Here is a 57,671-nt window from a genome sequence, read left to right as displayed (position 1 = left end):
ATTACGTAGTTTTCGTTGCGCGATAACCGTTGTCAATTATAATAGCGCATCCACAATACCGAGACACTAACAAAAAAACCATCTTAAAAAAGATGGTTTATATTTCACGACACTAAAAAAGTGCGGAAGCTAGGTGTGTTTTAATGAGGATTGCTTTTAGAACCTAAAACGTTAGATTAGGCACTGTTTGCCAAACCACTAGGGAAGGGTCTGTAGGCATAATACTGTAACACTTCTTCAAGGGCTAATTTTAGCGCTGTATTAATAGGAACAATGCGGTTACCCATATTAAAATCGATTTGAGACAATTGCATATAGTAGTCTGTAAACATAGGGACGTATAAGCCCTTGCCAATCGCATCTACAGTATCTTGGTAACTTTCTTTACGGTTGTCTTTTATTATTTTGCAAATGGCTAAGCGTTTTTGGCCGTATTTGTCGTTAGTGGCAGCATAACCAAAAAGCCTACAGATCAAGCCACGGTATTTATAGTTGCTACACTTCCCTAAAGTGCTGTCTACAACGTTTAGTGGCTGGTAGATGTGGCAAATGGAGTGCTTTGCTTTACTGTTTAGAATTTTCAGGGTCTTCTCTGCTTGGCCGTTTAAAAAGAGATGAAAGGCCCAGGGCAAAAACTCTAAAGGGGACGCTTCAACGGTGGGGTTGGTGCAGCAATTGCCACAGCCGAGATAAACAATGTAAAGTGGTTTTCTCTTGAAAACTGGCGATCTCTACATCAAGCTGCGCATACAGGCCTTCTACCAATCTCACTCTTCGCGCTATAGACATCTCGTTTTTTGTTGAAGGTACGCTATAATCTTGCCGTTTACTGGTTTTAAATGCTTATTCGTATGTATTAATAAAATGACAGATTATGGCTTAGTTTTTTTTCTGAAAAACTAAAACGAGCTAAGGAAAGTCATAAAAAAAACCACTTTGTGAGAACAAAGTGGTTTTAGTATTTGTATTAATGTAAACGTGCTAAACACTGTTGGATCACAGTGATAGACTTGTTTTTATTTAATCATTTCGTAGCTACGCTTAATAAACTCGCTCAATTCTTTTCCTTTTAAAAGCCCTTGAGATAAACGCGCTAAATCAATACTTTGCGTGATTAAACGTTCTTGCTTTTTCTTAGTTTTGGTTGCTAAAATCTCACCAACCAATTCAGAGTTTGTATTTACGACTAAATTGTACATGTCCGGCATGTGCCCCATACCAAACATACCACCGCCACCACCGAGACGCTTGCATGTCTTTCATACGGCGCATAAATTCACGGTTGTGTAATCATAAATGGTGCCGCTTCACTATCTTGAGGCTCCAATTGTACCATGAATTTCTCTGATGGAATTAATTCTTTTAATAACTCATCTAAAGCTTTCGTTTGCTCTTCGTCTAACTTAGAAATCGCAGTGTCGTCTTTTTTAATTAACTTATCAATCGCATCGGCATCGACACGGGCAAACGTGATGTTTTCTTTAGAACTTTCTAATTTTTGCATCAGGTGCGATACGATAGGCGAATCTAATAACAAGACTTCGTAACCTTTGGCTTTGGCCGCTTCAATGTAAGAATGTTGTTCATCTTTATTGCTGGCATATAAAATAACCATTTTACCGTCCTTATCGGTTTGGTTGGCTTTAATGGCATTTTCCAATTCTTCGTAGGTATAATACTTACCGTCTACAGTTGGATAAAGGGTAAAAGCGTCTGCTTTTTCAAAGAACTTATCTTCAGAAAGCATCCCGTATTCAATAACAATTTTAATGTCATCCCATTTCGCTTCAAAATCTTCACGGTTACTATTAAATAAGGATTTTAATTTATCGGCTACTTTACGGGTGATGTATGAAGAGATTTTCTTTACCGCACCATCTGCTTGTAAATACGAACGAGACACGTTTAATGGAATGTCTCGGCGAATCAATCACACCGCGCAACATCGTTAAGAATTCCGGTACAATCCCTTCTACATTATCTGTAACATACACCTGGTTTTGGTATAACTGAATTTTATCCTTTTGCATGCCCATATCTCGGAGACAGCTTTGGGAAATATAAAATACCAGTTAAGTTAAACGGATAATCTACATTTAAATGAATGTGAAATAAAGGCGCTTCAAATTGCGACGGATATAACTCTCTGTAAAAACTCTTATAGTTCTCATCTTCCAGTTCTGCGGGTTGCTTCGTCCACGCTGGATTTGGGTTATTGATGATGTTGTCTACCGTAATTTTCTTTTGCGGTTCCTTAGTTTCTTTGCCGTCTTTATCTGTAATAGTTGCTGGCTCATGCTCAGGATCATTAATCTCTTTTGTTCCAAATTTAATAGGAACAGGCATGAACTTGTTATACTTAGATAATAAGGCACCAATACGGGCTTCTTCTAAAAATTCTGTCGAATCTTCAGCAATATGTAAGATTATTTCTGTGCCACGTTCTGTTTTATCTGAAGCTTCTAAAGTAAATTCCGGCGAACCATCGCAAGTCCAATGTGCTGCTGGTTCATCTTTATGCGATTTAGTAATAAGCTCAACTTTTTCTGCAACCATAAAGGCAGAATAAAACCCTAAACCAAAATGACCGATGATACCGAGAATCTTTCGCGGAGTCTTTGTATTTATCTAAAAACTCTTCAGCACCAGAAAAAGCAATCTGGTTGATGTATTTTTCTACTTCTTCAGCAGTCATACCTAAACCTTGATCGATGATGTGCAGTTTTTTACCTGCTTTATCGATTTTAACTTCGATTATAGGGTTGCCATAATCAACTTTCGACTCACCAATACTGGTGAGGTGTTTTAATTTTAAAGTCGCATCTGTTGCATTACTTATAAGCTCACGTAAAAAGATTTCGTGATCACTGTACAAGAATTTTTTAATTAATGGGAAAATGTTTTCTACCGAAACATTAATATTTCCTTTTGCCATAATTTAATTTATTAAATATTCCCACGAAAGTGGGAAACTGTTTGTTGTTTATAATTCCCACGTAGGTGAGAATCTTAATTATTCTATCTAAATGATTAATTCATGAATTTACAAGTCAACAAAAATGCCAATTAATGAAAGGTGACAAGATGACATTGTTGGAAATGATAAAATCATTAAATTTGCCCTACCCAAATAAATAAAAAATGAAATACCTCTACTTTCTACTTATAGTAATTTTTACTTTTAATATTACTCAAGCACAAATTATTAATATACCGAGATGCTAATTTTAAGGATGCATTGATAAATGATAATGTTGCAGATATTGATGGGAATGGAATCCCCGATGGTGATATTGATATCAACGATGACGGCGAAATACAAGTCACAGAAGCATCTCAAATTACATGGTTAATTCTTACTAATAAAAATATATCCTCACTAGAAGGAATTCAATATTTTACCAATATTGAAAAGTTATGGTTGAATGATAATTTTTTAACCGATGTTGATTTAACTCAAAATATAAACCTTAAATATCTACTTATAAAGAACAATCAACTTATTAACTTAAATGTAGCTCAAAATACAAATTTAGAGCAACTAGTATGTGGCAACAATCAATTATCGACTCTAAATGTAAGCCAAAATGTACTCCTTAGCCAATTTGAGTGTAATAGTAATCAATTAACTCAATTAGATGTCACTCAAAATTTGAATCTTGAAATTTTAAACTGTTTTGGGAATGCGTTAACTAATGTTAATATAAGTCTAAATTCAAAGTTGAAGACTTTAAACTTGGCGAATAATCAAGTAACTAGTTTAGATGTTAGTCAAAATAATTTGCTTGAAGTCTTAAATTGTGCAACAAACCGAGATAGTTACGTTAAATTTAGGTTCAGGTTTAAATCTTCAAAGTCTATTTTGTGAAGGAAACTTGCTAACTAATTTAGATGCTAGTCAAAAACCAAACCTTCAAAATTTAAACTGTGTTTCTAATCAACTATCACTAATAAATGTGAGCCAAACACCTATGTTAGAGCATATGATTTGCAATAATAATTTGTTGGCGGTTTTAGATGTAAGTGAGAGCCCGAATTTAAATGTATTACATTGTGAAGATAACCAGATTGCACATTTGGATTTGAGTCAAAATATAAATCTTTTGGCATATGATAGTAATCCTAATCTTACAAAACTTAAATGTAAAAATAATCAAATGCAAACTTTGATTTTAAAGAATGGAATAAATAATATTCAGGCTTATGCTACTTTTTATAATTTTTTTGAAGGAAATGAAACATTAGTTTACATATGCGATGATGATGAGGACTTGTCAACCTTGGAATCCTTTATTTCTTCTTATTATCCTACTGCAACTACAACAGTTAATTCTTATTGTTCATTTAATCCTGGAGGTGAATTTTATACCATTTTAGGTAATAACACTTATGATTTAAATGGAGATGGTTGTGATGTTTCAGATTTAGATTTCCCTAATTTAAAATATAGTGTGACTAATGGAATTATCGACGAATCTATTTTTTCGAATACTAATGGGGACTACATTCTGCCAGTTCAAACAGGAATGCATACTATAACACCGTTATTAGAAAACACACCTTATTTTACAGTAGTTCCTTCTAGTATTACAGTAGATTTTCCAACTGATGCAAGTCCATATTCTCAAGATTTTTGTGTGACTCCGGATGGAGTGCATCCTGATTTAGAACTTATTATATTGCCTCTAGGGCAAGCTAGACCAGGTTTTGATATAAATTACGAGCTAGTATATAAAAACAAGGGGAATACCACGTTATCAGGTATTGTAGCTTTAGATTTTCAAGATGATTTTATGGATTTAATTACTGCTAATCCAATAGTAGATAGTCAAACTACTGATAACTTATCATGGAATTATAGTAGCTTACAGCCATTTGAAAGTAGAAGTATATATTTTACTATGAATATTAATACACCTACAGATACTACATTTCCGGTAAATGGTGATGATGTATTAGATTTTATTGCGACAATAATTCCAATTGCTGCAGATGAGACTCGAGAAGATAATGTATTTGAACTGAACCAAACAGTTGTAAATTCATATGATCCTAATGATAAAACCTGTTTAGAAGGCGCAACTATTACTCCGAGATAGAGTTGGAGACTATGTGCATTATATGATTCGTTTTGAAAATACAGGAACAGCAAGCGCAATTAATGTTGTTGTTAAAGATATTATAGATATAATTGAATTTGATATATCTACATTAATACCTTTAAAAGGGAGTCATAATTTTGTAACTAGAATTAGTAATAACAATACAGTGGAATTTATTTTTGAGAACATAAATTTACCAGAAGATGATGCCAATAATGATGGTTATGTAACTTTTAAAATAAAGACACAGCCAACATTAGTGTTAGGAGATACATTTAGTAATACTGCAGAAATCTATTTTGATTTTAATGCTCCAATAATTACCAATACTGCTGTAACCACTGTTGCTAATTCATTAAGTGTTTCAAACTATGAATTAGATTCTAGTATCAAGTTATATCCTAATCCTGTAGATGAAGAATTACACATAGAAAGTAAAAACATATTAGAAACTATTTCTGTTTATGATATTAATGGTAGAGTATTATATAATATAAATGTAGTAGAAAATCAGTTTAACGAAACACTTAATATAGATAAACTTACTAAAGGTGTTTATTTTGTTAGAGTTACATCCGCTCAAGGCGAGTTTGTAGAAAAAATTATAAAAGAATAAAGTTACTTCATTTAAATAGTTAAAAGCACTCTTCAAAAGAGTGCTTTTTTATTTTAATCTAAATTGTTAATTTGATAAAATCGGATAGATATTATGCACGCATAATGAATAACCCATATTATTTGATGGTTTATAGCTGAAATACTTAAATTGCGCGACTGTTTAAAGGACAATAGCTCCTTCCTGAAGATTCAGAATAAATAGCAGTAAATAACAATAAGACTTCCGCCTAAGTTTATCTTGAGAGAAGACGAAAGCTAGAAGCGAAAATAAAATTTTTCGATGTATAATTCAAAAATAATAGGCCTAGGCAAGTATGTGCCGGATAATGTAGTTACCAATGAAGATCTATCAAAAATGATGGATACTAATGATGCGTGGATTACAGAACGTACAGGTATAAAAGAACGCCGTTGGGCCGTTAAGGGTTCCGGAGATACTACAGCAACAATGGGTGTAAAAGCTGCTAAACAAGCCATTGAGCGCTCAGGAATAGATAAAGACGATATCGATTTTATCATTTTTGCAACCTTAAGTCCGAGACATGTATTTTCCTGGTCCTGGTGTACAAGTGCAGCACGCCTTAGATATAAAAACGGTTGGTGCCTTAGATGTGCGTAACCAATGCTCTGGATTCGTCTATGCGATTTCTGTTGCCGATAATTTTATTAAAACAGGCATGTATAAAAACATACTGGTAATTGGTAGCGAACTGCATTCACATGGCTTAGATAAAACCGATCGGGGACGTGGTGTTTCAGTCATTTTTGGAGATGGAGCAGGGGCTGCGGTATTAACGCGAGAAGACAATAATTCTAAAGGTATTTTATCGACGCATTTACATTCACAAGGCGAACATGCTGAAGAATTGGTGGTTAAGGCACCAGGTATGGGAACGCGCTGGGTAACCGATATTATTGCTGAGAACGATCCGGATGATGAAAGTTATTTCCCCCACATGAACGGACAATTTGTATTTAAAAATGCAGTCGTTCGTTTTAGCGAAGTTATTATGGAAGGACTCCTACAAAATAAATTAGGGAAGGAAGACATTGATATGTTAATTCCGCATCAGGCCAATTTACGGATTGCACAATTTATACAGAAGAAATTTGGACTGAGTGACGACCAGGTATTTAATAATATTATGCGCTATGGAAACACCACGGCAGCCTCTATACCTATAGCATTAACAGAAGCATGGGAAGAAGGAAAAATTAAAGAAGGCGATACCGTGGTATTAGCTGCTTTTGGTAGTGGTTTTACTTGGGGATCAGTCATCATTAAATGGTAACATTTCCGTAAAAAATCATTACAAAAATAGGATTAGAAATACAAAAAGCCCGAAACCATCTGTTTCGGACTTTTTTTGCTATTAATCATTAAACTTAACGGTGTACGATGCTTAATTGGAAGACTAATTCAAATGTAAGTGTTTCGTATTTTGTTAATATCTTACTATAAAGACGTTCGATTTTGGTTTTTATTACATTGATAATCAAAGTTTAACGCATTTTAACATTTCAAAACGGGTTTTAAAATAAAAATCCTGAAACGGATGGTTTCAGGATTTTTTCGCTATTAATCAAATAGGTATCTAATCAAGACGATTAGTATCTAACTGCTATAAAGATAGACTGTAAATATTACATAACTACTTGTTTTTCAGTATTTAGCAAATAATTAACGTGATAGGTGTCTTTTTATTAGGACTTATATTACAAAAGTAAAATTAAAATCAAAAACCCAAAGCCGATCAAACTTTGGGTTTTCTTATTTAGCAACCATACATTAACACTAACCATCAACTATTAACAGGTTGCCAAAACTAATTAGCGTCTTAAATATTTTTAGTGAGGCTTATAAAAATCCGCCACCAGATTTTTCATTATCATCTCTGTTTTTTCCGGATTTAGCACTGTATTTTTTGCCTCCAAATCTATAGGATAATCCTGCGAAAATGGTTTTGCTTTCCCAATTAAAAGCACCCGATTGTTTAAATGGATTATTACCATCAAAAGCAAACTCTTGTGTGTCTAGTACATCATTAAAGTTTAGACTAAAACTCCCTCTTCCATCGGCAAAACTTTGTCCGGCCCCCAAATTAACAAAGTACATGGGTTTCATGGTAAACTGAATCCCCTTGTTGGCACCTCTGTAAAACCCAAAAGCAGAGAGAGACAGGGTTTTGGTAACCTGGAAGTTGTTAAAGAGTTTGAAGTTCCATGCGACATTATCGACCGTGATTTTTTGAGTGATAATATCATCAACAGTTGCTGTTTCAATAGGCGCATTTAAAAGTTCTGTAATGCCGTTTTGAGTTTGTGCGTATAAATCAAAACTTCCATTTAAACGCCACCATTTTGTAGGTTTGTAATTGCTGGATAACTCAAAACCATAAGAAGAACTGTTGTTGAAATTGTCGAAGGTTAATATAATCCGGTTTAAGTTCGTGCGATCTACAAATACCGCTCTATTTATTTCATCCTCAATAATTCTATAAAAGACCCCAGCGGTAATGCTTCCATTTTCCAATTGACGTGTATAATTGGTCTCGAAAGAATTTGTGAATTGTGGTTGTAAACTTTGATTTCCAAAAGAGGAGATTAATGGCGTGCTCCATTCTCTAATGGGGTTCACTTGCCCAACACCTGGCCGGTCTACACGACGACTATAACTTAATTGATAGCTGTTTTTTTCTGAAGGTGAATACGTTAAAAAAGCAGAAGGATACCATTCAAAATAGTCATTGGTGAAAGGTATGTTTTCTCGGAGAAGCATCATTAAATAATTGAAGCGCATTAGAGGTTTCCTTTACCGTCTCAGCTCTGACTCCTATTTGATAGGTGAATTTCTTTAACTCCTTACCATAGGTGGCATAGGCAGAATAAATATCTCGTGTATAATTAAAATCTGTACTGGGCGTGGGTATGAATTCATCGCCATTATCTCGGTGTCATGTCTTGATTCGGGTTCGCGGAAAAGCCAGTAGAATTATAATTAATATCTGATGTAGAAAGCAAAGCTTGTACGCCTAATTCTAATTTAGTGTCATCAGATAATGGATTAATGTAATCTAAGTTAATCGTGGTTAATCCTCGCTCTGTATCTACAAAATCCAAATAATCTGTAGTTTGACTAGCACCAATAAAATTAAAATCGGCAGCTTCATCTTGTGTGAAATGACTACGGTCTATTTCCAACTCGATATTGTGGCCTTCCTTTGCAAAATCCAATTTATAATCAAAGTTGTACTGTTTGGATTCGTTAGTGTTGTCATTAAAAAAAAGTTGAGACTGATTAAACGCAGGGCTGTCATAGTATAATATGTTTGTAATACTATTGGTATCGCTTTCCGAGTTATTCCTGCTGGTAAACACAGAGATGGTATGGTTGTCGTTCAGATAAAAATCCAATCCAACTTTAAACACATGGTTTTTTGAATTGGATAGAAATTCGAATAATTGTTCAGAGTTGTCTTCGGGTCTAAAAATATACCCCTGGTTCAAGTTTTTATTTATATTATTACCGTAGTTACCATACAGGTTAAATTTTCCGTTGCGGTAATTCATGTCTATGCCACTATTAAATTTGGCATTCTCTTGGTAGGCCAATCCTAAATTAATATTTCCATTAAAGCCAATTTTTATATTTTTATGTAGAATAATATTGATGATCCCACTCATGCCTTCTGGATTGTATTTAGCGGAAGGGTTGGTGATTAACTCAACACTTTTTATAGACGTAGACGGAATTTGTTTTAATAATTGTGCGGCTGGTATATTTGAAAGTTTACCGTCCACCATAACGCGCACATTTTGATTGCCCCGTAGGCTAATGTCTCCCGTTTGCTGGTCTACACTTACCGATGGGAGGTTATTCATAATGTCGCTAGCCGTCGGTCCCGAAGTGGTTAAGTCTTTACCTATGGTAATTATTTTTCTATCTACTTTTTGTTGTATGGTAGAGATTTCGGCAGTAATTTCAACTTCATCTAAACCGGTGGCTTGTTCAAAAATTTTCACTTCGCCAAAGTCAATTTTAGTATTGTTTTTATCAATGGTAATGTCGCGACTTACTGTTTTGTAGCCTAGATATTCAATACTCACATGGCTCTGTCCTTCAGGGATGTCTGTCATATAAAAGGTACCGTCCTCTTTAGTGATGCCTCCAGTTATAATGGCTCCCTTTAAATCTCTTACAACAATATTTACATAAGGTAAGGGTGCGTTAAGTGTTCCGTCTAAGATGGTTCCAGTAATAATTCCTGACTTATAATTGGTGTGTTTTGCTACGGAGGTTTGTGCCTGCGATGCTGAAAAGAGTAGGAGCACGCAGCAGGTGATTAGATGTTTCATTGGATTGATTGATTGATTAATTTTCAACAGATATTGTTTGCTATTAAAATAAAGACGTCTAATTTTACAATCTGTTACTGCCGGTCACTGGCGTTAACACTTTTTTAACATTTATAACAAGAATATGGCTACAAATAAGAAGACTTTAGTACTCGGAGCATCTACAAAACCACACCGTTATTCTAATATAGCGATGCAAAAATTGACGGCTTACAAGCATGAGACAGTGGCTTTTGGAATGCGTGAAGGTGAAGCATACGGAGTGACTATCGATACAACGTTCAAGGATTATAAAAATTTAGATACGGTAACGCTTTATCTCAATCCAACACGTCAAAAAGACTATTATGAGTATATCGTGTCCTTACAGCCAAAACGGGTGATCTTTAATCCTGGTACTGAAAATCCTGAATTTTATGCTATTTTAAAAGAAAACAATATTGATTTTGAAGTCGCCTGCACCTTAGTGTTATTGTCTACAAATCAATATTAGTTTATTCATGAGATTTAGGACTGGCTTTTTTAGTCTTATAAAATAAAGGATCTAAGTGATCGGTTTCATTTGTTTTTCTTGAAATTAAAAAGAGGCCTATAAAAGTAAGAATACCATTGACTATCAAAATCTCGAAACCAAATTTATAGCCACTAAATAAGAGTTCAGAATATAGATTCATAAAGTAGGATACTAGAGGTGCGACAAGGGCAATAATCCATACATATTGATCTTTAATATGTTTTTTCGTTAATATCCCAAAGGCAAATAATCCTAGTAATGGGCCATAAGTATAACCCGCAGCTTTAAAGAGTTCCCGCGATGACAGACACATCGGTAAAGATGGTGTCGAAAATAACAATCACGATAACTAAAATAATGCTGAAGAGTACATGAATGCGCTTGCGTATTTTTTTCTCGGTCCTCCGCCGGTTTTTTGTCTAATTCGATAATATCAATACAGAAAGACGTGGTTAAGGAGGTTAAAGCAGAATCGGCACTAGAATAGGCGGCTGCAATTAATCCTAAAAGAAAAAAGGCAGAAGTGACTACGCCAATTTCAGGTAACATGGCAATAGCAGGAAACAGATCATCTTTTTTTGCTGTGATACCATTTTGTTCAGCATATTGCGTGAGCATTAAACCTAAGGCTAAAAATAAGAGGTTTACAAAAACCGAACAACAGCAAAGGAAATCATGTTTTTTTGAGCCTCTTTAATATTCTTACAGGTTAGGTTTTTTTGCATCATATCTTGATCTAAACCAGTCATTGTTATCGTTATAAAAATACCCGCTAAAAAGCTTTTCCGTAAATATTGCGCATTATTACCATCTTCAAAAAAGAAAACCTGACTTAATTTGCTATTAGTAACATTCGAATATATTTCAGAGATACCATCTAAATCTAAAGCAGACGCTAAAAACGAAATAGTGACCACCACAGAAATTAGCATGAATAACGTTTGAAGGGTGTCTGTAAAAATAATGGTTTTTATACCGCCCTTAAAGGTGTACAGCCAAATGAGTGCAATGGTGATAATAACGGTTATAGGGAACGGAATATCAAATTGGTCAAATATTAATAATTGCAAGACTTTAGCGACTAAGAATAAGCGAAACGCGGCCCCGACGGTTCGAGAAATAAGAAAAGCGATAGAACCTGTTTTATAACTGGTAGGTCCAAAACGGTCTCTTAAATAGGTGTAAATGGAGGTCAAGTTTAACCTATAATATAAGGGTAATAATACATATGCAATTATTAAATAGCCAACGAAGTAGCCTAAAACCACTTGGAAATAACCAAACTGTTTGGTTTCTACCGCTCCAGGAACTGAAATAAACGTGACTCGAGACAATGATGCTCCAATCATACCAAAAGCGACCAAATACCATGGGGCAGATTTATTGGCTTTAAAAAAAGCGGCATTGGTGTCTTCTTTTCCAGTGAAATAGGAGATTAAAATGAGCACACCAAAATAGGCGGATATTAAAAGTATAATTTGAATTGGAGACATCTGTTTTTGTTTTCAGTAGCCAAATTACGTAAAAAGTCTTCAGTTAACCGTTTCTAGTGTTTAGTTTTTTTATGCGTGTGTTTAATGAGCATGTTACATGATAAATGTTGTGCAGATGCAGAGAAGGAATCCTACAGCTATTTGTAGAGCCATTATGCAATATTAAATTTGATAGTATTAGTGTAATTAATGGCTAATGTTTAATTTCGCAGTTATGGAATTCTCTTCAAAACTTCTTGAAAATGCTGTGAATGAAATCTCGCAGTTGCCTGGTATAGGGAAGCGTACAGCATTGCGTTTGGCATTACATTTACTCAAGCAACCCAAAGAGCAAACAGCACATTTGGTACAAGCCTTATCGCATATGCGCGAAGATTTAAAATTTTGCAAATCCTGCCATAACATCAGTGATGTCGAGTTGTGCGAGATTTGTTCCAATCCGTTACGTACAGACGATATTGTTTGTGTGGTTGAAGACATTAGAGATGTTATGGCCATAGAAAACACAGCGTCACATAAAGGGTTGTATCATGTTTTAGGCGGAAAAATCAATCCCATGGAGGGGATCGGACCACACGATTTAAATATTGTAAGTCTCGTTGAAAAAGTAAAACGAGGTCATATTAAGGAACTTATTTTTGCATTAAGCTCAACGATGGAAGGCGATACTACTAATTTTTATATTTTTAAACAACTTAAGGGTTTGGAGATTAAAACGTCAACCATTGCCGGAGGCATTTCGGTGGGTGATGAGTTGGAATATGCCGATGAAATTACACTGGGACGTAGTATAATAAATAGAATCCCATTTGAAGGTTCATTAAAACAATAAGTGCCTTTGAAGCTATCTGTCATCATACTCAGTTATAACGTGCGCTACTTTTTAGAGTTGTGTTTGCAAAGTGTTGAAGGGGCAACACGGTTACTAGATGCCGAGATTATTGTAGTCGATAACCACTCTCAGGATGAGAGTTGCGACATGGTAAAAGCGCTGTTTCCAAAAGTAAAATTGATTGAAAACAAAGAGAATTTAGGATTTTCAAAAGGGAATAATATTGGCGTGGCAGAAGCGAAGGGCGAATACCTTTGCATATTAAATCCGGATACGGTAGTCGCAGAAGATGCGTTTAGAACCCTTTTAAAATTTGCCGACGCACAAAATAATGTAGGCATTATTGGCTGTCGATTAATAGATGGTAACGGTGGTTTTTTGCCGGAAAGTAAACGTAATATTCCTACAGTAACCGTCGCAGTCAATAAAATGCTACGAAAAACAAAAGACTATTATGCCGCGCATATACAAGAGACTGGTATTGGTCAGTCTGAGATACTTGTTGGAGCCTTTATGCTATTAAAGCAACAAGTGTATCATGAGGTTGGTGGGTTTGATGACGATTATTTTATGTACGGTGAGGATATCGATCTGTCTTATAAAGTATCTAAAGCAGGCTATAATAATTTATATTTTGGCAAGGTGACCACCATTCATTTTAAAGGAGAGAGCACGCTAAAAGACAAAATTTACGCTAAACGCTTTTATGGGGCGATGCAAATTTTTTATAAAAAACACTTTAAAAGGAATCTTTGGTTTGATACCTTGGTATGGTTCGGTATCCAGTTGGCTAAAATGTCACCTAAAAAAAGAATTAAAATCAAATTAAAATTTTCAAAATATGCGGTGGTTTCCGATATCGAAAATATCAAACTTAAGGAGACGTTAGAAAAACCAGTATCACTAGTTGCTCTTGAAACCCCAATTTCAAAGGAAACGCAATTAATATTTGATGCGAATGTGATTCCTTTTAAAGAGATGATCACTTATTTTTCCGAATCAGAAAAAAATAAAAACATTACATTTAAAATACTGCCAAAAAACGCTAATTTTATCCTCGGAAGTCATTCAGCGAAAAGCAGAGGGGAAGTGATAACCTTTTAAAAATCATTTTATTAAAAAACATAAAGGCAAAATAATATGGAATAGTTAAGTGAGTAGGCTATTTTTTATTAATTTTGCATTCTCAAAACACAAAAAGAGACTATTTTTATCAATATGGCAAGATTTGAACTAAAATTACCGAAAATGGGAGAAAGTGTTGCTGAGGCAACAATCACTTCATGGTTAAAAGAAGTTGGCGATACAATTGAAGCTGATGAAGCCGTTTTAGAAATTGCAACAGACAAGGTGGACAGCGAAGTCCCTAGCGAGGTGGATGGCATCTTAGTTGAAAAACGATTCAATGCCGATGATGTTGTACAAGTAGGGCAGGTTATTGCTGTTATAGAAACGGAAGGCGAAGCAGGTGCCTCTGCAGAAGCACCAAAAGCGCAGGACGTAGTTGAAGAGACTACAGCAGCCGTTGCTGAGGTGTCACAAACAGTGGTGGCAGCAAAAGAAGCGGCAGCGCCAATAAGTTCTAATGGAGACCGTTTTTACTCACCATTAGTTAAAAACATGGCGAAAGCTGAAGGTATAGCACAAGCTGAATTAGACCGCGTTCCTGGAACAGGAAAAGAAGGGCGTGTGACCAAGGCAGACATGCAGGACTATTTAAAATCTAGAGGAGCGCAACCCGCAAAAGCAGCTGGATTGGGTACAGCTATTGATCCTGCAAAAACACAAACGGCACCAAAATCAGAACCTAAAAAAGAGGCCGCACCAGTTGTTGCTAGCGGTGGTGACGAAATTATAGAAATGACCGAGAATGGGCAAACTCATTGCGCATCACATGGTAGAAAGTGTGCAAACGAGTGCTCACGTGCAGAGTTTTATAGAAGCCGATGTGACAAACATTTGGAACTGGAGAAAGAAAATGAAAGGGGAATTCATGAAGCGTGAAGGTGAAAATCTAACGTTTACACCCATCTTTATGGAAGCGGTAGCGAAAGCTTTACGTGATTTTCCGATGATGAACATTTCATTACAAGGCGACACTATTATAAAGAAGAAAAATATCAATTTAGGAATGGCTGCGGCATTACCGAGCGGTAATTTAATTGTTCCAGTGATTAAAAATGCAGACCAATTAAATCGGTAGGCATGACCAAGCAGGTTAATGATTTAGCAGCGCGTGCTAGAGATAATAAATTAAAACCAGACGATATTCAAGGAGGCACCTATACGGTAACAAATGTAGGGACCTTTGGCAGTATTATGGGTACCCCAATTATTAATCAGCCACAAGTAGGTATTTTGGCTTTAGGAGCTATTAGAAAGGTACCTGCAGTGATTGAAACACCGAGATGGAGATTTTATTGGGATACGTTACAAAATGTTCTTGTCACACTCTTACGATCATCGTGTGGTCAATGGGGCGTTAGGCGGGCAATTTGTAAAAGCCGTAAAAGATTATTTAGAGGCTTGGGATATGAATCGAGAGATCTAATTAATGCCCACCAAGGGTTGTCTCAGGGCGTTTTTAAACCATTAAAATGTAAAAAAGTAAAAGCACCGTTTTAAAACGGTGCTTTTTTGTTATTTCATATTGAAAATAAGTGAGGTGTATGGCTGGCAATCGTGTGGTCTTTTATTAAACTATTTGCTCCGTAATATTTTTTCCATTTTTCGGCCTTTCGCTAATTCATCAACTAATTTGTCTAAATACCTCACGTGTTTGGTCAAGGGATTTTCAATGGCTTCTATTCTATAGCCGCATATAACGCCATGAATGAGATGAGCATTGGGATTTAATGCCGCTCTTTGAAAGAAGGTTTCAAAGCTTGCTTTTTCAATAATGAGTTCTTGTATTTTGTTTTTGTCAAAGCCCGTAAGCCATTGAATGACTTCTTGCAATTCTTCTTGTGTTCTGCCTTTCTTTTCTACTTTCGAGATGTAGTGCGGGTATACTGAAGCAAATGTCATTTTTGCTATTCGGGCATTATGTTCAGGAGTTGTTTTCATGGTCTTACTAAACTGTTTTTTTTTTTTTTAGTCTACAGGCGTTCTTGAAGCCAAGGTTTTCGTAATGATAAAAGCGCTACAAAGCAGCTACAACGTCAAGGGGATGTTGTTTTAATCTGTGATTAAACTAAGTTCGTCTTTTTTCTTTAAAAAGTCAAATCAACACTTGCCTTAAAAGCCGCTTTTTGGAAGTACTGGGAGACGTAAGTAATAGTCCTTGTAAAAAACCAGTCAAACCTTACTGTCCTGCTGCGCGCACTGACAAAAAACAAAACAGGGCTTATTTGATTGGACCAAGTGCACTCTATAGAAGTGTTTTTGAGAAAAAAGGTTTTACAAACTAAAAGTACCAGAATACTTTTATATTTGCATAAATAGCACCTAAATATATGGAACTCAATCTTAGCAAACCCGTTTGTTTTTTCGATCTTGAAACGACAGGAATCAATATTACAAATGACCGCGTTGTAGAAATATCAATATTAAAAGTCTTTCCTAATGGAAATAAAGAAAGCAAAACCTGGTTGGTAAATCCGGAAATGCCCATTCCAGCAGAAACATCGGCGATTCATGGCATCACAGACGAGCGTGTGGCTAATGAGCCGACCTTTAAAGCATTGGCAAAAGACATTTATGCCATGATTAAAGACAGTGATTTGGCAGGGTTTAATTCTAACCGATTTGATATTCCACTACTCGCAGAAGAAATGTTACGAGCAGAGGTTGATTTTGATATGAAAGGGCGGGTGGCTATCGATGTGCAAACCATATTTCATAAAATGGAACAGCGCACCTTAAGTGCCGCCTATAAATTTTACTGCGATAAGGGTCCGGAAAATGCGCATAGTGCAGAAGCAGACACGCTAGCAACCTACGAAGTGCTTAAAGCACAATTGGAGCGTTATGACGAACTGGAAAACGATACTAAATTTTTGGCAGAATTTAGTTCACGTAAAAAGTTTGCCGATTTTGCAGGGTTTTTAATGTTTAATAAAGAAGGCGAAGAATGTTTTGCGTTTGGTAAACACAAAGGCAAAAAAGTAACCGAAGTCTTAGATAAAGAACCAGGATATTTTGGATGGCTTTTAAATGCCGACTTCCCGCTGTACACAAAAAAAGTGCTGACGGCGATAAAATTGCGCGCGTTTAATAATAAGATTTAAATAGACAATAAAACATAGAAATACGCAGTCGTTTTTATAGAAGTTTTATCTTACTTAAGATATCAGTCTAAATAAGTAAGAGTAAACTTTGCGGTAGCGTATTAGCGAGAAAATTGAACAACAACAACAACAACAACAACAAACCACAAGAGTAAGCAGTCTGTCATCTAACAGCTAAGTGGTCTATACTCTATAGTCTTAAAAAATGAAACTAATCTGCATAGGAAGAAATTACACAGCACACATTAAAGAACTAGAAAACGAAAAACCTACAGATCCTGTGGTGTTTTTAAAGCCGGACACGGCGATCCTTTTAAAAAAACAGCCCTTTTTTATACCGGAATTTTCAAATGACGTGCATCACGAAGTAGAGGTTTTGGTGAAAATTAATAGGGTAGGTAAGTATATTGATAAAAAATTTGCGCATAAATATTATGACGACATAGGACTCGGGATCGATTTTACGGCCCGCGATTTACAAGCGCAATTAAAAGCAAAAGGATTGCCTTGGGAAAAAGCAAAAGCCTTTGATGGAGCTGCAGTCATAGGCCAGTGGTTGCCAAAAAGTAATTTTGAATCTGTTGATGCCATCCGTTTTTCGTTAAAGAAGAATGAGGTTGTTGTGCAAGAGGGAAATACAAGTCATATGTTATGGAAAATTGATGAAATCATAGAATATGTGTCAAAATATTTTACTTTAAAGATAGGAGATGTTATCTTTACTGGAACGCCTGCAGGAGTTGGTAAGGTTGTTGCAAATGATAAACTTAAAGGATACATAGAAGATCAAGAACTATTTTCTATTACAGTAAAATAAATGGAAGTAAACTACAAACTACATAGATTGAGAGAGTTAGCAGATAATGACGAAGAGTTCATCATGGCGCTAGCAGAAACTTTTTTAGAAGAAGTCCCAGCAGATGCTATTGTTTTAAAAGAAGCAGTGACGTCTAAAGATTTCTTACAAACGTACCAAACGGCGCATAAAATGAAGCCCACAGTAGATGTCTTTGAATTGGGTGTTTTAGATAAACTCATAGAAGTTCAAGATTGGGGAAAACATGAGAAGGCCAGTGAAGACGTTACCGGACAGTTAACGGAGGTCTTAGAAGCTATCGACAAAGCAGCCACAGAAATTCGATCGGATTTCAATTTATAAACCACCATGCAAGCCGAAATTATTACCATTGGCGATGAAATTCTCATCGGACAAATAGTAGATACCAATTCAGCATATATAGGGAAAGCGCTCAACACCATAGGTGTTTCTGTCTATCAAATCACGTCCATACAAGATGACAAGCAGCATATACTTAAAGCTTTAGCTGAAGCTGAAGCCAATGCCGATATTATTATTATTACTGGTGGGTTAGGGCCAACAAAAGATGATATCACGAAGCACACGGTGGCCGAATATTTTAATGATACCTTAGTAAGAAATACTGCTGTAACAGAAAATATTGAACGGTTGTGGCGCGATTTTGTTAAAGTCCCCTTGCAACAAGTTAACTTAGATCAAGCATTGATACCTTCAAGAGCAAAAGTGTTAATGAATATGGTAGGTAGTGCGCCAGGCATGTGGTTAGAGAAAGGGCAAAAGGTGTTTATTTCTATGCCAGGGGTCCCTTTTGAAATGAAAGCGTTAATGGAGCAGGAAGTGCTTCCTAGGTTAAAACTAAAATTTAAACGCCCTTATATATTACATAAAACACTCCTCACCTATGGTAGGGGAGAAAGTACCATAGCCGCAACCATTGAAACATGGGAAAATGAATTGCCGGACTTTATAAAGTTGGCCTATTTACCAAGCTTAGGAAAAGTGAGATTAAGGCTGTCTGCAAGAGGGTTTGATGAGCAAGCGATTACGGTTGAAGTTGAAAAGCAAATCCAGGCGGTATTACCATTACTTGAAGACATCTTTGTAGGTTTTGAAGAGGAGGGCGATTTAGCCGTTTTAATAGGAAGACAATTAGTAAAGGCCAACAAAACATTAGCGGTTGCCGAAAGTTGTACTGGCGGAAAATTGGCAGAAACTTTTACCGAACATTCAGGAGCGTCCGCCTTTTTTAACGGCGGGGTAATCACCTATGCCACACAATCTAAAATAGACGTTTTGGGTGTCTCAAAAGCCATAATAAAAGAACATTCGGTGGTAAGTGCTCAGGTAGCAGAAGCCATGGCGCAAAAATGTTTGCAATTATTTAAGAGTGATTATGCGATAGCCACGACGGGTAATGCAGGACCTACAAAAGGCGATTCGGAAGCAGAAATTGGTACCGTATACATTGCTATAGCCATAAAAGACAAGGTTTTTTCAGAAAAATTTGCACTTGGAAATAACAGAACACGCGTGGTAAATAAAGCCGTAAATAAGGCTTTAGAACTCCTTCAAAAAGAAATTTTTAAAAATTGATAAAAAACAGATTGTCAATACTAAAACATTTCATATATTTGCACCTCGAATTTTAATAACACATTTAAAGTTATATATAATGTCAAGAGTTTGTGAACTTACAGGAAAGAAGGCAATGGTTGGAAACAACGTGTCTCACGCAATGAATAGAACTAAGCGTAGATTTAACGTAAACTTAATCAAGAAACGTTTCTTTATTGCTGAAGAAGACAAGTGGGTAACTTTAAAAGTATCTACATCAGCATTGAAGACAATCAATAAAATTGGTATCGTTGCTGCGTTAAAAGATGCAAGATCTAAAGGATTTTTAAAATAATAGCCACGGCATTTAAAGAATAAGATAATGGCAAAAAGAGGCAATAGAGTACAAGTAATATTAGAGTGCACAGAGCACAAGGAATCTGGACAACCAGGAACTTCACGTTATATTACAACAAAGAATAAAAAGAACACGCCAGATAGAATGGAGATAAAGAAATTTAATCCAATCTTGAAGAAAATGACTGTTCATAAAGAAATTAAATAAGAAAAGTAATGGCAAAGAAAACCGTAGCATCTTTACAGACATCGTCAAAGAGATTATCGAAAGCAATAAAAATGGTAAAGTCTCCAAAAACTGGGGCTTACATGTTTGTTGAATCAATTATGGCACCAGAATTCGTAGACGACTTTTTTAAAAAGAATTAAGTTTATAAATTCGTGTTTTGATTTTTAAAATACGTCATGGAATGAATTGCGCGTGAAGTGTAATTTTTTTCGTAAAATAAATAAAGCTGCCTTCTCTATAGAATGCAGCTTTTTTAATGTCATCATGTTTTGAAAGTATTATCATGTAAATAAATGTCTCCTACTTTTATAGTGGGCTTTTTTTTTGTGACAGCACAAACGCTTCAATATTTCCAAAATATTGCGTTTCTTTACGTAAGCAATGACAAAGTTGCAGTTTAAAATAAAAGGCGTGACTATTGCTACTCCTCTTCTGCATGTTAAGTCCCATGCTTAAGTTAATTACGAAGTGGCAGGAGCTCCAATTCTGAAAATTTGAGACGCCACCGTAAACGTAAACCGCCTAAAGGGGTCGGGTGACAACTAAACAAAAGAAAAAAATGAGTTTTTTTAAAAAAATATTCTCTTCAGAAAAAAAGGAAACCTTAGACAAAGGTTTAGAAAAAACAAGTGCAAGCTTTTTAGGTAAATTAAGTAAAGCTGTTGCTGGAAAAGCTAAAGTCGATGATGATGTATTAGATAACCTAGAAGAAGTATTGGTGTCTAGTGATGTTGGAGTAAATACGACTTTAAAAATTATTGGACGTATAGAAGAACGGGTCGCAAAAGATAAGTATCTAGGAACGGAAGAGCTCAACCAAATTTTGCGTGAAGAAATTGCTGGACTACTAAGCGAAACCAACTCAGGTGACGCTGTAGAATACACTATCCCAGTATTGCCAAAACAAGCAGATGGAACAAAAACACCTTATGTTTTAATGGTTGTTGGTGTTAATGGGGTTGGTAAAACAACAACCATTGGTAAGTTAGCGTATCAATTTAAAAAGAAAGGCTTAAACGTGGTGTTAGGAGCAGCAGATACGTTTCGGGCAGCAGCAATAGATCAATTACAGGTTTGGGCAGACAGGGTTGAGGTGCCTATGGTGCGTCAAGATATGGGGAGTGATCCTGCGAGTGTGGCATTTGATGCATTACAATCAGGAGTTACCCAGCAAGCCGATGTGATTATTATTGATACCGCAGGCCGTTTACACAATAAGGTGAATTTAATGAATGAATTAACCAAAGTAAAACGGGTGATGCAAAAAGTGATAGGCGAAGCACCACACGATGTGTTATTGGTTTTAGATGGTTCTACTGGACAAAATGCCTTTGAGCAAGCTAAGCAGTTTACAGCCGCTACTGAAGTGACGTCTTTGGCCGTTACAAAACTCGATGGCACCGCAAAAGGAGGCGTAGTTATTGGGATTAGTGATCAGTTTCAAATTCCAGTGAAATATATTGGTGTAGGCGAAGGGATTGAAGATTTACAAGTCTTTAATAAATATGAGTTCGTAGATTCTTTTTTTAAATAACACCTTTTACCAGGTTTGTTAGGGCTGCCTTTTTATTGCATTATTAGTTATGCACGCCATAGTTATACATATGCCCGAACTAGAAAAAAACATAGTGCGTTATCTCTAAAGCTTCTGTGATCTACTTCGTTTTTTAGGAGAATAACTTATGTCTTTATAGCGCTCTAATTCCGAAGCGTTTTATTTATTCTTTAAAAGCCACAATTTTCTGTTGGCAAGCATCTAAGAACCAAAATTTCAGTGATTATATAATTATCACTATATTTAATCTATTGATTTTATATTTCCGTTTTGTGGTTATGTATGTCAATTTATTCAACGCTTTAATCCTTATGGCTCATAACATTTACCACAATCTCGTCATTAGAGCTTCGAAAGAAGCCATCTTCAATGCGTTCACACAACCGGAACATTTAAATAATTGGTGGACATTAACAGCGTCTCGAGAACCAAAACTGGAAGCAGAGTACAATCTTAATTTTACAGAGCAGTATGATTGGTACGCCAAAGTGTTAGAAGTGGAACAAAATGAAGCCTTTTATTTAAAAATAACCAAAGCAGATGACGATTGGAATCCCACGACCTTTGGGTTTCAACTCACCACTATTGAAAAGGGGACACTTGTCGCTTTTTCACATACAGGATGGAAAGACGCTAACCATCATTTTAAACACACCTCTTTCTGTTGGGCACTTTTACTTAATGCCTTAAAAAACTATTTAGAGAAGGGGACAGTCATTCCTTTTAAAGCACGCGAATAACAAGTAATTATAAAAAAGACATAAAAAAGCACTTTAACCCTGAGCGGTTAAAGTGCTTTTTTATTTCACATTGTACTTTTTTCTATGGTAAGTTTGGCATCATCACACGATTAATAGCATGTACAACACCATTTTTGGCATTGGTGTCTGCTTTGATGACTCTAGACTTGTTGCCATTAATATCGGTAAGAATCACGTTTTTCCCTTCCAACGCTGCAACGAAATTTTGCCCCATGGCAGAGGTGATAATAAAATTATTATTGTTCTTCTTAATATTTTCTACTAGCTTATCTGCTTTTAAATTTCCCATGAAGACATGGTATCTTAATATTTTATCTAATTTCGACTTATTTTCAGCCTTTAATAAGTCTGCCACTGTGCCCTCAGGTAGTTTGTCAAAGGCTGCGTTTGTAGGCGCAAAGACTGTAAAGGCGTCATCTGCATTAAGTAGTGTTTCTAATCCAGCAGCTTTTGCAGCAGCAACAATTGTGGAAAAATCCTTACTACTTCCAGCGACATCTAAAACACTAACAGATACGTCGCTGTTTAAATCATTGTTCTTTAAATCTGTTTTGAAATCTTCGTTGGTGTCATTATAACTCAATGCTGTTGTATCTGTAACAGGCATGGTTGTTTCGTAATCGTATTCTACATCTTCATCTTCTACTTCCATGGTGGTCATGTTATCATCTGTTTTGTTTTTTTTATCTTCACCACATGAGGTTGTAATCATGGATAATATCAAAGCGGGTACTATTAAATATTTTATTTTCATAATATATTGGTTTTTATGTTCAATCATAAATTAATAATTATACGTGATTCTATCACTATTTTCGAGCTTTTGAGGTAATTAAAATAGGAAATAAGTTAGTATTTCCGGTGAGGCTACTTTTTCATACCTTAAAAAAATCATGTTAATGAATGGCAGCGTTTTAGATTGAAACTTTGTCATGCATAGAAGAAAAAAAATGTTATTAACGACTACTACTTTCGATTATTATAAGGATATAAGAAGTTAATTAAGAACCATATTAATTTTCTCCCATAAAACGTTATCAAAAGAGGATAGTCCAAAGGTTGCATTATCTGCCGCGTCTCCCATTCTAACAATCACAAGATTGTGACTGGGTACAACATAAATTTTCTGATCATTCTTGCCTAAAGCGCAAAACATATCTTCAGGGGCATTGGGTATCAATTCCCCTAAAAAACTGAGTTGCGTCTGTGGGAGCCGGTACGTAGATTTTCCGTTCAACCACCACATATAACCATACGCTTCATTATCATCTTGAGAGGCCGTCGTGGCATCTGCAATAAAGCCTTCAGAAACAATTGGTGTGTTTTCCCATTGTCCTTTGGCAGAAAGCATCAAACCAAAACGCGCCATGCTTCTTGTGTTACTCCAATATACATTTAAGTCACCTAAAAATATCCACGAGCCATTCATGCCAATTCTATCTCTAAGTTTGGTATTGAAATAATTAGTCCAAGTGGTATGGCTTGCTTGTGAAATAACGTCTTGCATTTTAACATAAGCATTGTGGTACGCCCAGCGTGTTCCAGCATCTGCAAGATATTGCAGATTTTCTCGGAGCTACCGAATCTCCTAATGTATCATCCGGACCTGAATTCATGGACAACAGATTTTTACATAAAATTAAAGCTTCTTTTCTCGGCGGTGCGCTTGTCCAACCATCACCAATATAGGTAGACACTTTATGGTCTATGTTTATTAGTCCTTCATCTTGAGCAATACCGTAAAGGGTTGTGGTTAAGGTTTTTCCAGCGCTTGCCCAATACCAGTTGGCTGTAGCGCTATGATTATTAAAATAGTGCTCCACGACTATACGGCCATTATGTAATATTATAAAACTCTTCGTGTTTTGTTGCTCTAAAAAAGTTAAAAGCGGCGTTAAATGGTTTGTGTTCCATCCCAAAGTTTCCGGCGCAGTCGTTTCCCAAATCTCACTGTTTAATGGGGGGAAGTAAACAGAGCTACCTTCTACATTTGTCGCATTTCGAACAATACCCTCATCGGAGGAACAACTTAAACCAATAACAAAAAGACATAGAAAAAGGCGGTGTACTACTGTTTTCATAGGGGCTGTTTTTTAAACTTGGACTACTAAAATAGTAAAAGGTTTAAACTAAATTGATTAAACGATAATCATAAAGGATTATGTATCTTTGCAATCCAAAATTGAGATATGCGTACAAAGTCACTTAAAAAGAACAAGATCAACGTGATAACATTAGGTTGTAGTAAGAATGTTTACGACAGCGAAGTGCTAATGGGACAACTAAAAGCCAGTGGGAAAGACGTTGTGCATGAAGAAGAGGGCAATATTGTGGTGATTAACACCTGTGGCTTTATTAATAATGCCAAAGAGGAAAGTGTGAATACGATTCTCGGAATACATGCAGAAGAAGGAAGATGGTGAGGTAGATAAGGTTTTTGTAACGGGTTGTCTTTCGGAGCGCTATAAACCAGATTTACAAAAGGAAATTCCAAATGTCGATCAGTATTTTGGAACAACAGAATTGCCTAGCCTTTTAAAGGCGTTAGGGGCAGATTATAAGCATGAATTAATTGGCGAACGTTTAACGACCACGCCTAAAAACTATGCTTATTTAAAAATTGCTGAAGGTTGTGACAGGCCTTGTAGTTTCTGCGCCATTCCATTGATGCGTGGAAAACATAAAAGTACGCCTATTGAAGATCTTGTAATTGAAGCGGAAAAATTAGCAGCTAATGGGGTGAAAGAATTGGTCTTAATAGCTCAAGATTTAACCTATTACGGATTAGATTTATATAAGAAAAGGAATTTAGCCGAGTTACTAGAAAACTTAGTCAAAGTGGATGGTATCGAGTGGATTCGTTTGCATTACGCCTTCCCAACAGGTTTTCCAATGGATGTCTTAGAGGTGATGAATCGTGAACCAAAAGTGTGTAATTATTTAGATATCCCTTTACAGCATATTAGTGACGATATTCTTAAAAGCATGCGCCGCGGTACAACAAAAGAAAAAACAACTAAATTACTTAAGGCGTTTAGAAAAGAGGTCCCGCACATGACCATTCGTACGACGTTAATTGTTGGTTATCCAGGAGAAACTGAAGAACACTATCAGGAGTTAAAAGAATGGGTTCGTGAGATGCGTTTTGAACGCTTGGGATGTTTTACCTATTCTCATGAGGAAAACACACATGCATTTAATCTAGTTGATGATGTTCCGAGAAGAGGTAAAGCAACAGCGTGCTAATGAGATTATGGAAATACAGTCGCAAATTTCATGGGAATTAAACCAGCACAAAATCGGACAAGAATATAAAGTGGTGATAGACAGAAAAGAAGGTGATTATTTTGTGGGTCGTACAGAATTTGACTCGCCGGATGTGGATAATGAAGTCTTAATTGAAGCCTCTAATACCTATTTAAAAACTGGAGAATTTACTACGGTAAAAATTACAGAGGCTGCCGATTTTGATTTGTACGGCGAAGTGGTGCCATCTTAAAGGTGGGCCAATGCTGGCTTTGTGGCTAGTGGTTTTTCAAGAACATTTAATGGATGTGGTTTTATTTAAATGAATTTAGATGAAAGTCATATCCATTCTTTAATATAAATTAAGACCTAAGGTGTCTTGATGTTTGGAGTCTCTAATGTTATCACATAACCATTAGCAAAACTTGAAAATTTGCTGTTCATGTTATAGTACGATACACCTCTCTTGTATCGGTTTTCTCTTACACTTATCATAGTAAAACAGAACCTTCCGGTTGTTTCTTGTAATGATTTTTTGATTGCGTTGTTTTGGCGGTACTTAAGACCGAAACCACAGAATTTTTAATCTTAATGACATGTTTTATAGGGGTGCTAATAGGTTGATTATCACAATTTGTAATTTATTAATACAAAATCCCTAACTTTACCACAAACCAGCAATTAATTTTTAGAACATGAAAAACACCATATATCTGTTAGTATTCGTTTGTATATTTTCCTGTAAAGAAGACGTCCAAGAAACAGAAACCACGACCACCGAAACACCAAAATCAGAAATGCAGTCCAATTTAGATAAATATGTTAGTGTGAAACTAACCAGTGATTTAAGTGCGTTAAGCGATAAAGAAAAAGAAATGCTGCCGATTCTAATGGAAGCGGCAAATAAAATGAATGATTTGTTTTGGTATGAAGCCTATGGGGATTGTGATGCTTTACTCAATAGTATTTCTGATGAAACAACCAAGACCTATGTAAAAATAAACTATGGCCCTTGGGACAGATTAAACAATAACAAACCTTTTATTGATGGTGTAGGTGAAAAGCCCAAAGGCGCTAATTTTTATCCTAAAGACATGTCTAAAGAGGAGTTTGGCAGTGCTACTTTAGATAATAAATCCAGTATTTACAATTTTGTAAGACGCGATGGTGCGGGCAAATTATTCACTATTCCCTATTACAAAAAATTTGAAGTAGAAGTTAAACAGGTGTCCGATTTACTTTTAAAAGCGGCTGAACTTGCTGAAGACAAAGGGTTGAAAACCTATTTAGAACTTCGGGCGGCGGCTTTATTAAATGATGACTACCGAGAAAAGTGATTTGGCTTGGATGGATATGAAAACAAACACCTTAGATATCGTTATAGGCCCAATAGAAACCTACGAAGATCAATTGTTTGGAAACAAAGCGGCGCATGAAGGCTATGTGTTAATTAAAGACCAGGCATGGAGTAAAAAACTAGAAAAATTTAGCAGCTTTTTACCGGAGCTTCAACAAGGATTGCCTGTTGATGCAAAATACAAAAAAGAAACACCCGGAACAGATAGTGATTTAAATGCTTACGATGTAGTGTTTTATGCGGGCGATTGTAATGCGGGAAGTAAAACCATTGCTATAAACTTACCAAATGACGAGGAAGTTCAGCTTAAAAAAGGAACCGAGACGCTTGCAGCTAAAAAATGCGATGCAGGCTAAATTTGATAAAATCCTAATGCCTATTTCTCAGATTTTAATAGATGAAAGTCAAAGGCAACACATTACTTTTGATGCTTTTTTTGAAAACACGATGTTTCATGAAGTAGCACACGGTTTAGGCATAAAGAATACAATTAACGGGAAAGGAACCGTAAGAACGGCGCTTAAAGAATACGCCAGTGCTTTAGAAGAAGGTAAGGCCGATATTTTAGGCTTGTATATGGTGGAGCAACTCCATGAAAAAGGCGAATTAACCAATGATTTGAAAGATAATATGGTCACGTTTATGGCAGGTATTTTTAGATCGGTACGCTTTGGAGCCTCGAGTGCACACGGTAAGGCGAATATGATTCGTTTTAATTTCTTTAATCAAATGGGTGCATTTACCGGAAATAACGATGGTACCTATATTGTTAATTTTGAAAAAATGCAAAGCGCTATGGAAATGCTGTCACAAGTGATTTTAACCTATCAAGGGGATGGTGATTATGAGGGTGTTGCTAAATTTGTTGTGAATTACGGTGGTATTGCTAATGTCCTTCAAAAAGATTTAGAGCGTTTAAGTGAAGCTAATATACCTGTAGATGTAGTGTTTGAACAAGGGGCTTCCGTATTGGGATTATAGCCATTTGTTTCGTTTAAAAAGAACGGGTTAAGGTTGGCTCTTAAGTTTTACGAAATAGAAAATAGAGGACTGATTTTTATATTTGAGACCAATTCCTTGAGGTGTGTTTTAACCTATAAATCCAATATTTGGACGAGTTTTCTCACGTTTTTTTAGTCTAATGCGGTATAATTCAGAAGTTTGTTTTATTTTTATCATCTAACAACCTACGCATGTTAATCTATATCATAAGTATTTCTATACTATCCATAACTGTTTGTGGGATTATAAGTGTGTCTAGAACATTAACTAAAATCCGGGTCTCAAGAGAACAAGGTAGAAATATTGCTAAAAAAAATAGCTATTATAAATTTTTGGCAGCTACATTCTTAAATTTACCCTCTTAGTCTTTCTTTAGTTCCTATTGGTATACTACATTTATAATGAAGGTCTAGTTTTTAGATCCTTTTTGATGGTGCCACTTTCTGTACCATTTGTTTTTTAAGTAGCGGTTTAGTAATTGGCATCTAATAAAAAAAGGAACTACATTTCTGTAATTCCTTTTTAATACTATGTCTTGCAGAAAAACGTTCCGCATGAGGTCTACTTAACAAGTTCCACAAACAAACCGTCATCGGTTTTACTCACCTTAGCCACATTAAGTTTTGTTAAACCCTTTATGGTTTTATCCCATTTTTTATTACTTAAACCAGATTGGGTTTTTAAATCGTTTAAGTCAATAGGGGTCTGTTTCTTTAAAATGTCAAAGACTGCTTTTTCATCCTCGTTCATAGGTATTGCTTTTTTCTCTCGGGCGCATTTGCGGGAAGAACAATACTTCTTGAATGGATTGATTATTCGTTAAAAACATGATTAAGCGATCCATGCCAATCCCCATGCCGGAGGTTGGAGGCATGCCATATTCTAAAGCACGTAAAAAATCGTAATCTATAAATTCAGTCGCTTCGTCATCGCCTTTTTGAGCTAATTTTAACTGGTGCTCAAAACGTTCGCGTTGGTCTATGGGGTCATTCAATTCTGAATAGGCGTTTGCGATCTCTTTTCCGCAAACCATCAATTCAAAACGCTCCGTTAATTCAGGGTTCTCGCGATGTTCTTTGCATAATGGACTCATCTCTTTCGGGTAATCTGTAATAAAAGTAGGTTGGATGTAATTACCTTCGCATTTTTCGCCAAAGATTTCATCAATTAATTTGCCTTTCCCCATAGTATTATCCACAGCGATACCCATGCCTTTCGCTGCCATACGAATCTCTTCTTCTGTTTTTCCATTAATATCAAAACCGGTAAACTCTTTAATCGAGTCTGCCATGGTAATACGTTTGTATGGCGCTTTAAAGTTTATTTTGTGCTTGCCAAAAGTAGCTTCAGAGGTTCCGTTTACGGCAATCGCGCAATATTCTAAAAGACGCTCACAAAAATCCATCATCCAATTGTAGTCTTTATAGGCGACATAAATTTCCATGGCTGTAAATTCCGGATTATGCGTACGGTCCATACCTTCATTTCTAAAGTTTTTAGAAAACTCATAAACACCATCAAATCCACCAACGATTAAACGTTTTAAATACAACTCATTGGCAATACGCATATATAACGGCATATCTAAACTGTTATGGTGCGTAATAAAAGGACGTGCTGCTGCACCTCCAGGTATGGGTTGTAAAATGGGGGTTTCTACCTCAAAATAACCCGCGTCGTTAAAGAAATGACGCATGGCATTAAACAATTTGGTGCGTTTTACGAATACGTCTTTCACGTGTGGATTCACCGCTAAATCGGCATAACGTTGTCTGTAGCGCATTTCTCGGATCTACAAAAGCATCGTGTGCATTCCCTTCGGCATCTATTTTTGGTAATGGTAAGGGTTTTAAAGCTTTGCTTAATAATTTAAAGTCTTTAACCATCACTGTTTTTTCGCCAACCTTCGTGGTAAATAACTCGCCCTCAATACCAATAAAATCGCCTATATCTAAAAGCTTTTTATAGATGTTGTTATATTTGCTTTTATCTTCTCCTGTACAGATTTCATCTCTATTAAAATAGACCTGTATTCTACCATCGCTATCTTGTAATTCAGCAAAACTGGCATTACCTTGAATACGTCGAGACATTAATCGCCCAGCGATAACCACCTGTTTCCCTTCTTTAAAGTCCTGTTTGACCTGCTTAGAGGTTTCAGATACTGGAAATAAATCTGCTGGATAAGGGTTAATCCCTAACTCACGTAGTTTCGCGAGTTTTTCTCTTCGTACGAGCTCTTGCTCAGATAATTGTGACATAATACGTTTTCTGTAAAAAATTTGAAGCCACAAAGATAATGCTTTGTAACAAAATGCCACAGATTGCGTCCTATTTATACATCATCAATCAATTAAAATCAAATTATGAGTTTCTCGGAGAGTATTACTTTCAATTATTTGTCCGCCATTAGCCGTTTTAGATAAAGGTTGCGGCTCTATTATTATTACTTTTTTATTGTGGCTTTGCGGCTGGGTTCCAGGCGTTATTGCGGCATTAGTGATCTTAAACAATCCGAAGAACTAACCCTTAGTTTTCTTTATTATTTATCGTAATTTTGTGGTCTATGAATAAACAGATTGCATTACAAGATTTAGGATCTAAAGATTTTAAAGACACCTGGGATTATCAGGAAGAATTGTTTAAGGGGATTTTAGATACTAAAATTAAAAACAGGAGAGAAGCTGCCGGTTTAAAAACCAAGAATTACTTTTTGTTTGTAGAGCATCCACACGTCTATACCTTAGGCAAGAGTGGTGATGTTTCTAACTTATTATTAGACGAACAACAACTCACTGAAAAAGGGGCGACCTTTTATAAAATTAATAGAGGTGGTGACATTACCTATCATGGGCCTGGGCAAATTGTAGGGTATCCCATTCTAGATTTAGATAATTTTTTCACAGACATTCATAAATACCTTCGGTTTCCGGAAGAAATGATTATTCTCACGCTAGAAGAGTATGGCTTAAAAGCAGAGCGTTCTCCGGGAGAAACTGGAGTTTGGTTGGATGTGGGGACACCATTTGCTAGAAAAATTTGTGCGATGGGTGTTCGCGCCAGTCGTTGGGTAACCATGCATGGTTTTGCCTTAAACGTGAATGCAAATTTGGGATACTTCGACAATATTATTCCCTGTGGTATTCGCGGTAAAGCGGTAACCTCACTTCATGTGGAGTTAGGCAAAAAAACAGTAGACGAAGCAGAAGTTAAAACAAAGTTGCTGAAGCATTTTGCAATCCTTTTTGAAGCGGAATTTGTAAAATAGTTTACTAAAAATTATATTTTATTAACAATGAAGCATGCTCGTTAATTTTTTTACGCGGTTTTTCATGCTTTTAGGATTTTTTTAGTTTTTGGATAGCATTTGAAAATTTCAATACAGTCAAGAAAATCGGAAGGGATTCTAAAGAATAAAGGAAGGATTTAAAAATCCTTGATGTTATAAAGTATAAAAGAGGATAACAACACTTTTAATTACCCCCTTTAATAGATATTAATGGTGTTGTTTTAAATTGCCGATGCTCCTGTCTCTGCAACGGCATGATCGTTTTCAACAGAGCTTCCACTAACTCCAACAGCTCCAATAATGTCACCCGCAGCATTTTTAATGGGCACGCCACCCGGAAAAGTAATAAGGCCATGGTTTGAATGTTCGATACCAAATAATGGTTGCCCTGGTTGAGATAGTTCTCCTATTGATCCCGTATTCATGTCAAAAAAACGAGCGGTTTTAGCTTTTTTTATTGCGATGTCTAACGAGCCTAACCAAGCACCGTCCATGCGAACAAAAGCGACTAAATTTGCTCCTGCATCTACAACGGCAATATTCATTTTGGTATCAATGGCAATCGCTTTTTCTTTTGCTATTGTAATGATTTTTTCTGCTTGTACTAAAGTAATATTCATAATTTAATTGTTTTTATTATTATTTGCAGGTCGTTCTATTGGGGAAGCGTTTAGTCGATTCTGTTTTGACTTAAGTCCTTCAAGAACTTAACATATTCAAAAGACGGGTATGCTTTAGAAGTGCAATATATTACTAGCTATTTATTAAAGTCAAAAAAGCTTTATAGGACCTTTTTAACGATAAATATTAGAGCTTTAAAGTCGCATATTTAGACCGAATGAGCATAAAGACCCCATAGCCTAAAAGCCCTATGGTTATAATGATTAATGGAATTTTTCCGAATTCGCTGTTGATATAACCGAACACATCGGTTTTTCCTGATAATTGGGTGTTACTAGCAGTGATTGTAAGAAATCCCGCTAATAAAAAAACGAGGCCACGCATGGTGTACCCAAAACGCCCCCATTTGAGCAGTTTCGATTGAACATCAGGACTTAGATCGGTATTTTCTAAATCATCTTTATATTTTTTCGAGTAGGCCTGATATATTTCATAAATGCCTTTAGCGATGATGAGAAGACCAATAATCCACAATAAAAGGTCACTATTATATAGGCCGAAGCGTTACTACTTTTAGAAGATGCACTGGTTTGTGAGCCTAAAATTAATTGAATAGCATAAACACTAAGAAGGGCATAAATAATGCCGCTTGCTATGTAACTCACTCTGGTAATAATCCCTTTAATATCATTTTCTTTTTGTTCAGGATTAGCTAAGCCTTGATAAAATCTCCAAAAAACAAATCCTAATAATCCCAAGGCAATGATGGATAGTAAAACAACACTGTAATTTTGCTTAGCTAAATATTCTAAGGCATCTTTACTACCGTAATGCGCCCCACCGGCATTTATAGCAGAGAGCAAGGTTAGTATACTTAATAAAATATAAACAACGCCTTTTGAAGCGATGCCAAATCGGGAAAAGAGTTCTTTTTTACTAGACATAATTAGTGATATTTTCAAGCTAAAGATAAAAATTTCTTCTAATCAAGTTGACCTAATAGATTAATAAGCGTACTTAAAAACAGCTGTGTTTATATAAAGTTTATCCTTCTGCATTAAAAAACACTTTATAATAATACATTTTTTTATCTTCATCATAACCACGTTCAAGATGTTCGCTAGCCGCCTCGGGCGCGTCAATATCCAATTTTATTTGTATATGGGTATCTAGTTTTATGTCTGTTTTTATTTTCTTCTTTTCTTTAGAAACAACAGCTTCAGCTAAATCAAATTGGTTGCGTAAAACAAAATCGGCACCCGTCTCGTATTCCTTTTTAAAATCTTCAAACAATTGAATGTGCTTTTCTTCGGCAAACACCTCTTCTTTAAAACGTTCGATATTGACAATTTCATTTTCCTTAAAAAAATCAATAGTCTTAGCCAAAAAGATATTGCGTTCTTGCTCACCGTAACTTGGTTTCAAAATTTCGGTGGAAAACTCTTTACAAAGATCAATATAGTTGTGTGTGTGATTATTACTATCATCGGCATATTTTATATTCAAAAATTTGTCTAGCCAATATTGGGCATCGTAACTATTATTATCAACACTTAAAACAATACTGCCTTCCATATCGGTTTGATTTAAAATCAAACACCCTTTATCCACTTTTTTAGAACTGATTCCTTTTTGAACCAATACGTCATAACTATTATCTTCTAAATAGGTTTGAAAGAAGTTGATTTTGTTTTCAATTTTAAAAATCCCAATAGCATTGGTTACCATGTCTTTATATTCTATACCTTCAAAAACAGCAACTAACACATCGCCCGTTTTAATTTGAGCAGAATCTGATTGTTCGTATAAATGTTTTACAATGTTTTTTGAAGCTTCTACAAAGCCATCATCCTCATTAAAAATTTGTTTGGCGTAAGCATTAATCTCATTTAAATCTACATTGGCATGGTGATTAAAACGAAAACTTTGAACGACGCTTCCAAATGGACGCAAAAGAAAGGGCAGCATTAATTCGTAACTAGCTTCATCAAAATGCACTTCTTTATCAGAAAAAGCATTTTTGGTGTCGTTATGTTTATTACCAACTTTATGAATTATGAATTTTGAAATGCTCGCGCTTTTACGTGTAATCATCTTGAAAAAAATATTGAATTTTAAAATGCAATAGTAGGCATTTCAATAGAAAAACGAAATAAAAAAAACCGAAGAGTTTTGTCTTCGGTTTTTAAAAGTATTTCAGATAAAGTTAATACTCTAATCCAAAATAGTCCATCGCTTCCGCGTACGACATGCTACTTATATTTTTACTTGTTTTACCTGCGGGAGTACCAGCAACTAAAACAAAACGAAGTTTTAGACTTCCTTGAGTGAAATTAGCTTTTAATGTGACTTGACCAACTTCAATACGATCAATTTCTAAAATAATACTGCCTCCAGTACTTAAAGGAAGCACCTCCCAATAATCATTACCTGTTACGGTAACATAAGCGTAGACGATACCATTGTCATAAATGTCTTGTGTCAATTCGGAAGGGCAAATACAGTGTTGCCATTATTAATCGTTTGGTTTTCAAAAAGGACCGAAGTGACATTTGCATTTCCATTCGTACCGTTGGTTCCTGCAATCCCTTGCTCACCTGGCGGCCCTTGTTCTCCATCTTCCGGTGAACATGAAACGCTAAAAGCAACTAATAATGCCAATGTTAAATACTTCATTTTTAATACTAAATTTTTCATTGTTTTAATTTTAAGTGATTAATATGTTTATTCTTTTAATGGTCTTGGAAATGAAAAGTTAACAGTTTACTTTAAAAAAAATTGAGCAGTATTTTTGTTTGACTTAAGAAACCTAGGGTGCCGTTAATAATTCCTGTAACCATTAAATGTATTTACATAATTATTAATGGTTGCTTCATCGGTGGTGTTTCCATGTTCTAAAAGGACTGCACGTGCCCAGGCTCTATAACGACGAATAACTAGATCGTCTTGACCCTGTAAAGCAGGTGCGGAGTTATTATTGGTCAATCTACTCCAATCTCTTTGAACGTTATTAACTATTGGGCTGGCAAAACTACGTGAGACTTCTGCTGGAATCATTGTTCTTTCTCTTCGGCTTAACCTAATCATGTTATTACAATATACCCCTATGGCGTTTGCTAATGTCGTATCGTGACTATCTCGGCCTGCCAAAGTACGTTGGGATTCGGAAATCACATCATTAGTAAACCCAGTAAAATCCCTATGTAATTGTGTTAATTCCTGTCGTTGTATATCTGCTGTGTTTGCAATAACGGGTTCATCATCAAAAGTATGCATGTTAGGTGCGGTAAAGCGAATAAATTCGACATACCTTCTCTCGTCTCTAATAATCTCAGTGGCTAAACAAATGCGATCTCCGGATCTTGCACCCGCAGTTAAATAGTCATGGTGAATATCTCTTAAATCGGTTGTTCTGTCAATAACGCGCCCAATATGTGATGGGTCACTTCTTGAAATCATTGCCCTTCGAAGGTTGGACGAATTTGAGACTAAAGTTTCTCTAAACTCATCATAATTGCGTTTAAATGAGGTGCAGGTTTCAAAATGATTTGGCACGTGACTTGCTGGTGCATGACCAGAATTTGGCCTGTCATTTTCGAGGGTATTATTTTCTTCCGCAGCTGTGTAATTATTTTCTGTTTGGTTTCCACCTCCTTTTGAAATAGGTTCAGAGCCATGAGTATCGTTATTGTCATTATTCGGGTACATGGAGTCACTTTGGCTGCCTTTATGAGATGCTGGAGTTTCACGATCGGAATGATTATAATCGTCATAAGGGGGGTCGTTTATGGGTTCCTCATTTTGGTAGCTTGAACCCCCTTTTGAAGTAATGTTTCCGTAATTGTAGTGATCGTCATTACTGTAAGTATCATTAGTTGGCGTCCCATTTCCTTTCGATGGATACTCGTCATTGGAGTATGATCCGGAGGAATTACCGGAATTTTTGGAAGGGCCGGAGACGTCTTGGTTATCATCATATCTGTCACGACTATCATAATTATCGCCGAGAAGAAGGTCTGTCTTTTGTCGATGGCCCGCCATGAGATTGAGAGGAGTTTCTAGAGCCTTTTGAATGTCCATAAGTGTCATTGTTACCATCATACCGATCATCCTCATAATAGTTATCACTCGAAGAAGCAGTGCCTTTTGTAGATTGGTTACCGTTAGATCGCGAGGAATTTCCAGAATTTTTCACATTTCCGGAGGCATAATTAGGGTCATTATAATAATCATAATGCGAAGACGTATTACTTTTAGATGAATGGCGGCTATTTGAATTGGAATTAGAAGGGTTTCCCGTGTCTTTTGAGTTAGTAGTATTAGAATAATCATCGTCATGAGCATATGCTCTAGAAGACGTGCCCGCTTTTGAAGCGCTGGAATTACTAGAACCTCGGGAAGTTCTTCCTTTTGAACCGCTTGTTGAAGATGAGCGACTGCCGCTTCCCTTCGATTGTCCTGAATTGTTTCTGTTTTTTGCCATGATTTCTATGTTTTAGTTTATGTGTAATCTGCTTTTTTAATGGGATTAGGGAACGGTTTTATTGTTTTCGCAATGACTCCAATTAATTGGAAACTATTATCGTTTTCCGCTGGTTTTGGTATCCCTTCAAGTGGTATGTCAAATGTTAATGCTTTTGCAGCACTCGTTTTAAAATGAAAAACAACGGGTCTGTAGTCATCAAGAGCTACCTGCAGCGTATAATCCCGTTTACTGGTTAAAGTGGCTGTTAGTCTTTTGTTGGTATTTCCTATGCTAACTAATACTGGCTTATTTTGATAAAGAATCTTAACCGCTTCGGGTTAACAAAGAGCGTCTCCTCTGTAGTTTTGTCTTTAAATAGGAATGTGCAGTTGGTATTACTCAGAGCTAATGGAATATGTAGATTTGTTACCATGGGTGATGCCATATAAAAGAAAGGCGCCACTTTTGCTTTTTGAACGGTGTTCTTTGGTGTGCTAATTTTTACTTGAAGTTTGGGTGCTAAGTTGATAAACTGCTTTTGTTTTTTTGATATAATTTTGTTTAGAGGTTGTTGTTTTTGCTTGTCATGTAATTTTGAACCTACATTCATAACCACTTTGCGGTCTATATTCAGTCCTTTATTAACAGAGGAAAGCGTTACTGGATTTTTAGAGTACAACTGAGACAAATTCATTATAAAAGGGCCTATATTTAGTGGGGTGTTCTTAGCTGCTAAAGCTTTGTTATGTTGCGAATCTGGTTTCAGATTTAAATCTACTTTTCGTATAAAAATGAGTTTGCTGGATATTTTTGGAATATCAATCTCCTCTTTATTTAGTAAGTTGATGTCCCAAAAAGGAGAGTGGAGTATGGACTCATCAAACCAGTCTCTTGTCACATTCACGAAGAGCAGCTCAAATTGTATAGTATCGATATCAATTTTAGAAATCTCGGTGGCACCAAAAACAGTTTGATAGTCTGAAACATTCATGTTTTTAAACAACCTTTGAAGTTCGGCGTATTGATTTTAATCTTTGTCCATTCTAATTCATCCGATTTATATAATTTTTTGGGTGAGCAAAAGGAAGGAAAATAATCGGTGTGGTGTGTTTTTGGGAATAACAGGTGAGATTTTATTTTTGTTTGTTTATTTACAAACCTGTTAAACTCATCTTTAATCGTTTCCAAAATTTCTGATTCAATGTTTTGCTTAGAACCTTCTGCTTCCCATTTTTCATGAAGTGCTAAAAGATGCGCCTCTTTCAATTTTATCTCTAATTCTATAATCGTTTTGTTAGATGCTGTTAGGCTTTCTTTTAAAGCAGTCATGGCTTTCGTTAATCTGATATTTTGCTCAAAAAAAGAATAGTAAAGCGGTTTTTCAACTGAGTCAACACTCTCTAGAGCATCAAAGAATAGTGGATGCTCATAAAGCATGTCAATAGTCAATGTTTACGGGTCTAAATATTTAAGGTGGTCAATAATTAATTTATACGGGTTATATAATAGATCATTTTCGTTTCCGAGAGACCGCCCGGAAATTTTTTTCCCTTGGAATGGTGTTTGAAATTTGAGAAAAGGAATACAAATCATCATTATACTTTCTCGCAGATTCTCCCGATAAGGAGGCGGAGTTGGAATCTAAGAATAAGAAATCATCATTTGTAAACCCTGCCGAAAACGGTGAAAAAACAAGACTATAGTCTTCTTTCGTGGCTGTTTCGACATGGTTTGTAAAAAAATCTTCTTTTATTTTTTCAAAAATGGTGGCTAATTGTGACATGATCATTAAGCTTTTTAGTTATACCCAGTCTTCAATATTAGGTTTGGCGTCAGGCGATTTAGGAAGTATGTGGCATTTAAAACCAATTAGTTGCATGCCTTCGACACTTATGCCTTGCCCTTCTCTGTGTGCATTGATATCTAACTCCCGGTTGTTGTTTTTATATTTACCGGACACATTAAAAGGGCCCCAGCCAACACTAGTCTCTGCTGAGGTGTTCTCTACGTCATCAACAAAAGCACTATTGCTTTTAGAGAATTTTAAGTGTAAATCTTTAACAAATATGGCAGTAGTGGTATAGGCTGGGATCATACCGTTAGGCGGCGTTTCACCATCTGATACCATATTATCTTTGAATTCCGGATTATTTTTGTCAAAACGCCAATACTTACTTGTTAAATAGTTCGTGTTAAACCAAGGTCTCACAATGGGAACCTGACAAATTTTAAACTCTAGGCTAAAGTTTGACGTATCAATTTTTCGTTCTGTTTTTTGTTTTTCATGTCCAACGCCTCCTGAGGCTCCAAAGCCAAAGAAGCCTGCACGTGCAGAAACACTTCCTGATTCGGAATGAAATTTGTAGTTAGATTGAAAGTCACTACTAGAAAAACTAAATTTTGTCCAACCGTTATCGGTCTCGGCAAATCCTCCAGGGATTAAGGATGAGTAGTAAAAGTCAGATCCGGATGCAGGACCAGTAAGTCTTGCTTTTTCCATATCATCGATGTATTGTTGTTTTAATGTAACCATGCTTCGACCTTCCACTTGGGCTATAAAAGCAGCAATTTGATCATACTCCTCTTTAAAGCCATTGGTGATCCAGTCGTTTTTAGCCGCCATCACTTTACTTCTTAAAATGGAAGCATTAATGCTCCAGTAATGAACAGCAGCAGGGTCTTTAGCTGCAAGGGCATTAACACGATGCGCATTGTACTCTAGGGCGTGATTAAGGTAGTTTTGAAGCTTTTCGTTGTATTTTTTCACCAACATGGTTTCTTCTAAAATCTCTTCTTCCTCTTCGGTAACAATATTTTTTTTTATCTTTTTTTCTTGAAGTAAACTTCGTAAACGTTCTATTTTCTTTTTGGTTTTTTCATCCGGTTCGAAATTAGCAACCTGACTAAATTTTAAAATATGTCGGTAAGCTAGTGATAAGGTGTTTTCAGGATTCCAAACATTCATGGTGACATCCCCTTTAACACCACTTGTATCAGGAATCATATCGGCTAACCTTGCTAGATTTTCGGCTTGCATATATTTTCTCGTAACATCCTGAGCTAATAATTGTTGAATTTCTTCGGGTGTTTTTTCTCTAGGAAGTTCTCTTTGTTCACCGTCTTCTAAGGGCTCCGGTTACGGCGATCTATAAAGACCAGTAAAGCCTGTAGATAAAAATTCTAATTCTTCTTTTGGGAATGGGATGCCAACAGAGAGCCAGGCGAGATAATTATCGTCTGATTTTGGAGCAACTTCATCGCCATTAGTTAAAATGTCATAGAGTTTTCCTAAAACGGAGTTCATGAGTACTTCGGGAGTACTTCTCTTTCTGCTGATACTTCTGTTTGATTTGCCATGATTTCTATTTTTTTATGGTTTACGGATTATGCTTTATTTGCTAATAGGCTTTCCATTAGTTTTTTAGTTTCACTATTATAAATGCCTGTATTTTTTATATGGGGTGATGTCGATTGTAAGCGTTCTAAGGCTTGTTGTGTTTTTATTCCAAAAATACCGTCAGAAGTCCCCGGGTTATACCCCGTAACTTTAAGCGCATTTTGAATGGCAACAACATGAGATCCTCTAGAGCCTTTTTCTAAAGTGGAAGCAGGTAAACGCACTGCGGTTGTGTTGGTCAACCTTCTAAAAGAGAGTAATCGTGCAGCAGGATATGCAGAAATTGATACAGCATCTCCCTGATTACCACCTAAGACGTAAATTCTAGATTGATCTTTAGCATAACCTAAATAAATACCAACATGACCAAATTGAGAATTGATACTGTCTCTCCAAAAGACAACAACATCGCCAGGCTCCGGGTTTTGTGTTTCGAATCCCACATTTAGCCACGATCGGGCAGAAGCCGATTTTGAATGTTGTAACCCAGCTTGGATTGCGACCCAGTTCATGAACGTACTACACCATGCCGTTTCATCATCATTAATCCATGTGAATTTCGAATCTTGAGCATATTTAATAATACGTTGGTTGTGGCGAGGTCCCTTAATTTCTTTTATGCCAAACTCATTGATGGCCACTTGAAGTAAATTTTTCATTTTTCTAGGTGTTACAATTGAATGCTGTTTTTTAATTAATAGTTCTTAAATTGGAAAGGTTAACATTTACGAATAAAAAAAGCCGAAATTTTTTAAACTCCGACTTTTCAACAACTAACTAAAAATGAAAAAACTTAATTAGAGAAGTACAGGGGATTATTATTTTATTTGAGAAATGATATTTTAGACTAACTTAAGTTTTAATTAGAATAGTTGGTTAATAGCTTTACCGCTGACAATGAGTTCATTGTTTTCCGAATTGTTATCGTTGTTATGAACATTTCCATCTATTTGAATGTCTGGATCTAGGCTTAGTCTTAAAATGTATTCCGGTGGAAATTCTCCTTCTGCCGGAGACGCTGAATTCCATGGACGTGTATAGGAGACTTGCATTGTTTCACCGGTGCGAAGGGTTGTGAATTCTACTCTACCAATTTCAGTTCCTGGCTGGTCTGTTGGTGTACCTAGAGATCTTTCATACAAGAGTATGACTTGTTGGCCTTCAACGGATATAAAGTTGTCTGCCATATTTTTTACACGACCAGTAATGGTTGCAGTACCGTCAAATGCAATTGATGATGTTGGTGTTATCATAAATACGACGTCATCTGCCTGTAAATCTATTATTGGTGTTGGTTCCGGCGAATCATCTTCTGAAGGGCCACAGGATAATGAAACAATACTTAACGCAAATAGAAATAGTAGATTGAACGTTCTTTTTAAATCAGTAGTCCTGATTAAACGACCTTTTTTAATTGTTGGATGTTTCATAACTAATAGTATTTTGAAAATTTCTTTTAGAAGTAAGCTGTAAAACCTGCACTAAAAAAGATGGTATTTAAAATGGTTTTGTTATCACCATCACCTCCTTTAGGTTTTTGACTTTGATTTGTGTAGTTAATAGCAGGTTCAACAGAAATATGATCTCCAAAGAAAAAGGCATATCCAGCCGTACCACGAATGGCAAAAACACTGGATTCAATATCTCCTATAATAGTACTGGTTTTATTTGAGCCAAAACCTACGGTAGCTTCTGCAAATAAGCCATTGTCAAACATATATCCGGCAAATGGACCTACTGCTATTCCATCTGAGGTGACCTTTTCGTCAATACCTTCAAATTTAGTAGTACTGGTTCTTACCTCGATTTCTAATCCTGCAACAATATTATCAGTAATAAAATAACCAACTTTTGGTGTTGCTGTAATTTGAAAAGTACTCCCTACATCACTCGTAGTGCCTTCGAATTTTGCTTTTTCGCTGGTAGAAATAATACCAATACTACCATTGGCTAAAAAGTTGCCTTGTGCTCTTGGTGTAAAGCCATCTTGAGCAAAAGTTGAAAAAGTAATTACAGTGATTACTAAAGTTAACATTGATTTTAAATGTGTCATAATTATTTGGTTTAATAGTTTTTATAATGCTTTAATGGTTCTCTTATATAAAGGTTAACATATGTTTAAAAAAATTATAGTGTGAGGTTAGTTTTTACGATCACATGGTTACTATTACTATAATTGTAACCACTCACCCAAAAGTTGATGCCGTCGAAAGCGATGCCACTAATAGTGGTATCTTGTACCCTATAACTTGAAACTACCTGAAAATTAGGAGCAATTTGGCATTTGTGTACAAATTGCCCATCACAGACATATAGATGTCCATTTTGATAGTCCAAACCTTCGGGTTGAATCTCTAGAGCTATAGTGTGCTCAATAAGATGTGGGGACAATACATAATTATATAAATACAAGCTGGATTCATTACTACTAGCAACCCAAATTTTATCTGCGTCTTGAGATGCCGGACCTTTTATCCATGCACCAGTTTCAAGGGAGTCGAAAGCTAAATTGTTATTACTGTTGTAATAAGCATGGAAGTTATCAGATCCATTATTACTTTGAAATACATATCGTAAAGAACCATCATACTTTTCAATTTCTACAGCACGAGCACTGTTAGTAGTTGCTATTTGTCCAATTTCCTCAAAAGTTTCAGGATTAATTAATCCTATATGGTCAGAGGCATTTGTTTTGCCATATACAATTGCTGTTTTATCATAGGTGAAAGCGATATCTACATCTCCTTCCCAGGGCGCATTACCTTGAGAAAGAATATTTAGCGTTTCAACCCAATCAGAGCTATTTTGTCCGTTATCAATTTTTTGAAGTGTTTTAGTTGAAGTACTACTGGATAGTGTTAGCGTATTGCCATCAAGTACATAATTAAAGAGACCTGGACTTCCTTGCCCACCTGTACCATCAATAGTAACTTCACCATTTGAAATACTATAATTAGGACTATAAATCCCTTTAAAATTATCGTTGGTTTGTCTTAAAATATTGGCTGTGTTATCTGTATTGAAATAGATATACTTATCACTACCATATATAAAATCACCTGAGGTAATTTCCCATTGTCCAAGTAATGGGTTTAAAGTCTGGTTAGAACTATCGTCGTCTTTACTGCAATTAAAAATAGAAATAGAAATAATTAATAGTAGTATGGTTTTATAGAGTGTTTTCATTTTTTTAAAATTAGTTTCCAAATGTTTTATTTAAATCTGAATAGTCAATACCAGTAAACTGTAGATCTGAAATATGAATTAAAAAGTCCTCTGGATTTTTTAATATTTTTTTCTCATAACTGTTTTCCACTTTAAAATTAGCAGTGCCGAAGCTATTGTACCATTAGATATATCTATACTTCCGGATAATAATGTTTTTGGATTTTTTGTAATTGTTTCTTTCGTCGCATTGTAAAATGCGGTAATTGCCTTCTCTTCTTTATTAAGTCTTTTTATGTTTACCAATACTCTGTTAAGTGTATTGTTTTGCACATCATACTCTAGCTGTAAATGTTCACTTCCTTTTGTCATTTTTTTTTAAAAGTGATTGTTGCCATTTGTATTCCTGTTTTTTTATCCTTGTAAACAAGCCCTGAAGCTTTGGTGTAATACCAATCTTCACCATTTATTTTGCATAAGTAAGTGCCGTTTTTAGAGTCTTTAGCCGAAGCGCTTAGAGATGAGACAGAACGTTCAGGCGTAGTTTTTGAATCTGTTGCAGTTTCTTTATTACATGAATAAAGAAACAGTAATCCGAAAATGATTAGAAGTGCTTTCATTACATTATCTTTTTATAATCTGATGTATCTATAGAAAAACTTGTTTTTTCTAATGCAATACAACGCATGGTCATGTTTTTTGCTTTTCGTTTAGAAGTATCGGTAATATTCATTTCTAATGGTAGGCCATCTATCATCTTTAGCCACATCTGGTCTAAACCCTTTTTTACTTTTGTTTTTGCATAAAGTTTAGTAAATGTTACATTAGCTTCATTAGTTACCCAAATGGTACCATGCATATCCTTGCCTTTTACAGCGTATTCATTAGCTAAATACCCAAGCATAGTTTTAGTTCTTCCAGTTGGTGTTATTGAATAATCAGATTCTATAAATGCATCGTTTGCAACATCGTCAAATTTCATATCCATAGCCATTTGTGTTTTGTCGCCTTTATTTTCCATAAGCATATATAATGTACTCCTTGGCATATCTATAACTGTAAATAGCTTCTGTCTATCATCTGGCATCATAAACCCTAAATATTCTCCTTGATTGGTTAAAAAATAGTCAAGATCTGTTTTGCTTTTGCCATCATCAATTTGCATGGTATATTTATGGCTAAACTTATAGGTGTCCGCCGGGGCTACATTAGACATGCCAAATGATGAATTTTTCTGTTTTCCATTTTTAGTCTTATTGTTTTTGCTCCCATTATTAAAAGTAGAATCGAATGCCTTATTGGTTTCTTTTTCTGTTTTTTGTTCTGCTTTTTTTTCAAAGGTCTTTTCAGTTACTTTACTGATTTTTTTGCCTAGTTTTTTAAAAATTTGTGCATCGGCTTGTGTAGCAAAACATAGAGTTAAGATGAGTGCTATAGTCTTTAAATGTCTCATTTTATATTGTTTTTAATTGATTAATCGTCTGCTCTTTCAGCTTCGAGAATTTTTTTCTCAATGGCTTTACCTAAAGAGTCTTTTTGTTTTTGTGTCAACTCTTTAGCTTGTAAGTAATATTGATTTCTATATTCTATATTCTGTTTTCTGTTCTTCTGTTAAATCCGTTTTATTCAGCATTTCAAGAAAACCAGTTTTCTCTCCAGTGGCATTACCACCTAAGTTTGTTCCAAACGTTTGTGTTAAAATTTCGGCTCCCATATCTAGAAAGTTGTCTTTTGACACTTTAGACGAATCCGTAGTTTTTGTTTGAGCAGGAGAGACGGTTGAAATTGAGAGAGCACATACTAGAAGTGAAATCTTTATGGTCTTATTAATAAAACTTCTAATTGTTTTCTCGGAATTCTTGATTTTGTTTTAAAGCATTCATATTAAGAATTTTTAGTTGTTTCTACTTAATGTTTTTTAAAATGAAAAGGTTAACATTAATCTTCTGTAACACGCCATATTTTTCCTGTAGCAGTTCCACTTGAGATATAACCTCCAAAAACCCAAAGAGCATCATCATAGGATAATGTGGCATGTTTTGTTATGGGATTTAAGGGGTTTGTGCCATCATAATGTATCCAGTCTTCAAGATTTGACGAGGTATAAATAGAATTTGTGTAAACAGAAGTAGCAGTGCGACCGCCAACAACCCACACTTTATTGTTATAAACGGTTGCAGTGTGCCAATTCAAACCTGGAAAAATAGAAAGGTTTTGTGGAACCAAAGACCAATTACTTCCATTGGTGCTTTTCCATATTTCATTAAGTTTTTCTCCAGCAATAGTCTCACCACCTAAAACATACATAGTATTATCAAAAACAAATCCACCTTGATTAACACGGCCGTAAAAGGCATTATTGGTTTCTTCAATCCAGGTATTGCCATCCGTTGTGGATTGTACAAAAGTGTTTCCAGTAGCTAATGAACTTGCGATAACATACATTTTGCTATTAAAAGCCGGAGTTTGATGATAGGTGATTTCTCCAAAAGGTGCCGTTACAAAAGTGTTGGTCCAGTTAGATCCATCTGTTGTCCACCGAGATATCGCCATACCAATCACCTGCAGTATTCTCACCACCTATAAGCCAAAGTTTACCATTAAATACAGTTAAAGTATGGCCACAGCGTTCTCCAGTTAAATTACTAGCAACTGAAGCCCACGCCACACCATCGTCACTGTTCCGGACAGAGCTTGAATAATTATTTCCTATAGTATAGCTGTCATCACCACCAATAGCCCGAGACTTTACCATTAAACTCAATCATAGTTTTACAGGCAAAGTCACCCATTTGATCTTGATTGGTTTTTAAATCGAAAGTTAAGTCTAGGGTTTCGGTGGTAAGAATTTGTCTTCGCTATTATCACTTGAACATGAAAATGTAGCGGCAGCCACAAATAGTAATAGAAATTTTGAAATATACTTACCAATTAAAGTATTCATAATTAAAAGTTTTAACGTTTTAATCTTTATAACTTAAAATTGAAAAGGTTAATAGAAATAATATTTTTTATGTAAAAAAAGTTAATTTAGCTAGTTAAGTGTTAACCTTTTATCAACGCCCACTATTAAATGTTAAACCAAGCTGAAGACATCACACTAGAGGAATTAAAACAAGGCTCAGAACAGCACCTTCGTAAAGTGTATGAAGACAACAGAGACAAGTTTATAAATTTTGCTAAACGTTATAATTTACCTCAAGACGATGTTATTGATGTTTACCAGGATGCTTATGTTGCCTTTTACAACAACATCATGTCCGGAAAAATTGAAACAATGACAAGTAGTATTTCTACATATCTATTTAGTATTGGTAAGTATTTAATTTTTGACAAGATGAAAAAAAATAACAAAACCATTAGTTCAGATTACAATATGGATATTGTAAGAGATCAAGAAGATGTTATGGAAAACATCACAATTGATAACCAAGAGTTAACGCATGAGCAACAGTTATTGAAGACCCATTTCACAAGTTTAGGTAAGCAATGTCAAGAATTACTAAAGCTCTTTTATTATCGTGGATTTACCATTAAAGATATATTAGCACAAGGCAATTATAATAGTGAAAACGTGATTAAAAGTGCGAAATCACGTTGTCTAAAAACCCTAAAAGAACGAATTAATAGCAATTCCTAATGACTAACGACGATTTATTATATCATTATTTTTCTAATACCCTGACTGAAGCGCAAACACGTGAGTTTAATAAGCGTTTAGAAATGGATGTCCAATTTGCAGCGGCATTTGAATTTGAAAAGAATTTAAAACGCGCAATAATACAAGAGGCAAACACTAACTTAAAAACAAGGCTGAAAGGTTTCGAAAGGGATATTAAAAGCGAAGAGCAACGTAATAAAACCAAAGGTTTTCGTTGGAAAATTGTAGCATCCATTGTTTTTTTAGTAGGCGCGAGTTGGTTGGGCTACACTACTTTTTTTGGAGTAGATTATAATGAATTGTATGTTTCTAATTTTCAGGAGTATCCAAATACCGAGTTCGCAATAACAAGAAGCGATGCTATTGACTCACCAGAACGAAAAGCGTTTGTAGCCTATGAAGCGGAAGATTATGGAAATGCAATTAAGAATTTTGAAAGCATCCCTACAGTCGATTATAAGGCGTATCACAAATTCTATATGGCTCAAGCCTATTTAAAGTTAGAAGAAATGGATAAGGCTAAATCATTATTAGAATCGATAGTCTTTGAAAACGAAAAATTTATTGGAGAATCACAATGGTATTTAGCGCTAATCGCTCTAAAAAAGAAGGATAAAAGGGAAGCCATTCAACAACTAAGAACGCTCACAGAGCATTATACTTATAACCAATCTAAAGCAGAAGCGCTACTTAAAGCATTGGACTAAGATTTTAGTTTTCTAAGGTAAAGGAACAATAGTAACAAAATTAACGCAAAACCTGATATTAATATAAAATAATAATGGGTGTGTATGGGTGACGAGTTTCCGAGACACTACGAAAGCAGACCAATAGTAAGGGTGTGAAAAACCATTCTCTTTATTTATGTTTATAAAGTCTAATTGTGCGTTTTTTAAAGCATTATTTTTGGTTTTTCTATTTGATAAATGTTGATAGAAGTCACCCATGAGCTGGGTTGAAGAAGCATCGTTAATTTTCCAAAGGGTACTCACAATACTGTTGGCGCCACTAAAATAAAACCCTCGAGCCAAGCTCATTAATCCTTCACCCCGATTTAATTTACCGATGCCACTTTCGCAAGCACTTAGTGTCACCAAATCGGCATTGAGTTGTAAATTATAGAGGTCGCGAACATGGAGTTTATTGGCACTGCGACCATTAGGAGCAAATGCCGAGATATGAAGATTCAGGAGTGGCGTCATCAAAAACGGCGTGAGTAGCCAAATGTAAAATACTATATCTTGAATTATTTTTGTTAAACTTTTCCGAGAGAGGCCCCTATGCCACTATAGAGATCACCACTAAAATGAGAAAGCACCTGTTGAGCTTCTTTTTTATTGTTTGGCAACGTGAGTAAGCTGCTATTTTTAAATGTGGGTGCAAACGCTAAGACATTGTTGTTATTCTGTTTTCGTTCTTGAAGTTGAAGCAATAGCGTCGCAGAATTCGCATAGGAAATCGCATAATCTTCAAGCAAATAATTGTAGTTGCTTTCATTTGTTGTTAAGGCTGAAAAAGGAATATAGTTTAGTAGACCATCTGGTAGAACAATAAGATTTTTTTTATTGCTGTATTGCAAATGTGACTCAAGAATTAATGAGTAGAGCTCAAAAGACTTGTCATGTAATATGCCTAAATCAGATTTTGGGTTGCTGAGTAATATATAAACTTCTTTAACAAGGTTTTCGATCGTTTCATTTAGTTGAACCTGAGTAAAATGTTTTTCAGTTTTTGTAATAGAAATCACAAAAAGGGACTCTTTTCCATAGAAATAGGAAAGTAATACATCGTCTTTACCCAAAAACAGTTGCATAGTTTCTATAGAAGCTACTTTGGAATTGTATTTTAAATCATAGTATGATTTATAGTTGTTTTCAATTGTTTCAACAATGTCGTTATATTCTTTTTTGACATTAAATAAATCATCCATCAAAACGTTGAGGTCTGTTTTAGACTTATCAATTTTTTTTTCGATGAAATTTATTTTGGTTTTTAATTGCTTTTCTTTGGTTAAAAGCGAATGCGGAACTGTTTTAAAAGTCGTCACTTTTGCACTTAATAACGCTTCGAGCAACAAAGTGCTTTTGCTTTTCTCTGAGATAAAGAACGCTTGATTAATAAAATTGAAGTCTTTGGTTTTTATATATAAATTGTACGCAGCTTTTAATCCGTTTTCAAAAATAGGATAGGCTTGATCGACTATAAAAAGTTTGTCCGTTTCTGTTTTAAAAGAAGGCTTTAGACTGTCTAATAGTGTTATAGCGCGATTTGCAGTTGCAAATGCCTCACTGTTATTTTTAAGCTTTAAGAGGACGTCCGTTTTGTCATTGTATAGTTTAAGTAATTCTGTTTTATTTACTGTCGAATTAATAGTTTTACTATCTGTAAGTTCATCTATAGCCAAGTTATAGGCTTGCAATGCTTTTTCAGGCTTGTTGAGTTCTGACAAAGTAAGTGCGATAGATCTATGAGATTGTGCTACTTCAAGATGTTTTTTAGTAGTCCATTTTTCTCTATAAAGATTTAGAACGACTTGCTGTTCTGTAAGCGCATCTTCATAATTACCTGCAGCTTTAAAGAGTTCGGCTTTTGCGTGATGATATCTTGGCTCATATGTATCGCCATCTTTTAAATGTGCTTTAATTAATTTTAAATAAAATGTTGCACTGTCTATTTGTTCTAGCTTAATGTGATTGCTAAAAATATTTTGGGCATCAGTTACTATACCGTTTTTCTTTCCGTTAGTTCGTAATTTATATTTTAAGGATGGTATAAAGTACGTGTTGGATTTCTCGTAATTAGCTTGGCGCTTGTAGAGCTCGCCTAGTAGGCTGTAATTAGCGAATAAATATTTTTTGTCGTTTGGTTTTAGATCTTCCAATAATCTTAGATTACGTTCAAAATAGACTTTGGATAATTCATATTTACCTTCGTCGCTGTACATTTTAGCCTTATAAATGTAGGCACTTGAGAGTAAGTCAATATTGCCAGGAGTAATGGTTTCAAGGCCGTTAGTTAAAATATTTTCTATAAGTGCATCAAAAGTGTCTTGCGCTAAGCCATAATCGTCTAACTGAAAATAATAAGTAGCACGATCATTTAAAAGGCAATTTTTATAGAATAGATAATCTGGATGTGTGCTAAAAAAAGTGTTTTGATGAACAAAAAGCATGTTCAACTCATCTAAGTTTTTACTAATAGTTTCTAAATCTAGTTCCTTTCTTGAATGATATGCAGCACTACGTATCGTATTAATATAATTTTCGGCTAAAGCTTTCCAATCTTTTTCAGCTCTAGCTAAAATTTTCACTTTATTAAAATAGTGATAAGCAGAATCTTTATTTGTCCAGGCGAATTCTCCTGCTTTTTGTTCCAAGAATTCTAGTGATTTTAAATTACTTTTTTGAGCACTAGAAAAATAAAAGCCAAAAGTTAAAATAAGGAATAGCTGCGTTTTTTTCATGAAAAAGCCTTTAGGAAATCTAAAGGCTAATATACAAATATTAGATTTTTATGGTCTTATGCCAGCAGGAATCGTATAAATTAAAGTAGTATTTTCATCCTCGCGGGTAATTTCTAATAGAATAGTCCCATTAATACCAGCTTCAAAATTGTAAGTATAATAGCTTAAGGCACCATTACTGTTAGGTAGCGTTTGCGGTTGTCCACTCACCAATGCGAGCGCTTCTAAATTCTCAGACAAAATTCTAAAGCTTGCATTTACACCTGCAGGCATTAATAAGAATCCTTCATTAGGGAAGCACAATTCGCCGACAATACTATCTCGGGCAAGGTGGAGGAGGTGGTAATACTCCAATACCAACAATTTCTATTAAGTTGTCTAGAAACTCGGTATAGCTGTTCAAATTGTCTTCAGCCTCTTGAATGCCAGCAGTGTTATTTGGGTCATTTTGTTGCAAATCGGCAAGTGTTTTAGCATAGAACTCTTGTGTAACTTCTGCTTCAAATAAATAGTTGGTTGCAGTAATTTCTATTGGTGGAGGAGTATCATCATCCGAGGCAGGACAAGCTAATAAGAGCAAACAAAAAGCAATTAATAGTGTTAATTTAGTTTTCATAATTTTTGTTTTAGTTATTGATCTATAACAATTAATAAGTACAAGTCAATAAAGTTAACATTTTTATAAATAAAATTTTACTATAATTTGTATCATTGGTTGTTGCACATAAAGATTTAATGCTTAAGGTTTTTTTGTTTAAAAACAAAATTAATTAATTTCATAGACTAAAATGGTGCTGTCATCGCCTCGTGTAACAAATTCTAAAGCAGGATCAGAGTCTATATTGTCTAAGTCTATTGGTGCATTTCCATACACTGGGAAGTTTGGTAGTAGTTTTGCTTGACTGTCATATAACAACACTTTTTGAGATTGTAATTCTGTGAGACTAACATAGATTTTATTATTAATATAAAAAAGTTTAGGCACTGTGTAACTCCCAAAATTAAGTTCTAATGCATTGTTTTTTATCTTTAATTTGTTGTCGTTTTGAGCGACAAGTGTCTTGCTTGTCGTCACTAGATTTGTGTTTTGCCCTAAAAGCGTGCTGCTGGTTACTTTGCCGTTGTCGTCTATTAGCATTAAATGACCATCTTGGGTGGTCGTTGCAAAACCATTGTCATACTCAAAAACTGGCTGATTTGAAAATGTAAGGTCTGTTTTTGGGGAAACCCTTGTTTTTCCTCGACGCGATAAAATATGCAATACTTCATTGGTTTTAATAATAATATAGTCCTTACTTGCTATACGTATATGTTGGGGCTGATGATTTATTATTCCTTTTGCAGAAGAAAATTTAAATCCTTGTACTGTTTTACCCTTTCCGTCGTATAGCAAGACCTGTTTGCCTTGCGTAACAAATAACCTGTAATTTTTCTTTTTATCGTAATCAAACACAGAAAGTGGTTGCGTAATTTTATCATTAAACAGTAAGGGGTACCCATCGACATCTTTCCCGTTTCTCGCGATTAAATATACGCGATGTGGTGTAGCGAAAGCCAATTGTAATCTGCCATTTTTGTAAATGTCGATTTGCTCAATTCTGCCTAAAACAGGTCCGTTAAGTTGTTTTTTCCAAAGGATATTACCTGTATTAGAAATTAAATACAGTTTATTATTAATGTCTTGTACTACAATTTCTTTTTGTTTAGTGCGATGATTAATAACAAATTGAGGATCATTTAATAATTTGACATCCAGTTTAATGTTTAATACTTCGGTAACCGTATTACTTTCCGTTCTTCCTTTATCTTTTTTTATTATGGCATTAAGATGTGCGTAATCGGTATCATATATAAATTGTAATGCAGATATTTTGTAGTTTTTAAGAGAAGCGTCGACGCTTGAGTTTAAATTTGTTTCTAACACGTTTTTAAGAACTTCAGGTCTCGGAAATCTGCAAAATGGAAGCATCTGTACTGAGATGTTCTGTAATGGCTTTGTAATAATCTCGTGAGCTTAAAGTGGTTTCATTTTGATAGTTAGCAATAATGTTTTCCGGACTTTCTTTGCTGTCTCCAAAAACGACAAATTGTTCAATAATACAATAATATTTTGCCTGGTCGTAAGTGATTAGGGGCTGAAATATCTCTGCAAAAAGTTTGGGTGTACTAAAATTAAAAATCTCAATCTGTCTATAGGTTTCTTCTCTGTTTTGCTCACTTATTAAAGCCTCTTTTGTAGAAATAATATCGATAGAATTTAGTACAATAGTTTTACTATTCGTTTGATGAATGAGACCAACTTCAACAATATTGTCAAAAAGAGTAGTAGGAATTATGGAGTCCTGTGTTTTTCTGAAAGCCTTTAACTGTGCATTGAAAACAGAAAAATCATCAAAAGTTAAACTCAAAAAGCCATCGCAGTTATTGGGAGCAATCTCTGCGAGTTGATTTTCATGAGGCGTGGTATTCTTAAAGATATTAATTAAACTGTCTGTCGAATCCTTTGCTTGAGTGACGCCGCTTAAGATAATTTGATCTTGAGACACCTCGGCATCAAAAGTGGTAAGATTTGTGAAGTTTTTAAAAGGAAGTGTTTCCGAATAGAATACTGTGTTTATAGCGTTTGATTGATGAGAATTTACTATAATTGAAAGTGTTTTTTCTTTATCTATGGTGCTAAAAGCAGAAGGTGTTTTTTTATTTTTTTTATTTTTGTTGCATAAGGTTTTTAATAAGTCTAAAGTTGAAGCAATAACGACGACACTATCTTTTACAGCGGCATAAGTGACTTCGTTGTTATAAGTGAATTTTCGAGCTTTTAGTTTGTCAATGGTTATACTTTCTTCTTTGTGATTAGGTAAAGTATTAATATTAAACAAATTAGGGACATTTTTAGTGCATAATGTAAACTGAAGACTGTCATTTCCATCCTTAATAAATGATAAAACAATGGGTTTAGTCGTGGACATAAAATCTAAAAAGGCTAATTTTCTAGAGAGGTGTATTGAAATATCAGTAGCCGTTAAATCGCTTATCAAATCATTGTTTTTCACATTGCTTTTAAGGGTTTCAATAGCGTTAATATTAAGTGTGATTTGTGCATTTTCAGGCACGAAATCATAAATTGAAATGTTGCTTTTGCGATTGTTGCAACTTAAAGTCGTAAATATAAAAAGGACAATTAGCCGGAAATGCTTCATTTGTATTTTGATCATTTTTAAAGAGAACCCAAAATTACAATTCTAATTTTAATTGTTCAGGTAATAACCTAAAGGTTTTTCTGTGGTATTTGGTAATACCATATTTTCTAATGGCGTCTCGATGTTCTTTTGTGGGATAACCTTTGTTCTGTTTCCAATTGTACATGGGAAATTCTTCATGAATTTGAGCCATATATGCATCTCGATAGGTTTTAGCTAAAACCGAAGCTGCGGCAATACTTAAATATTTGCTATCGCCTTTTACAATTGTTTTGTAAGTAATATTTCTAAGCGGTTTGAACCTGTTACCATCTACAATTATAAATTCCGGCGTAGGGACTAATTTTATTATCGAGCGTTGCATCGCTATAATGGATGCATTAAGTATGTTTACCGTATCTATTTCCGCTTCAAAAACGTGAGTAAAAGCAAATGAAACAGCTTCAGCTTCAATTATTGGTTTTAAAAATTCACGTTTTTTTTTAGAGAGTTGTTTAGAATCGTTTAAGAAGGTATTGTTGAAATCTTTTGGTAATAGAACAGCGGCAGCAGTAACAGGCCCAGCAAGACAGCCTCTGCCAGCTTCATCTGTGCCACATTCCAAATCAAAACCGGAGTAATTTAATTTTAGCATTTATATAATTCTTAACACGCTAAGCTAATAATAAATTGTAATATCGATGACAATTTAAAAATACTTAGAAATATTTTTCTTTAATAAGATATGGTGTCTGAAAGTTAAAAAAATAGAAAAGAAATGAATGCGCTAGGTCTTTTTTATTTTTATTGAACAGCCAAGATGCCTTTCTGTATATAAAATGAAAATCCTTATAGATATTTCATATTTTTACCACAGAATTCAGACACTTACCAAAGTAAGTTTTAAAAATAATAGTATTTAATGAATAAAGTAATCTTAGTTGTTTTTTTTATGTTTTTTGGTGTCCTAGCCTTAGCACAAACGCGACCAGTAAATAAGTCAGTAAATAAAGATGGCGATAATTATTCTGTAAAAACGGGGCAGCCTAATGACTCCACTAGAAGACGGTCCGCCAAGAGCACTAGTAATAAGAATATTAAAAACAGTGAGGCGAAAATTACGGATTATCTTATTATTTCCCATCTTAGTGATACCACTTATGTAGATACCACTTTAACCATTCAAAAGGAATACAAATACAATTATCTACGTAAAGATAATTTCAATTTAATTCCATTTTCTAACCTTGGTCAAAGTTATAATACGTTGAGTGAGGATTTTGAAAGCATGGCTTTAATGCCAAAGTTTGGAGCACGCGCAAAACATTTTAATTATATGGAAATTGAGGATATTAATTATTTTCATGTTCCTACACCGCTAACAGAACTTATGTATAAGAGTGCTTTTGAACAAGGACAGTTGTTGGATGCTTTGTTTACCACCAACACTTCAAAGCAACTCAATGTTTCAATTGCTTACAAAGGACTGCGTTCTCTTGGTAAATACCAAAACATACTTACCAGCACGGGAAATTTTAGATTTACAACAAGTTATGAAACTAAAAATCAACGGTATGTCGCTAATGCGCACTTTGTGGCTCAAGACTTGTTTAATGAGGAAAATGGTGGTATTAAAGATGATAATCTTCAGTTTTTCGAATCAGGAGATGAGGATTTTCTAGACCGAGGTGTTTTTGAAGTGAATTTCGATGATGCTGAAAATATCCTAAAGGGGAAACGATTTTATATAAATCATAAATATGTTTTTTTAAATAAAGCTGATTCAATTTCGCGAAACACTCTTAATATAACACATGTTATGGCATTGGAAGATAAGAGTTATATGTTTAAACAAGTACGACAGAATGACTTTTTTGGGGATAGCTTTAAATCATTAACACTTAGAGATAGAGTAACTTTAGAAGAGTTGCATAATCAACTCCAGCTTAATTATTCTAATAATATTGTTGGAGATTTACAGTTTAATGCCTCTCATTACAATTATAATTATGGCTATGATAAAATAGTGTTCTTAATTAACAGTATTATTCCTAATAGATTGAAAGGAGATGTGTTGGCAGTTGGTGGTCAATACAAAAAGCAAATCAAAGGATTTATTCTTAAAGGAGCTTTAGGAGTCAATGTTTCGGGGATTTCGAGGGGAATTTCATCAAAGCAGAAGCTAATTATGATATAAACAAAGATCTAAGCATTCAAGCAAAGCTAAATCACCATGCATCCGCTCCAAATTATAATGCGCAATTATATCAAAGTGATTACGTAAACTACAATTGGAAGAATGAGTTTAGTACGATTAAAACACAACAATTGGCCTTTGCTGTCAAGTCTAATAAGTATGTGAGCCTATCAGTAGACTTATCTACGATTAATGACTACGTCTATTTTGCAAAAGAGACTACAACAAATCTCGTTAAGCCTGTTCAAAACGATAAATCAATAACCTATCTAAGGGTAAAGGCAGAGAAAGAATTTAAATATGGTAATTTCAGACTGAATAACACGGTCATGTATCAAAATGTTCAAGATGAAAATCAGGTATTTAATGTGCCACAAGTAATTTCCAGAAATACGCTATACTATGCTAATCATGTGTTCAAAAAAGCGATGTACCTGCAAACAGGGATAACCTTTAATTATTTTACAGAATATAATATGAATGGTTACGATCCGTTATTATCCGAGTTTTATACACAAAACGATCAAAAACTAGGAGGGTTCCCAAGATTAGACTTTTTTGTGAATGCTAAAATCCGTCAAACAAGAATTTATCTTAAGGCAGAGCATTTTAATGCAGCCTTCACGGGTTATGATTATTATTCAGCACCCAATTATCCCTACCGGGATTTCACGATACGCTTTGGCGTTGTTTGGAACTTTTTTCTTTAAAAGCACATAAGTCTTAGGCGATCCCTAAGGGTTTGCTTTTCGCTATATTACTTTGTGCGAAAGTGCAAAAGGGTTGACGCTGCAATTCCGAAGGATTCACGATTTCTTTCTACAGAGTAGGGATGATTAATCCCTAATGCGGGCAAAAAGGGGCGTGTTAATAGCAAGAGGTTTTTTATTAGATTGTAATGGGGTCTGTTCTTTTTTAGTTTAGGGATTAAGGTGTTTTATAAAGCGCGATAAAAAGCGTGTATATATTAAGGACAAGGCGACAAAAAAAACGGATTATTTTTGTGGCTGTAAGTACCTAAAAATAAAGGGCTAAGAAGAGGGGGCGAAAAAAGATTAAAAAAAGGCAAAAAAAGTCATGGTTATCTCTAAAAAGGAATCTATATTTGCACCCGCTAAGCGAAACAGGTATACACTTGGGAAGTAAAGCAACGTTCATTAAAAGGCTTATAAAAAAAGATTTAAATTTTTACAATAATAAGCATTGAGATAACAAAAAAAGGTTGTAAGTTTGCAATCCGAAAAAACAGCAATGTTTTTTCAAAACGTTCAACAGAAATTTATTGAAATACGGATTAAAAAAAAGATTAATTTTTTTTTTCAAAAAGTATTGCGGGGTTAGAAATAAGTTATATATTTGCACCCGCTAAGCAATAAAGGTCTTAGAGAAACAGAAAAAAGTTCATACACATATTGAATTGACAGCGTAAGAAAGTTATTGGAAACGATAATTTTCAAACAAGAGAATAAGCCATTTTGAGTACTAAAATTAATTTCTTTGGTTGTTAAGCATATTAGTGGAAACACTTAAAAATTTAACGATGAAGAGTTTGATCCTGGCTCAGGATGAACGCTAGCGGCAGGCCTAACACATGCAAGTCGAGGGGTAACGGGGTGCTTGCACCGCCGACGACCGGCGCACGGGTGCGTAACGCGTATAGAATCTACCTTGTACTGAGGGATAGCCTTTGGAAACGAAGATTAACACCTCATGGTATGAAGCCTTGGCATCAAGATTTCATTAAAGATTACGGTACAAGATGACTATGCGTTCTATTAGCTAGATGGTAAGGTAACGGCTTACCATGGCCACGATAGATAGGGGCCCTGAGAGGGGGATCCCCCACACTGGTACTGAGACACGGACCGGACTCCTACGGGAGGCAGCAGTGAGGAATATTGGACAATGGAGGCAACTCTGATCCAGCCATGCCGCGTGCAGGATGACTGCCCTATGGGTTGTAAACTGCTTTTATACAGGAAGAAACACTCGGACGTGTCCGAGCTTGACGGTACTGTAAGAATAAGGATCGGCTAACTCCGTGCCAGCAGCCGCGGTAATACGGAGGATCCAAGCGTTATCCGGAATCATTGGGTTTAAAGGGTCCGTAGGTGGATAATTAAGTCAGAGGTGAAATCCTGCAGCTCAACTGTAGAATTGCCTTTGATACTGGTTATCTTGAGTTATTATGAAGTAGTTAGAATATGTA

Annotated in this window: 61 protein-coding genes, 1 rRNA gene and 7 pseudogenes (1 of these 69 only partly in view); 28 read left to right on the top strand and 41 right to left on the bottom strand. The window is 35.3% G+C overall.

Annotation, left to right across the window (positions count from 1 at the left end; all coding sequences use genetic code 11):
• Positions 1-176 precede the first annotated feature (176 nt).
• Complete coding sequence (locus N7U66_RS08480) at positions 177-632, bottom strand: YkgJ family cysteine cluster protein (protein ID WP_313791473.1); 456 nt, start codon at positions 630-632, stop codon at positions 177-179.
• Positions 633-1,016: 384 nt separating this feature from the next.
• Positions 1,017-2,935 (bottom strand): annotated as a pseudogene (htpG, locus tag N7U66_RS08475) (molecular chaperone HtpG).
• 303 nt (positions 2,936-3,238) lie between these two features.
• Here htpG and N7U66_RS08470 point away from each other — a divergent pair.
• The 4 genes and pseudogenes from N7U66_RS08470 (at position 3,239) to N7U66_RS08455 (ending at position 7,012) form a co-directional block, all read left to right on the top strand.
• On the top strand, positions 3,239-3,868 hold the full coding sequence (locus N7U66_RS08470; protein WP_267678086.1) for a leucine-rich repeat domain-containing protein: 630 nt from the start codon (positions 3,239-3,241) through the stop codon (positions 3,866-3,868).
• A gap of 289 nt (positions 3,869-4,157) precedes the next feature.
• Complete coding sequence (locus N7U66_RS08465) at positions 4,158-5,099, top strand: hypothetical protein (protein ID WP_267678085.1); 942 nt, start codon at positions 4,158-4,160, stop codon at positions 5,097-5,099.
• A 13-nt stretch (positions 5,100-5,112) separates the two neighbouring features.
• Complete coding sequence (locus N7U66_RS08460) at positions 5,113-5,718, top strand: T9SS type A sorting domain-containing protein (protein ID WP_267678084.1); 606 nt, start codon at positions 5,113-5,115, stop codon at positions 5,716-5,718.
• A 282-nt stretch (positions 5,719-6,000) separates the two neighbouring features.
• Positions 6,001-7,012 (top strand): annotated as a pseudogene (locus tag N7U66_RS08455) (3-oxoacyl-ACP synthase III family protein).
• A gap of 566 nt (positions 7,013-7,578) precedes the next feature.
• Here N7U66_RS08455 and N7U66_RS21595 read toward each other — a convergent pair.
• The 3 genes from N7U66_RS21595 to N7U66_RS21585 are packed head-to-tail and all read right to left on the bottom strand — an operon-like array spanning position 7,579 to position 10,076.
• Positions 7,579-8,502 carry an outer membrane beta-barrel family protein gene (locus N7U66_RS21595; protein WP_313791472.1) on the bottom strand — a complete coding sequence of 308 codons (924 nt, stop codon included), beginning with the start codon at positions 8,500-8,502 and terminating at the stop codon, positions 7,579-7,581.
• Positions 8,465-8,611: an outer membrane beta-barrel protein gene (locus N7U66_RS21590; RefSeq protein ID WP_313791524.1), complete on the bottom strand. Its 147-nt coding sequence runs from the start codon at positions 8,609-8,611 to the stop codon at positions 8,465-8,467. The genes N7U66_RS21595 and N7U66_RS21590 overlap by 38 nt, the downstream gene beginning before the upstream one ends.
• Before the next feature lie 52 nt (positions 8,612-8,663).
• Positions 8,664-10,076 carry a TonB-dependent receptor gene (locus tag N7U66_RS21585; RefSeq protein WP_313791471.1) on the bottom strand — a complete coding sequence of 471 codons (1,413 nt, stop codon included), beginning with the start codon at positions 10,074-10,076 and terminating at the stop codon, positions 8,664-8,666.
• A 124-nt stretch (positions 10,077-10,200) separates the two neighbouring features.
• Between N7U66_RS21585 and N7U66_RS08445 the strand changes: the two genes are divergently transcribed.
• A complete protein-coding gene (locus N7U66_RS08445; RefSeq protein ID WP_267678083.1) occupies positions 10,201-10,569 on the top strand; it encodes a CoA-binding protein in 369 nt (122 codons plus the stop codon).
• 1 nt (position 10,570) lies between these two features.
• On the opposite strand, the pseudogene N7U66_RS08440 reads toward N7U66_RS08445, so the two are convergent.
• A pseudogene (locus tag N7U66_RS08440) lies at positions 10,571-12,083 on the bottom strand (sodium:solute symporter).
• A gap of 214 nt (positions 12,084-12,297) precedes the next feature.
• Here N7U66_RS08440 and recR point away from each other — a divergent pair.
• From recR to N7U66_RS22515, 3 genes and pseudogenes are all read left to right on the top strand, one after another.
• Entirely contained in the window at positions 12,298-12,915 is a 618-nt protein-coding gene (recR, locus tag N7U66_RS08435) for a recombination mediator RecR (protein WP_267678499.1), read from the top strand.
• Positions 12,916-12,921: 6 nt separating this feature from the next.
• On the top strand, positions 12,922-14,019 hold the full coding sequence (locus N7U66_RS08430; RefSeq protein ID WP_267678082.1) for a glycosyltransferase family 2 protein: 1,098 nt from the start codon (positions 12,922-12,924) through the stop codon (positions 14,017-14,019).
• A 114-nt stretch (positions 14,020-14,133) separates the two neighbouring features.
• A pseudogene (locus tag N7U66_RS22515) lies at positions 14,134-15,466 on the top strand (dihydrolipoamide acetyltransferase family protein).
• A gap of 149 nt (positions 15,467-15,615) precedes the next feature.
• On the opposite strand, the gene N7U66_RS08410 reads toward N7U66_RS22515, so the two are convergent.
• Complete coding sequence (locus N7U66_RS08410; RefSeq protein WP_267678077.1) at positions 15,616-15,981, bottom strand: DUF2200 domain-containing protein; 366 nt, start codon at positions 15,979-15,981, stop codon at positions 15,616-15,618.
• 389 nt (positions 15,982-16,370) lie between these two features.
• On the opposite strand from N7U66_RS08410, the gene N7U66_RS08405 reads away from it, so the two are divergent.
• From N7U66_RS08405 to N7U66_RS08365, 9 genes are all read left to right on the top strand, one after another.
• A complete protein-coding gene (locus N7U66_RS08405) occupies positions 16,371-17,144 on the top strand; it encodes a 3'-5' exonuclease (RefSeq protein WP_267678076.1) in 774 nt (257 codons plus the stop codon).
• A gap of 205 nt (positions 17,145-17,349) precedes the next feature.
• Positions 17,350-17,961, top strand: coding sequence for a fumarylacetoacetate hydrolase family protein (locus N7U66_RS08400; RefSeq protein ID WP_267678075.1), 612 nt, complete (start codon positions 17,350-17,352; stop codon positions 17,959-17,961).
• Entirely contained in the window at positions 17,962-18,303 is a 342-nt protein-coding gene (locus N7U66_RS08395) for an Hpt domain-containing protein (RefSeq protein ID WP_267678074.1), read from the top strand. It abuts the gene before it with no gap.
• Between the two features lie 6 nt (positions 18,304-18,309).
• Entirely contained in the window at positions 18,310-19,557 is a 1,248-nt protein-coding gene (locus N7U66_RS08390; protein WP_267678073.1) for a CinA family nicotinamide mononucleotide deamidase-related protein, read from the top strand.
• 79 nt (positions 19,558-19,636) lie between these two features.
• On the top strand, positions 19,637-19,873 hold the full coding sequence (gene rpmB / locus N7U66_RS08385; RefSeq protein ID WP_044399395.1) for a 50S ribosomal protein L28: 237 nt from the start codon (positions 19,637-19,639) through the stop codon (positions 19,871-19,873).
• 27 nt (positions 19,874-19,900) lie between these two features.
• Positions 19,901-20,083 (top strand): 50S ribosomal protein L33, encoded by a 183-nt coding sequence (rpmG, locus tag N7U66_RS08380; RefSeq protein WP_055435478.1) that lies wholly within the window; start codon positions 19,901-19,903, stop codon positions 20,081-20,083.
• A gap of 8 nt (positions 20,084-20,091) precedes the next feature.
• Positions 20,092-20,244, top strand: coding sequence for a DUF4295 domain-containing protein (locus N7U66_RS08375; protein ID WP_267678072.1), 153 nt, complete (start codon positions 20,092-20,094; stop codon positions 20,242-20,244).
• Between the two features lie 419 nt (positions 20,245-20,663).
• Positions 20,664-21,638 (top strand): signal recognition particle-docking protein FtsY, encoded by a 975-nt coding sequence (gene ftsY / locus N7U66_RS08370; protein WP_267678071.1) that lies wholly within the window; start codon positions 20,664-20,666, stop codon positions 21,636-21,638.
• A 332-nt stretch (positions 21,639-21,970) separates the two neighbouring features.
• Positions 21,971-22,399, top strand: a complete 429-nt coding sequence (locus N7U66_RS08365; RefSeq protein WP_267678070.1) for an SRPBCC family protein — start codon at positions 21,971-21,973, stop codon at positions 22,397-22,399.
• A gap of 82 nt (positions 22,400-22,481) precedes the next feature.
• On the opposite strand, the gene N7U66_RS08360 is transcribed toward N7U66_RS08365, so the two are convergent.
• The 3 genes from N7U66_RS08360 to N7U66_RS21575 all read right to left on the bottom strand — a co-directional run bounded on the left by N7U66_RS08360 (position 22,482) and on the right by N7U66_RS21575 (position 24,501).
• Positions 22,482-23,174, bottom strand: a complete 693-nt coding sequence (locus tag N7U66_RS08360) for a fasciclin domain-containing protein (RefSeq protein WP_267678069.1) — start codon at positions 23,172-23,174, stop codon at positions 22,482-22,484.
• A gap of 243 nt (positions 23,175-23,417) precedes the next feature.
• Complete coding sequence (locus N7U66_RS21580) at positions 23,418-23,927, bottom strand: serine hydrolase domain-containing protein (protein ID WP_313791470.1); 510 nt, start codon at positions 23,925-23,927, stop codon at positions 23,418-23,420.
• Between the two features lies 1 nt (position 23,928).
• Positions 23,929-24,501, bottom strand: a complete 573-nt coding sequence (locus N7U66_RS21575) for a serine hydrolase (protein WP_313791469.1) — start codon at positions 24,499-24,501, stop codon at positions 23,929-23,931.
• A 108-nt stretch (positions 24,502-24,609) separates the two neighbouring features.
• On the opposite strand from N7U66_RS21575, the pseudogene rimO reads away from it, so the two are divergent.
• The 4 genes and pseudogenes from rimO (at position 24,610) to N7U66_RS08335 (ending at position 28,004) form a co-directional block, all read left to right on the top strand.
• Positions 24,610-25,919: pseudogene (gene rimO / locus N7U66_RS08350) on the top strand (30S ribosomal protein S12 methylthiotransferase RimO).
• Positions 25,920-26,361: 442 nt separating this feature from the next.
• Complete coding sequence (locus N7U66_RS08345) at positions 26,362-27,003, top strand: hypothetical protein (RefSeq protein ID WP_267678068.1); 642 nt, start codon at positions 26,362-26,364, stop codon at positions 27,001-27,003.
• Positions 26,981-27,379, top strand: a complete 399-nt coding sequence (locus tag N7U66_RS08340) for a dipeptidyl-peptidase 3 family protein (RefSeq protein ID WP_267678067.1) — start codon at positions 26,981-26,983, stop codon at positions 27,377-27,379. The genes N7U66_RS08345 and N7U66_RS08340 overlap by 23 nt, the downstream gene beginning before the upstream one ends.
• Positions 27,369-28,004 (top strand): hypothetical protein, encoded by a 636-nt coding sequence (locus N7U66_RS08335; RefSeq protein ID WP_267678066.1) that lies wholly within the window; start codon positions 27,369-27,371, stop codon positions 28,002-28,004. The genes N7U66_RS08340 and N7U66_RS08335 overlap by 11 nt, the downstream gene beginning before the upstream one ends.
• Before the next feature lie 582 nt (positions 28,005-28,586).
• On the opposite strand, the pseudogene lysS reads toward N7U66_RS08335, so the two are convergent.
• Positions 28,587-30,286, bottom strand: a pseudogene (lysS, locus tag N7U66_RS08330) (lysine--tRNA ligase).
• Between the two features lie 133 nt (positions 30,287-30,419).
• On the opposite strand from lysS, the gene N7U66_RS08325 reads away from it, so the two are divergent.
• Positions 30,420-30,551 carry a YqaE/Pmp3 family membrane protein gene (locus N7U66_RS08325; protein WP_267678498.1) on the top strand — a complete coding sequence of 44 codons (132 nt, stop codon included), beginning with the start codon at positions 30,420-30,422 and terminating at the stop codon, positions 30,549-30,551.
• Positions 30,552-30,591: 40 nt separating this feature from the next.
• Entirely contained in the window at positions 30,592-31,293 is a 702-nt protein-coding gene (gene lipB, locus N7U66_RS08320; protein WP_267678065.1) for a lipoyl(octanoyl) transferase LipB, read from the top strand.
• 242 nt (positions 31,294-31,535) lie between these two features.
• On the opposite strand, the gene N7U66_RS08315 is transcribed toward lipB, so the two are convergent.
• From N7U66_RS08315 to N7U66_RS08280, 8 genes are all read right to left on the bottom strand, one after another.
• Entirely contained in the window at positions 31,536-31,934 is a 399-nt protein-coding gene (locus tag N7U66_RS08315) for a GlcG/HbpS family heme-binding protein (protein WP_267678064.1), read from the bottom strand.
• A gap of 187 nt (positions 31,935-32,121) precedes the next feature.
• Positions 32,122-32,319 (bottom strand): DUF1206 domain-containing protein, encoded by a 198-nt coding sequence (locus N7U66_RS08310; RefSeq protein WP_267678063.1) that lies wholly within the window; start codon positions 32,317-32,319, stop codon positions 32,122-32,124.
• 65 nt (positions 32,320-32,384) lie between these two features.
• Positions 32,385-32,879 (bottom strand): DUF1206 domain-containing protein, encoded by a 495-nt coding sequence (locus N7U66_RS08305; protein ID WP_267678062.1) that lies wholly within the window; start codon positions 32,877-32,879, stop codon positions 32,385-32,387.
• Between the two features lie 100 nt (positions 32,880-32,979).
• A complete protein-coding gene (locus tag N7U66_RS08300; RefSeq protein WP_267678061.1) occupies positions 32,980-34,029 on the bottom strand; it encodes a nucleoid-associated protein in 1,050 nt (349 codons plus the stop codon).
• Between the two features lie 112 nt (positions 34,030-34,141).
• A complete protein-coding gene (locus tag N7U66_RS08295; protein WP_267678060.1) occupies positions 34,142-34,420 on the bottom strand; it encodes a hypothetical protein in 279 nt (92 codons plus the stop codon).
• The gene (locus tag N7U66_RS08290; protein ID WP_267678059.1) at positions 34,417-34,632 is read right to left on the bottom strand and encodes a hypothetical protein; all 216 of its coding nucleotides are present in this window, start codon (positions 34,630-34,632) and stop codon (positions 34,417-34,419) included. The genes N7U66_RS08295 and N7U66_RS08290 overlap by 4 nt, the downstream gene beginning before the upstream one ends.
• Positions 34,633-34,755: 123 nt before the next feature.
• On the bottom strand, positions 34,756-35,976 hold the full coding sequence (locus N7U66_RS08285) for a hypothetical protein (RefSeq protein WP_267678058.1): 1,221 nt from the start codon (positions 35,974-35,976) through the stop codon (positions 34,756-34,758).
• Entirely contained in the window at positions 35,933-36,418 is a 486-nt protein-coding gene (locus N7U66_RS08280) for a hypothetical protein (RefSeq protein ID WP_267678057.1), read from the bottom strand. The genes N7U66_RS08285 and N7U66_RS08280 overlap by 44 nt, the downstream gene beginning before the upstream one ends.
• Positions 36,419-36,457: 39 nt before the next feature.
• On the opposite strand from N7U66_RS08280, the gene N7U66_RS08275 reads away from it, so the two are divergent.
• Entirely contained in the window at positions 36,458-36,595 is a 138-nt protein-coding gene (locus N7U66_RS08275) for a hypothetical protein (RefSeq protein ID WP_267678056.1), read from the top strand.
• 100 nt (positions 36,596-36,695) lie between these two features.
• On the opposite strand, the gene N7U66_RS08270 is transcribed toward N7U66_RS08275, so the two are convergent.
• From N7U66_RS08270 to N7U66_RS08200, 15 genes are all read right to left on the bottom strand, one after another.
• Positions 36,696-37,391 carry a hypothetical protein gene (locus tag N7U66_RS08270; RefSeq protein WP_267678055.1) on the bottom strand — a complete coding sequence of 232 codons (696 nt, stop codon included), beginning with the start codon at positions 37,389-37,391 and terminating at the stop codon, positions 36,696-36,698.
• Positions 37,388-37,849, bottom strand: a complete 462-nt coding sequence (locus N7U66_RS08265; protein WP_267678054.1) for a hypothetical protein — start codon at positions 37,847-37,849, stop codon at positions 37,388-37,390. Before N7U66_RS08265 ends, N7U66_RS08270 begins: the two co-directional genes overlap by 4 nt.
• A gap of 61 nt (positions 37,850-37,910) precedes the next feature.
• Positions 37,911-38,183: a hypothetical protein gene (locus N7U66_RS08260; protein ID WP_267678053.1), complete on the bottom strand. Its 273-nt coding sequence runs from the start codon at positions 38,181-38,183 to the stop codon at positions 37,911-37,913.
• Positions 38,184-38,201: 18 nt separating this feature from the next.
• On the bottom strand, positions 38,202-39,437 hold the full coding sequence (locus N7U66_RS08255; RefSeq protein WP_267678052.1) for a hypothetical protein: 1,236 nt from the start codon (positions 39,435-39,437) through the stop codon (positions 38,202-38,204).
• 99 nt (positions 39,438-39,536) lie between these two features.
• A complete protein-coding gene (locus tag N7U66_RS08250) occupies positions 39,537-39,704 on the bottom strand; it encodes a hypothetical protein (RefSeq protein ID WP_267678051.1) in 168 nt (55 codons plus the stop codon).
• A gap of 80 nt (positions 39,705-39,784) precedes the next feature.
• On the bottom strand, positions 39,785-40,456 hold the full coding sequence (locus N7U66_RS08245; RefSeq protein ID WP_267678050.1) for a C40 family peptidase: 672 nt from the start codon (positions 40,454-40,456) through the stop codon (positions 39,785-39,787).
• Between the two features lie 204 nt (positions 40,457-40,660).
• Positions 40,661-41,227: a hypothetical protein gene (locus N7U66_RS08240; RefSeq protein WP_267678049.1), complete on the bottom strand. Its 567-nt coding sequence runs from the start codon at positions 41,225-41,227 to the stop codon at positions 40,661-40,663.
• Between the two features lie 26 nt (positions 41,228-41,253).
• Complete coding sequence (locus N7U66_RS08235; RefSeq protein ID WP_267678047.1) at positions 41,254-41,850, bottom strand: outer membrane beta-barrel protein; 597 nt, start codon at positions 41,848-41,850, stop codon at positions 41,254-41,256.
• A gap of 74 nt (positions 41,851-41,924) precedes the next feature.
• Positions 41,925-42,983: a hypothetical protein gene (locus N7U66_RS08230; RefSeq protein ID WP_267678046.1), complete on the bottom strand. Its 1,059-nt coding sequence runs from the start codon at positions 42,981-42,983 to the stop codon at positions 41,925-41,927.
• A 99-nt stretch (positions 42,984-43,082) separates the two neighbouring features.
• Positions 43,083-43,334 carry a hypothetical protein gene (locus tag N7U66_RS08225; protein WP_267678045.1) on the bottom strand — a complete coding sequence of 84 codons (252 nt, stop codon included), beginning with the start codon at positions 43,332-43,334 and terminating at the stop codon, positions 43,083-43,085.
• Positions 43,331-43,582, bottom strand: coding sequence for a hypothetical protein (locus N7U66_RS08220; RefSeq protein WP_267678044.1), 252 nt, complete (start codon positions 43,580-43,582; stop codon positions 43,331-43,333). Before N7U66_RS08220 ends, N7U66_RS08225 begins: the two co-directional genes overlap by 4 nt.
• Positions 43,582-44,415, bottom strand: coding sequence for a hypothetical protein (locus tag N7U66_RS08215; protein WP_267678043.1), 834 nt, complete (start codon positions 44,413-44,415; stop codon positions 43,582-43,584). The genes N7U66_RS08220 and N7U66_RS08215 overlap by 1 nt, the downstream gene beginning before the upstream one ends.
• Before the next feature lie 126 nt (positions 44,416-44,541).
• Positions 44,542-44,700 (bottom strand): hypothetical protein, encoded by a 159-nt coding sequence (locus N7U66_RS08210; RefSeq protein ID WP_267678042.1) that lies wholly within the window; start codon positions 44,698-44,700, stop codon positions 44,542-44,544.
• A 200-nt stretch (positions 44,701-44,900) separates the two neighbouring features.
• Entirely contained in the window at positions 44,901-45,542 is a 642-nt protein-coding gene (locus N7U66_RS08205) for a Kelch repeat-containing protein (protein WP_267678041.1), read from the bottom strand.
• A complete protein-coding gene (locus N7U66_RS08200; protein WP_267678040.1) occupies positions 45,481-45,717 on the bottom strand; it encodes a kelch repeat-containing protein in 237 nt (78 codons plus the stop codon). Before N7U66_RS08200 ends, N7U66_RS08205 begins: the two co-directional genes overlap by 62 nt.
• Positions 45,718-46,035: 318 nt before the next feature.
• Here N7U66_RS08200 and N7U66_RS08195 point away from each other — a divergent pair, with 318 nt between their 5' ends.
• Complete coding sequence (locus tag N7U66_RS08195) at positions 46,036-46,602, top strand: RNA polymerase sigma factor (protein ID WP_267678039.1); 567 nt, start codon at positions 46,036-46,038, stop codon at positions 46,600-46,602.
• Entirely contained in the window at positions 46,602-47,330 is a 729-nt protein-coding gene (locus N7U66_RS08190) for a tetratricopeptide repeat protein (RefSeq protein ID WP_267678038.1), read from the top strand. Before N7U66_RS08195 ends, N7U66_RS08190 begins: the two co-directional genes overlap by 1 nt.
• Before the next feature lie 12 nt (positions 47,331-47,342).
• On the opposite strand, the gene N7U66_RS08185 is transcribed toward N7U66_RS08190, so the two are convergent.
• The 7 genes from N7U66_RS08185 to N7U66_RS08155 all read right to left on the bottom strand — a co-directional run bounded on the left by N7U66_RS08185 (position 47,343) and on the right by N7U66_RS08155 (position 53,920).
• Positions 47,343-47,825 (bottom strand): CHAT domain-containing protein, encoded by a 483-nt coding sequence (locus tag N7U66_RS08185; RefSeq protein ID WP_267678037.1) that lies wholly within the window; start codon positions 47,823-47,825, stop codon positions 47,343-47,345.
• A gap of 53 nt (positions 47,826-47,878) precedes the next feature.
• Complete coding sequence (locus N7U66_RS08180) at positions 47,879-50,086, bottom strand: CHAT domain-containing protein (RefSeq protein WP_267678036.1); 2,208 nt, start codon at positions 50,084-50,086, stop codon at positions 47,879-47,881.
• 48 nt (positions 50,087-50,134) lie between these two features.
• A complete protein-coding gene (locus N7U66_RS08175) occupies positions 50,135-50,440 on the bottom strand; it encodes a hypothetical protein (RefSeq protein ID WP_267678035.1) in 306 nt (101 codons plus the stop codon).
• Complete coding sequence (locus tag N7U66_RS08170) at positions 50,403-50,702, bottom strand: hypothetical protein (protein ID WP_267678034.1); 300 nt, start codon at positions 50,700-50,702, stop codon at positions 50,403-50,405. Before N7U66_RS08170 ends, N7U66_RS08175 begins: the two co-directional genes overlap by 38 nt.
• A gap of 150 nt (positions 50,703-50,852) precedes the next feature.
• Complete coding sequence (locus tag N7U66_RS08165) at positions 50,853-52,010, bottom strand: hypothetical protein (RefSeq protein WP_267678033.1); 1,158 nt, start codon at positions 52,008-52,010, stop codon at positions 50,853-50,855.
• Positions 52,011-52,023: 13 nt separating this feature from the next.
• Complete coding sequence (locus N7U66_RS08160; protein ID WP_267678032.1) at positions 52,024-53,286, bottom strand: hypothetical protein; 1,263 nt, start codon at positions 53,284-53,286, stop codon at positions 52,024-52,026.
• Between the two features lie 34 nt (positions 53,287-53,320).
• On the bottom strand, positions 53,321-53,920 hold the full coding sequence (locus N7U66_RS08155) for a ribonuclease HII (RefSeq protein WP_267678031.1): 600 nt from the start codon (positions 53,918-53,920) through the stop codon (positions 53,321-53,323).
• A gap of 267 nt (positions 53,921-54,187) precedes the next feature.
• Between N7U66_RS08155 and N7U66_RS08150 the strand changes: the two are divergent.
• Both N7U66_RS08150 and N7U66_RS08145 read left to right on the top strand, forming a co-directional pair.
• Positions 54,188-56,172, top strand: a pseudogene (locus tag N7U66_RS08150) (putative porin).
• Between the two features lie 827 nt (positions 56,173-56,999).
• A 16S ribosomal RNA gene (locus N7U66_RS08145) occupies positions 57,000-57,671 on the top strand (it continues 846 nt past the right edge of the window).

Origin of the sequence: Lacinutrix neustonica, from assembly GCF_026625145.1 — a bacterium.
GTDB lineage: Bacteria > Bacteroidota > Bacteroidia > Flavobacteriales > Flavobacteriaceae > Lacinutrix > Lacinutrix neustonica.
The sequence above is the reverse complement of the archived record's forward strand: the minus strand, read 5'-3'. Positions and strand labels throughout refer to the sequence as shown.

Coding starts and splice junctions, on each gene's coding strand:
- N7U66_RS08465 (WP_267678085.1), top strand. CDS start 4,158: ATGCAAACTTTGATTTTAAAGAATGGAATAAATAATATTCAGGCTTAT.
- N7U66_RS21595 (WP_313791472.1), bottom strand. CDS start 8,502: ATGATGCTTCTCCGAGAAAACATACCTTTCACCAATGACTATTTTGAA.
- N7U66_RS21585 (WP_313791471.1), bottom strand. CDS start 10,076: ATGAAACATCTAATCACCTGCTGCGTGCTCCTACTCTTTTCAGCATCG.
- N7U66_RS08445 (WP_267678083.1), top strand. CDS start 10,201: ATGGCTACAAATAAGAAGACTTTAGTACTCGGAGCATCTACAAAACCA.
- recR (WP_267678499.1), top strand. CDS start 12,298: ATGGAATTCTCTTCAAAACTTCTTGAAAATGCTGTGAATGAAATCTCG.
- N7U66_RS08410 (WP_267678077.1), bottom strand. CDS start 15,981: ATGAAAACAACTCCTGAACATAATGCCCGAATAGCAAAAATGACATTT.
- N7U66_RS08405 (WP_267678076.1), top strand. CDS start 16,371: ATGGAACTCAATCTTAGCAAACCCGTTTGTTTTTTCGATCTTGAAACG.
- N7U66_RS08400 (WP_267678075.1), top strand. CDS start 17,350: ATGAAACTAATCTGCATAGGAAGAAATTACACAGCACACATTAAAGAA.
- N7U66_RS08395 (WP_267678074.1), top strand. CDS start 17,962: ATGGAAGTAAACTACAAACTACATAGATTGAGAGAGTTAGCAGATAAT.
- N7U66_RS08390 (WP_267678073.1), top strand. CDS start 18,310: ATGCAAGCCGAAATTATTACCATTGGCGATGAAATTCTCATCGGACAA.
- rpmB (WP_044399395.1), top strand. CDS start 19,637: ATGTCAAGAGTTTGTGAACTTACAGGAAAGAAGGCAATGGTTGGAAAC.
- rpmG (WP_055435478.1), top strand. CDS start 19,901: ATGGCAAAAAGAGGCAATAGAGTACAAGTAATATTAGAGTGCACAGAG.
- N7U66_RS08375 (WP_267678072.1), top strand. CDS start 20,092: ATGGCAAAGAAAACCGTAGCATCTTTACAGACATCGTCAAAGAGATTA.
- ftsY (WP_267678071.1), top strand. CDS start 20,664: ATGAGTTTTTTTAAAAAAATATTCTCTTCAGAAAAAAAGGAAACCTTA.
- N7U66_RS08365 (WP_267678070.1), top strand. CDS start 21,971: ATGGCTCATAACATTTACCACAATCTCGTCATTAGAGCTTCGAAAGAA.
- N7U66_RS08360 (WP_267678069.1), bottom strand. CDS start 23,174: ATGAAAATAAAATATTTAATAGTACCCGCTTTGATATTATCCATGATT.
- N7U66_RS21580 (WP_313791470.1), bottom strand. CDS start 23,927: ATGCAAGACGTTATTTCACAAGCAAGCCATACCACTTGGACTAATTAT.
- N7U66_RS21575 (WP_313791469.1), bottom strand. CDS start 24,501: ATGAAAACAGTAGTACACCGCCTTTTTCTATGTCTTTTTGTTATTGGT.
- N7U66_RS08345 (WP_267678068.1), top strand. CDS start 26,362: ATGAAAAACACCATATATCTGTTAGTATTCGTTTGTATATTTTCCTGT.
- N7U66_RS08340 (WP_267678067.1), top strand. CDS start 26,981: ATGATGACTACCGAGAAAAGTGATTTGGCTTGGATGGATATGAAAACA.
- N7U66_RS08335 (WP_267678066.1), top strand. CDS start 27,369: ATGCAGGCTAAATTTGATAAAATCCTAATGCCTATTTCTCAGATTTTA.
- lipB (WP_267678065.1), top strand. CDS start 30,592: ATGAATAAACAGATTGCATTACAAGATTTAGGATCTAAAGATTTTAAA.
- N7U66_RS08315 (WP_267678064.1), bottom strand. CDS start 31,934: ATGAATATTACTTTAGTACAAGCAGAAAAAATCATTACAATAGCAAAA.
- N7U66_RS08310 (WP_267678063.1), bottom strand. CDS start 32,319: ATGCGTGGCCTCGTTTTTTTATTAGCGGGATTTCTTACAATCACTGCT.
- N7U66_RS08305 (WP_267678062.1), bottom strand. CDS start 32,879: ATGTCTAGTAAAAAAGAACTCTTTTCCCGATTTGGCATCGCTTCAAAA.
- N7U66_RS08300 (WP_267678061.1), bottom strand. CDS start 34,029: ATGATTACACGTAAAAGCGCGAGCATTTCAAAATTCATAATTCATAAA.
- N7U66_RS08290 (WP_267678059.1), bottom strand. CDS start 34,632: ATGAAAAATTTAGTATTAAAAATGAAGTATTTAACATTGGCATTATTA.
- N7U66_RS08285 (WP_267678058.1), bottom strand. CDS start 35,976: ATGGCGGGCCATCGACAAAAGACAGACCTTCTTCTCGGCGATAATTAT.
- N7U66_RS08280 (WP_267678057.1), bottom strand. CDS start 36,418: ATGGCAAAAAACAGAAACAATTCAGGACAATCGAAGGGAAGCGGCAGT.
- N7U66_RS08275 (WP_267678056.1), top strand. CDS start 36,458: ATGGGATTAGGGAACGGTTTTATTGTTTTCGCAATGACTCCAATTAAT.
- N7U66_RS08270 (WP_267678055.1), bottom strand. CDS start 37,391: ATGAATGTTTCAGACTATCAAACTGTTTTTGGTGCCACCGAGATTTCT.
- N7U66_RS08260 (WP_267678053.1), bottom strand. CDS start 38,183: ATGTCACAATTAGCCACCATTTTTGAAAAAATAAAAGAAGATTTTTTT.
- N7U66_RS08255 (WP_267678052.1), bottom strand. CDS start 39,437: ATGCAAGCCGAAAATCTAGCAAGGTTAGCCGATATGATTCCTGATACA.
- N7U66_RS08250 (WP_267678051.1), bottom strand. CDS start 39,704: ATGAACTCCGTTTTAGGAAAACTCTATGACATTTTAACTAATGGCGAT.
- N7U66_RS08245 (WP_267678050.1), bottom strand. CDS start 40,456: ATGAAAAATTTACTTCAAGTGGCCATCAATGAGTTTGGCATAAAAGAA.
- N7U66_RS08240 (WP_267678049.1), bottom strand. CDS start 41,227: ATGAAACATCCAACAATTAAAAAAGGTCGTTTAATCAGGACTACTGAT.
- N7U66_RS08235 (WP_267678047.1), bottom strand. CDS start 41,850: ATGACACATTTAAAATCAATGTTAACTTTAGTAATCACTGTAATTACT.
- N7U66_RS08230 (WP_267678046.1), bottom strand. CDS start 42,983: ATGAAAACACTCTATAAAACCATACTACTATTAATTATTTCTATTTCT.
- N7U66_RS08225 (WP_267678045.1), bottom strand. CDS start 43,334: ATGACAAAAGGAAGTGAACATTTACAGCTAGAGTATGATGTGCAAAAC.
- N7U66_RS08220 (WP_267678044.1), bottom strand. CDS start 43,582: ATGAAAGCACTTCTAATCATTTTCGGATTACTGTTTCTTTATTCATGT.
- N7U66_RS08215 (WP_267678043.1), bottom strand. CDS start 44,415: ATGAGACATTTAAAGACTATAGCACTCATCTTAACTCTATGTTTTGCT.
- N7U66_RS08200 (WP_267678040.1), bottom strand. CDS start 45,717: ATGGTAAAGTCTCGGGCTATTGGTGGTGATGACAGCTATACTATAGGA.
- N7U66_RS08195 (WP_267678039.1), top strand. CDS start 46,036: ATGTTAAACCAAGCTGAAGACATCACACTAGAGGAATTAAAACAAGGC.
- N7U66_RS08190 (WP_267678038.1), top strand. CDS start 46,602: ATGACTAACGACGATTTATTATATCATTATTTTTCTAATACCCTGACT.
- N7U66_RS08185 (WP_267678037.1), bottom strand. CDS start 47,825: ATGACGCCACTCCTGAATCTTCATATCTCGGCATTTGCTCCTAATGGT.
- N7U66_RS08180 (WP_267678036.1), bottom strand. CDS start 50,086: ATGAAAAAAACGCAGCTATTCCTTATTTTAACTTTTGGCTTTTATTTT.
- N7U66_RS08170 (WP_267678034.1), bottom strand. CDS start 50,702: ATGAAAACTAAATTAACACTATTAATTGCTTTTTGTTTGCTCTTATTA.
- N7U66_RS08160 (WP_267678032.1), bottom strand. CDS start 53,286: ATGAAGCATTTCCGGCTAATTGTCCTTTTTATATTTACGACTTTAAGT.
- N7U66_RS08155 (WP_267678031.1), bottom strand. CDS start 53,920: ATGCTAAAATTAAATTACTCCGGTTTTGATTTGGAATGTGGCACAGAT.